63 protein-coding genes (1 of these 63 cut by a window edge) are annotated in these 56,414 nt (G+C 45.0%); 39 read left to right on the forward strand and 24 right to left on the reverse strand.

Annotated features, from left to right (window positions below; genetic code table 11):
• Nucleotides 1-150: 150 nt before the first annotated feature.
• On the reverse strand, nt 151-2,286 hold the full coding sequence (gene pnp, locus NXS09_RS05085; protein WP_259291479.1) for a polyribonucleotide nucleotidyltransferase: 2,136 nt from the start codon (nt 2,284-2,286) through the stop codon (nt 151-153).
• 441 nt (nt 2,287-2,727) lie between these two features.
• Here pnp and dld point away from each other — a divergent pair, with 441 nt between their 5' ends.
• On the forward strand, nt 2,728-4,416 hold the full coding sequence (dld, locus tag NXS09_RS05090; protein WP_259291480.1) for a D-lactate dehydrogenase: 1,689 nt from the start codon (nt 2,728-2,730) through the stop codon (nt 4,414-4,416).
• Nucleotides 4,417-4,499: 83 nt separating this feature from the next.
• On the opposite strand, the gene clpA is transcribed toward dld, so the two are convergent.
• Together clpA and clpS are read right to left on the reverse strand one after the other, a co-directional pair.
• On the reverse strand, nt 4,500-6,788 hold the full coding sequence (clpA, locus tag NXS09_RS05095) for an ATP-dependent Clp protease ATP-binding subunit ClpA (RefSeq protein ID WP_259291481.1): 2,289 nt from the start codon (nt 6,786-6,788) through the stop codon (nt 4,500-4,502).
• Nucleotides 6,789-7,103 (reverse strand): ATP-dependent Clp protease adapter ClpS, encoded by a 315-nt coding sequence (gene clpS / locus NXS09_RS05100; protein ID WP_151051636.1) that lies wholly within the window; start codon nt 7,101-7,103, stop codon nt 6,789-6,791.
• A 241-nt stretch (nt 7,104-7,344) separates the two neighbouring features.
• Between clpS and NXS09_RS05105 the strand changes: the two genes are divergently transcribed.
• The 8 genes from NXS09_RS05105 (at nt 7,345) to NXS09_RS05140 (ending at nt 12,925) form a co-directional block, all read left to right on the forward strand.
• Nucleotides 7,345-7,548, forward strand: a complete 204-nt coding sequence (locus NXS09_RS05105; RefSeq protein ID WP_003682902.1) for a cold-shock protein — start codon at nt 7,345-7,347, stop codon at nt 7,546-7,548.
• Nucleotides 7,549-7,692: 144 nt separating this feature from the next.
• Nucleotides 7,693-7,905: a branched-chain amino acid ABC transporter gene (locus NXS09_RS05110; RefSeq protein WP_259291482.1), complete on the forward strand. Its 213-nt coding sequence runs from the start codon at nt 7,693-7,695 to the stop codon at nt 7,903-7,905.
• A 37-nt stretch (nt 7,906-7,942) separates the two neighbouring features.
• Nucleotides 7,943-8,161 carry a DUF1653 domain-containing protein gene (locus NXS09_RS05115; protein WP_259291483.1) on the forward strand — a complete coding sequence of 73 codons (219 nt, stop codon included), beginning with the start codon at nt 7,943-7,945 and terminating at the stop codon, nt 8,159-8,161.
• A gap of 65 nt (nt 8,162-8,226) precedes the next feature.
• Complete coding sequence (gene smpB, locus NXS09_RS05120) at nt 8,227-8,673, forward strand: SsrA-binding protein SmpB (protein ID WP_151051630.1); 447 nt, start codon at nt 8,227-8,229, stop codon at nt 8,671-8,673.
• A 115-nt stretch (nt 8,674-8,788) separates the two neighbouring features.
• Nucleotides 8,789-9,127 carry a hypothetical protein gene (locus NXS09_RS05125; RefSeq protein ID WP_151053021.1) on the forward strand — a complete coding sequence of 113 codons (339 nt, stop codon included), beginning with the start codon at nt 8,789-8,791 and terminating at the stop codon, nt 9,125-9,127.
• A gap of 138 nt (nt 9,128-9,265) precedes the next feature.
• Nucleotides 9,266-10,831: a glutamine-hydrolyzing GMP synthase gene (gene guaA / locus NXS09_RS05130; protein WP_259291484.1), complete on the forward strand. Its 1,566-nt coding sequence runs from the start codon at nt 9,266-9,268 to the stop codon at nt 10,829-10,831.
• A gap of 81 nt (nt 10,832-10,912) precedes the next feature.
• Entirely contained in the window at nt 10,913-12,091 is a 1,179-nt protein-coding gene (locus tag NXS09_RS05135; RefSeq protein WP_259291485.1) for a DUF262 domain-containing protein, read from the forward strand.
• Nucleotides 12,092-12,925: a hypothetical protein gene (locus tag NXS09_RS05140; RefSeq protein WP_259291486.1), complete on the forward strand. Its 834-nt coding sequence runs from the start codon at nt 12,092-12,094 to the stop codon at nt 12,923-12,925.
• Between the two features lie 227 nt (nt 12,926-13,152).
• On the opposite strand, the gene dapC is transcribed toward NXS09_RS05140, so the two are convergent.
• A complete protein-coding gene (dapC, locus tag NXS09_RS05145) occupies nt 13,153-14,346 on the reverse strand; it encodes a succinyldiaminopimelate transaminase (RefSeq protein WP_259291487.1) in 1,194 nt (397 codons plus the stop codon).
• Between the two features lie 202 nt (nt 14,347-14,548).
• On the opposite strand from dapC, the gene hisH reads away from it, so the two are divergent.
• From hisH to tatC, 12 genes are all read left to right on the forward strand, one after another.
• Complete coding sequence (gene hisH / locus NXS09_RS05150; protein WP_259291488.1) at nt 14,549-15,193, forward strand: imidazole glycerol phosphate synthase subunit HisH; 645 nt, start codon at nt 14,549-14,551, stop codon at nt 15,191-15,193.
• Nucleotides 15,194-15,295: 102 nt separating this feature from the next.
• Nucleotides 15,296-16,045 carry a 1-(5-phosphoribosyl)-5-[(5-phosphoribosylamino)methylideneamino]imidazole-4-carboxamide isomerase gene (gene hisA, locus NXS09_RS05155; protein ID WP_259291489.1) on the forward strand — a complete coding sequence of 250 codons (750 nt, stop codon included), beginning with the start codon at nt 15,296-15,298 and terminating at the stop codon, nt 16,043-16,045.
• Between the two features lie 146 nt (nt 16,046-16,191).
• Nucleotides 16,192-16,509 carry a multidrug transporter MatE gene (locus NXS09_RS05160; RefSeq protein ID WP_259291490.1) on the forward strand — a complete coding sequence of 106 codons (318 nt, stop codon included), beginning with the start codon at nt 16,192-16,194 and terminating at the stop codon, nt 16,507-16,509.
• Nucleotides 16,510-16,616: 107 nt separating this feature from the next.
• Nucleotides 16,617-17,384 carry an imidazole glycerol phosphate synthase subunit HisF gene (hisF, locus tag NXS09_RS05165; protein ID WP_259291491.1) on the forward strand — a complete coding sequence of 256 codons (768 nt, stop codon included), beginning with the start codon at nt 16,617-16,619 and terminating at the stop codon, nt 17,382-17,384.
• Nucleotides 17,385-17,433: 49 nt separating this feature from the next.
• Nucleotides 17,434-17,979 (forward strand): CreA family protein, encoded by a 546-nt coding sequence (locus tag NXS09_RS05170; protein WP_259291492.1) that lies wholly within the window; start codon nt 17,434-17,436, stop codon nt 17,977-17,979.
• Nucleotides 17,980-18,012: 33 nt separating this feature from the next.
• Complete coding sequence (locus tag NXS09_RS05175) at nt 18,013-18,771, forward strand: sulfite exporter TauE/SafE family protein (protein ID WP_259291493.1); 759 nt, start codon at nt 18,013-18,015, stop codon at nt 18,769-18,771.
• Between the two features lie 151 nt (nt 18,772-18,922).
• On the forward strand, nt 18,923-19,327 hold the full coding sequence (hisI, locus tag NXS09_RS05180; protein WP_259291494.1) for a phosphoribosyl-AMP cyclohydrolase: 405 nt from the start codon (nt 18,923-18,925) through the stop codon (nt 19,325-19,327).
• Nucleotides 19,328-19,424: 97 nt separating this feature from the next.
• Nucleotides 19,425-19,748, forward strand: a complete 324-nt coding sequence (locus NXS09_RS05185; protein WP_259291495.1) for a phosphoribosyl-ATP diphosphatase — start codon at nt 19,425-19,427, stop codon at nt 19,746-19,748.
• 130 nt (nt 19,749-19,878) lie between these two features.
• A complete protein-coding gene (locus NXS09_RS05190; RefSeq protein WP_259291496.1) occupies nt 19,879-20,202 on the forward strand; it encodes a histidine triad nucleotide-binding protein in 324 nt (107 codons plus the stop codon).
• 56 nt (nt 20,203-20,258) lie between these two features.
• Nucleotides 20,259-20,456, forward strand: coding sequence for a Sec-independent protein translocase subunit TatA (gene tatA, locus NXS09_RS05195; protein WP_151051606.1), 198 nt, complete (start codon nt 20,259-20,261; stop codon nt 20,454-20,456).
• 3 nt (nt 20,457-20,459) lie between these two features.
• A complete protein-coding gene (gene tatB / locus NXS09_RS05200; RefSeq protein ID WP_259291497.1) occupies nt 20,460-21,014 on the forward strand; it encodes a Sec-independent protein translocase protein TatB in 555 nt (184 codons plus the stop codon).
• A 6-nt stretch (nt 21,015-21,020) separates the two neighbouring features.
• Nucleotides 21,021-21,767, forward strand: a complete 747-nt coding sequence (tatC, locus tag NXS09_RS05205) for a twin-arginine translocase subunit TatC (RefSeq protein WP_259291498.1) — start codon at nt 21,021-21,023, stop codon at nt 21,765-21,767.
• Nucleotides 21,768-21,851: 84 nt separating this feature from the next.
• Here the strand turns inward: tatC and truB are convergent, their stop codons facing one another.
• Nucleotides 21,852-22,784: a tRNA pseudouridine(55) synthase TruB gene (gene truB, locus NXS09_RS05210; RefSeq protein ID WP_259291499.1), complete on the reverse strand. Its 933-nt coding sequence runs from the start codon at nt 22,782-22,784 to the stop codon at nt 21,852-21,854.
• 98 nt (nt 22,785-22,882) lie between these two features.
• Nucleotides 22,883-23,254 carry a 30S ribosome-binding factor RbfA gene (gene rbfA / locus NXS09_RS05215; RefSeq protein WP_259291500.1) on the reverse strand — a complete coding sequence of 124 codons (372 nt, stop codon included), beginning with the start codon at nt 23,252-23,254 and terminating at the stop codon, nt 22,883-22,885.
• A gap of 277 nt (nt 23,255-23,531) precedes the next feature.
• Between rbfA and NXS09_RS05220 the strand changes: the two genes are divergently transcribed.
• Entirely contained in the window at nt 23,532-23,948 is a 417-nt protein-coding gene (locus NXS09_RS05220) for a VOC family protein (protein ID WP_434803008.1), read from the forward strand.
• An 87-nt stretch (nt 23,949-24,035) separates the two neighbouring features.
• On the opposite strand, the gene NXS09_RS05225 is transcribed toward NXS09_RS05220, so the two are convergent.
• Nucleotides 24,036-24,515 (reverse strand): NemA protein, encoded by a 480-nt coding sequence (locus tag NXS09_RS05225; RefSeq protein ID WP_259291502.1) that lies wholly within the window; start codon nt 24,513-24,515, stop codon nt 24,036-24,038.
• A 228-nt stretch (nt 24,516-24,743) separates the two neighbouring features.
• The gene (locus NXS09_RS05230; protein ID WP_259291503.1) at nt 24,744-25,088 is read right to left on the reverse strand and encodes a TonB family protein; all 345 of its coding nucleotides are present in this window, start codon (nt 25,086-25,088) and stop codon (nt 24,744-24,746) included.
• Nucleotides 25,089-25,720: 632 nt separating this feature from the next.
• Here NXS09_RS05230 and dapF point away from each other — a divergent pair.
• From dapF to NXS09_RS05260, 6 genes are all read left to right on the forward strand, one after another.
• The gene (gene dapF, locus NXS09_RS05235) at nt 25,721-26,569 is read left to right on the forward strand and encodes a diaminopimelate epimerase (protein WP_259291504.1); all 849 of its coding nucleotides are present in this window, start codon (nt 25,721-25,723) and stop codon (nt 26,567-26,569) included.
• Nucleotides 26,569-27,228: a DUF484 family protein gene (locus tag NXS09_RS05240; RefSeq protein ID WP_259291505.1), complete on the forward strand. Its 660-nt coding sequence runs from the start codon at nt 26,569-26,571 to the stop codon at nt 27,226-27,228. Before dapF ends, NXS09_RS05240 begins: the two co-directional genes overlap by 1 nt.
• A gap of 1 nt (nt 27,229) precedes the next feature.
• A complete protein-coding gene (locus NXS09_RS05245; RefSeq protein ID WP_259291506.1) occupies nt 27,230-27,835 on the forward strand; it encodes a hypothetical protein in 606 nt (201 codons plus the stop codon).
• A gap of 172 nt (nt 27,836-28,007) precedes the next feature.
• On the forward strand, nt 28,008-28,940 hold the full coding sequence (gene cysK, locus NXS09_RS05250; RefSeq protein WP_259291507.1) for a cysteine synthase A: 933 nt from the start codon (nt 28,008-28,010) through the stop codon (nt 28,938-28,940).
• A 167-nt stretch (nt 28,941-29,107) separates the two neighbouring features.
• Nucleotides 29,108-30,199, forward strand: a complete 1,092-nt coding sequence (ychF, locus tag NXS09_RS05255) for a redox-regulated ATPase YchF (protein ID WP_259291508.1) — start codon at nt 29,108-29,110, stop codon at nt 30,197-30,199.
• Nucleotides 30,200-30,581: 382 nt separating this feature from the next.
• A complete protein-coding gene (locus NXS09_RS05260; protein ID WP_259291509.1) occupies nt 30,582-31,091 on the forward strand; it encodes an RICIN domain-containing protein in 510 nt (169 codons plus the stop codon).
• Between the two features lie 73 nt (nt 31,092-31,164).
• Here the strand turns inward: NXS09_RS05260 and NXS09_RS05265 are convergent, their stop codons facing one another.
• Nucleotides 31,165-32,205, reverse strand: coding sequence for a sensor histidine kinase (locus NXS09_RS05265; RefSeq protein ID WP_259291510.1), 1,041 nt, complete (start codon nt 32,203-32,205; stop codon nt 31,165-31,167).
• 46 nt (nt 32,206-32,251) lie between these two features.
• Here NXS09_RS05265 and argH point away from each other — a divergent pair, with 46 nt between their 5' ends.
• A complete protein-coding gene (gene argH, locus NXS09_RS05270; protein WP_259291511.1) occupies nt 32,252-33,634 on the forward strand; it encodes an argininosuccinate lyase in 1,383 nt (460 codons plus the stop codon).
• Between the two features lie 87 nt (nt 33,635-33,721).
• Here the strand turns inward: argH and NXS09_RS05275 are convergent, their stop codons facing one another.
• Nucleotides 33,722-34,453, reverse strand: a complete 732-nt coding sequence (locus tag NXS09_RS05275) for a class I SAM-dependent methyltransferase (RefSeq protein ID WP_434803009.1) — start codon at nt 34,451-34,453, stop codon at nt 33,722-33,724.
• 213 nt (nt 34,454-34,666) lie between these two features.
• On the opposite strand from NXS09_RS05275, the gene NXS09_RS05280 reads away from it, so the two are divergent.
• From NXS09_RS05280 to narI, 4 genes are all read left to right on the forward strand, one after another.
• A complete protein-coding gene (locus tag NXS09_RS05280; protein ID WP_259291513.1) occupies nt 34,667-36,781 on the forward strand; it encodes a LysM peptidoglycan-binding domain-containing protein in 2,115 nt (704 codons plus the stop codon).
• 341 nt (nt 36,782-37,122) lie between these two features.
• A complete protein-coding gene (gene narH / locus NXS09_RS05285) occupies nt 37,123-38,688 on the forward strand; it encodes a nitrate reductase subunit beta (protein WP_259291514.1) in 1,566 nt (521 codons plus the stop codon).
• Nucleotides 38,688-39,356: a nitrate reductase molybdenum cofactor assembly chaperone gene (gene narJ / locus NXS09_RS05290; RefSeq protein WP_259291515.1), complete on the forward strand. Its 669-nt coding sequence runs from the start codon at nt 38,688-38,690 to the stop codon at nt 39,354-39,356. Before narH ends, narJ begins: the two co-directional genes overlap by 1 nt.
• 3 nt (nt 39,357-39,359) lie before the next feature.
• Nucleotides 39,360-40,043 carry a respiratory nitrate reductase subunit gamma gene (gene narI, locus NXS09_RS05295; protein ID WP_259291516.1) on the forward strand — a complete coding sequence of 228 codons (684 nt, stop codon included), beginning with the start codon at nt 39,360-39,362 and terminating at the stop codon, nt 40,041-40,043.
• A 64-nt stretch (nt 40,044-40,107) separates the two neighbouring features.
• Here narI and NXS09_RS05300 read toward each other — a convergent pair whose 3' ends face one another.
• The 7 genes from NXS09_RS05300 to folB form a co-directional block, all read right to left on the reverse strand.
• On the reverse strand, nt 40,108-40,746 hold the full coding sequence (locus tag NXS09_RS05300) for an alpha/beta hydrolase (protein WP_259291517.1): 639 nt from the start codon (nt 40,744-40,746) through the stop codon (nt 40,108-40,110).
• A gap of 60 nt (nt 40,747-40,806) precedes the next feature.
• Nucleotides 40,807-41,145: a (2Fe-2S) ferredoxin domain-containing protein gene (locus NXS09_RS05305; RefSeq protein WP_259291518.1), complete on the reverse strand. Its 339-nt coding sequence runs from the start codon at nt 41,143-41,145 to the stop codon at nt 40,807-40,809.
• 52 nt (nt 41,146-41,197) lie between these two features.
• Nucleotides 41,198-41,986: a polyamine aminopropyltransferase gene (locus NXS09_RS05310; RefSeq protein WP_259291519.1), complete on the reverse strand. Its 789-nt coding sequence runs from the start codon at nt 41,984-41,986 to the stop codon at nt 41,198-41,200.
• 155 nt (nt 41,987-42,141) lie between these two features.
• Complete coding sequence (locus NXS09_RS05315; RefSeq protein WP_259291520.1) at nt 42,142-42,639, reverse strand: acyl-CoA thioesterase; 498 nt, start codon at nt 42,637-42,639, stop codon at nt 42,142-42,144.
• 359 nt (nt 42,640-42,998) lie between these two features.
• Nucleotides 42,999-43,505, reverse strand: a complete 507-nt coding sequence (locus NXS09_RS05320) for a hypothetical protein (RefSeq protein WP_259291521.1) — start codon at nt 43,503-43,505, stop codon at nt 42,999-43,001.
• Between the two features lie 281 nt (nt 43,506-43,786).
• Nucleotides 43,787-44,407: a flavin prenyltransferase UbiX gene (locus tag NXS09_RS05325; RefSeq protein WP_151051312.1), complete on the reverse strand. Its 621-nt coding sequence runs from the start codon at nt 44,405-44,407 to the stop codon at nt 43,787-43,789.
• A 144-nt stretch (nt 44,408-44,551) separates the two neighbouring features.
• Complete coding sequence (gene folB, locus NXS09_RS05330) at nt 44,552-44,908, reverse strand: dihydroneopterin aldolase (RefSeq protein ID WP_259291522.1); 357 nt, start codon at nt 44,906-44,908, stop codon at nt 44,552-44,554.
• A gap of 64 nt (nt 44,909-44,972) precedes the next feature.
• Here folB and plsY point away from each other — a divergent pair, with 64 nt between their 5' ends.
• Both plsY and NXS09_RS05340 read left to right on the forward strand, forming a co-directional pair.
• The gene (gene plsY / locus NXS09_RS05335) at nt 44,973-45,602 is read left to right on the forward strand and encodes a glycerol-3-phosphate 1-O-acyltransferase PlsY (protein WP_259291523.1); all 630 of its coding nucleotides are present in this window, start codon (nt 44,973-44,975) and stop codon (nt 45,600-45,602) included.
• 56 nt (nt 45,603-45,658) lie between these two features.
• Complete coding sequence (locus NXS09_RS05340; RefSeq protein ID WP_259291524.1) at nt 45,659-46,183, forward strand: energy transducer TonB; 525 nt, start codon at nt 45,659-45,661, stop codon at nt 46,181-46,183.
• A 107-nt stretch (nt 46,184-46,290) separates the two neighbouring features.
• On the opposite strand, the gene NXS09_RS05345 is transcribed toward NXS09_RS05340, so the two are convergent.
• From NXS09_RS05345 to NXS09_RS05355, 3 genes are all read right to left on the reverse strand, one after another.
• Nucleotides 46,291-47,520 (reverse strand): metallophosphoesterase, encoded by a 1,230-nt coding sequence (locus tag NXS09_RS05345; protein WP_259291525.1) that lies wholly within the window; start codon nt 47,518-47,520, stop codon nt 46,291-46,293.
• 227 nt (nt 47,521-47,747) lie between these two features.
• Nucleotides 47,748-48,485 (reverse strand): bifunctional demethylmenaquinone methyltransferase/2-methoxy-6-polyprenyl-1,4-benzoquinol methylase UbiE, encoded by a 738-nt coding sequence (gene ubiE, locus NXS09_RS05350; RefSeq protein WP_259291526.1) that lies wholly within the window; start codon nt 48,483-48,485, stop codon nt 47,748-47,750.
• A 29-nt stretch (nt 48,486-48,514) separates the two neighbouring features.
• Nucleotides 48,515-48,883 (reverse strand): gamma-butyrobetaine hydroxylase family protein, encoded by a 369-nt coding sequence (locus NXS09_RS05355; protein WP_259291527.1) that lies wholly within the window; start codon nt 48,881-48,883, stop codon nt 48,515-48,517.
• Nucleotides 48,884-49,019: 136 nt separating this feature from the next.
• Here NXS09_RS05355 and NXS09_RS05360 point away from each other — a divergent pair, with 136 nt between their 5' ends.
• Both NXS09_RS05360 and trxB read left to right on the forward strand, forming a co-directional pair.
• Nucleotides 49,020-49,589 (forward strand): hypothetical protein, encoded by a 570-nt coding sequence (locus tag NXS09_RS05360; RefSeq protein ID WP_259291528.1) that lies wholly within the window; start codon nt 49,020-49,022, stop codon nt 49,587-49,589.
• A gap of 207 nt (nt 49,590-49,796) precedes the next feature.
• Complete coding sequence (gene trxB / locus NXS09_RS05365; RefSeq protein WP_259291529.1) at nt 49,797-50,747, forward strand: thioredoxin-disulfide reductase; 951 nt, start codon at nt 49,797-49,799, stop codon at nt 50,745-50,747.
• A gap of 77 nt (nt 50,748-50,824) precedes the next feature.
• Here trxB and NXS09_RS05370 read toward each other — a convergent pair whose 3' ends face one another.
• From NXS09_RS05370 to ybaK, 3 genes are all read right to left on the reverse strand, one after another.
• A complete protein-coding gene (locus tag NXS09_RS05370; protein WP_259291530.1) occupies nt 50,825-51,190 on the reverse strand; it encodes a DUF4870 family protein in 366 nt (121 codons plus the stop codon).
• 197 nt (nt 51,191-51,387) lie between these two features.
• A complete protein-coding gene (locus NXS09_RS05375; protein WP_259291531.1) occupies nt 51,388-51,660 on the reverse strand; it encodes a DUF3079 domain-containing protein in 273 nt (90 codons plus the stop codon).
• A gap of 341 nt (nt 51,661-52,001) precedes the next feature.
• Complete coding sequence (gene ybaK, locus NXS09_RS05380; protein ID WP_259291532.1) at nt 52,002-52,487, reverse strand: Cys-tRNA(Pro) deacylase; 486 nt, start codon at nt 52,485-52,487, stop codon at nt 52,002-52,004.
• A gap of 121 nt (nt 52,488-52,608) precedes the next feature.
• Here ybaK and NXS09_RS05385 point away from each other — a divergent pair, with 121 nt between their 5' ends.
• Together NXS09_RS05385 and recN are read left to right on the forward strand one after the other, a co-directional pair.
• Nucleotides 52,609-52,968, forward strand: coding sequence for a RidA family protein (locus NXS09_RS05385; RefSeq protein WP_259291533.1), 360 nt, complete (start codon nt 52,609-52,611; stop codon nt 52,966-52,968).
• A gap of 216 nt (nt 52,969-53,184) precedes the next feature.
• Nucleotides 53,185-54,852, forward strand: a complete 1,668-nt coding sequence (recN, locus tag NXS09_RS05390) for a DNA repair protein RecN (protein WP_259291534.1) — start codon at nt 53,185-53,187, stop codon at nt 54,850-54,852.
• A gap of 30 nt (nt 54,853-54,882) precedes the next feature.
• Here the strand turns inward: recN and recD are convergent, their stop codons facing one another.
• Nucleotides 54,883-56,414, reverse strand: partial view of an exodeoxyribonuclease V subunit alpha gene (gene recD / locus NXS09_RS05395; RefSeq protein WP_259291535.1) — the 3' portion only. The gene runs 223 nt beyond the window's last position; the window shows 1,532 of its 1,755 coding nt (coding positions 224-1,755); its start codon lies beyond the right edge, outside the window — the gene reads right to left on this strand; it ends in the stop codon at nt 54,883-54,885.

Here is a 56,414-nt window from a genome sequence, read left to right on the forward strand (position 1 = left end):
TTATTTCCTTTAAAAAGAACGTTTTCAGACGGCCTTTGAGATAAACCATATCGTATTTATTTATCTAATAAAGATTAGTCTGAATGCTTATTTTATAAAAGGCCGTCTGAAACCTATTTTCAGACGGCCTTTGTCAATAAAGCCTATCGCTTATTCGCTATCGTTTTTTTGCTCTTGGCGCGGTTCGCGCTCAGGTGCTTCAAGCAATGCTTTGATAGATAAACGCACACGGCCGCGGTCGTCTACTTCCAGCGCTTTCACCTGTACGTTTTGACCGACTTTCAAATAATCGCTAACGTTTTTCACGCGTTCGTGGGCAATTTGGCTGATGTGTACCAAACCGTCTTTACCCGGAATCACGGAAACGATGGCGCCGACATTGTTGTCGAGAATTTTCAAAACCGTACCGTCATACACTTTGCCCACTTCCACTTCGGCAGTGATTTCTTCAATGCGTTTTTTCGCAGCTTCACCGGCTTCTTGAGTCGTGGCGGCAATGGTTACCGTACCGTCTTCGGCAATATTGATTTCGGTGCCGGTTTCGGCTGTTAGGCCGCGGATGGTTTCGCCGCCTTTACCGATAACGTCGCGAATTTTATCTTGTGGGATTTTCACGGTAAACAGGCGCGGTGCGTGGGCGGATAACTCTTGCGGGCCTTCAACGGCTTCTTTCATTTGCGCCAAGATGTGCATACGCGCTTCTTTGGCTTGTGCCAACGCGATTTGCATGATTTCTTTGGTGATGCCTTGGATTTTAATATCCATTTGCAAAGCGGTGACACCGTCGGCGGTACCGGCCACTTTAAAGTCCATATCGCCTAAGTGGTCTTCGTCACCCAGAATATCGGTTAATACCGCGAATTTGTTGTTTTCCAAAATCAAACCCATGGCGATACCGGCAACGTGTGCTTTTAACGGCACACCGGCAGAAAGCAGGCTCAAACAGCCGCCACATACGGAAGCCATAGAAGAAGAGCCGTTGGATTCGGTAATTTCGGAAACCACGCGCATGGTGTAGCTGAATTCTTCGGGCGACGGCAAAACGGCAACCAAAGCGCGTTTGGCCAAACGGCCATGACCGATTTCGCGACGTTTCGGCGGGCCCATGCGGCCGACTTCGCCGGTAGAATACGGCGGGAAGTTATAGTGCAGCATAAAGCGGTCGGTATATTCGCCGCTTAGCGCATCGATAATTTGTTCGTCGCGGGCGGTACCCAAAGTGGCAACGGCCAGAGCTTGGGTTTCACCGCGGGTAAACAGGGCGGAGCCGTGAGTGCGCGGTAAAACGCCGGTTTGGATATTAATCGGGCGTACGGTGCGGGTGTCGCGGCCGTCGATACGGGGTTGGCCGTCTAAAATCTGACCGCGAACCACATCGGCTTCCAATTGTTTGAAGATGCCTTTGATTTGGTTGGCGGCCAACGTATCGGTTTCTTCGGTAATCAAAGCGTCTTTAACCGCATTCCATGCTTCGTCGAGCTTGGTAGAACGGGCTTGTTTTTCACGGATTTTAAAGGCTTCGCTGATAAGGTTGCCGGCGATTTCGCGGATTTTTTCCACTAAGGCGGCATCTTTTTCAGCAGGCTGCCATTCCCATACCGCAGGGTTTACTTCATCGGCAAATTCGTTGATGGCGTTAATCACGGTTTGCATTTGCTCATGGCCGTAAACCACCGCGCCCAACATCACGTCTTCAGGCAGTTCGCTGGCTTCGGATTCCACCATCAATACGGCTTTTTGCGTACCAGCAACCACTAAATCCATTTTTGATTTGGCCAATTGTGCTTTGGTCGGGTTCAATACATAAGCATCGTTAACAAAACCGACGCGGGCGGCACCGATAGGGCCGTTGAACGGTACGCCGGTCAATACCAATGCGGCGGAAGCGCCAATCATCGCAGGGATATCGGAATCAATTTCAGGGTCGATAGAAACCACCATCGCCACGATTTGAATGTCGTGGTAGAAACCTTCGGGGAATAACGGACGGATAGGGCGGTCGATTAAGCGGCTGGTGAGAATTTCTTTTTCGCTTTGTTTGCCTTCGCGTTTGAAAAAGCCGCCGGGGATTTTACCGGCAGCATAAGTGCGCTCGAGATAATCAACGGTGAGCGGGAAGAAGTCTTGGCCTTCTTTCACATCTTTATTGGCGGTGATGGCAACCAGAACCACGGTGTCGCCCATAGAAACTTTAACGGCGGCATCGGCCTGACGGGCAATTTCACCGGTTTCCAAGGTAACGGTGTGTTGGCCGTATTGGAAAGATTTAACATGCTTGTTGAACATTTTGTTCCTTTCAGTTGGTGCCGTTGCCGCTAAAACACTAATGATGCACACAAATTAATCAAACTATGTGCATGGTTAGGGTTTCAGGCGGGCATCGGCGGGATTTGGGTTTTCAGACGGCCTGTTATCATTGCAGACCGCAACTATGGATTATAGCGTTAAAACAGGTTGGAATCCAAATAAGAAAATGCTTTAAAAATGTTTTTGGCATGAGCGTTCGCCATAATAGCAGACAGCATGATATAGGTATTGGCGAATGGTTTGTAAATATCCTTTTTAAGCATAGGGTTAATTGTAAAGATTATAGTTAGACAGGCCGTCTGAAAGGTTTTTCAGACGGCCTAAAATATATTGTGCCTAACCAAGCAGTATTTGACCGTGTCGGGCGAAAAAACGTACACTTAAATTCATCCGGATACTCATTAATTTCAGGAAAAAGAAATGACTACCACGCAGCTGATTCAAAAATTTACCGATATTGTCGGTGCGCCTTATGTGATAACCGATCCGAGTAAAACCGAACCCTATCGGCAGGGCTACCGCTTCGGCGAAGGCAAAGCGTTGGCCGTTGTGCGGCCGGGAACCATACTTGAACAATGGAAAATTTTACAGGCCTGCGTAGAGGCCGATGTGATTGTGATTACACAAGCGGCCAATACCGGGCTGACCGGCGGCTCGACGCCCGACGGCAACGATTACGACCGCGATATTGTGATTGTGAACACCATGCGCATGAATATCGTGCAGCCGATTAACAATAACGAACAAGTCGTCTGCCTACCCGGTTCGACCTTGAACCAGCTCGAAGTTTTATTAAAACCGTTGGGCAGGGAGCCGCATTCCGTGTTGGGCTCTTCGTGTATCGGCGCATCGGTATTGGGTGGTGTGTGCAACAATTCCGGCGGCGCATTGGTACAGCGCGGGCCGGCCTATACGGAAATGGCCTTATTTGCCCAAATCAACGAGCAAGGCGAGTTGGAACTGGTGAACCATTTGGGGATTGATTTGGGTGATACGCCTGAAGAAATATTAACCAATCTGCAAGGCCATCATTATCAGAGAAAAGATATTACGGTTGATGCGGGCAAAGGGCACGACCATACCTATTGCCAACACGTCCGCCAAGTTGACGAACCCAGTGCCGCCCGTTTTAATGCCGACCCTTCCCGCCATTATGAAGCATCAGGTTCCGCCGGCAAGCTGATGGTTTTTGCCGTACGCATGGATACTTTCCCGCTCGAAGAAAATACCGCCGTTTTCTATATCGGCACCAACGACACGGCGGAATTAAACGGCATCCGCCGCCATATTTTAACCAAATTTGAAAACCTGCCGATTTTGGGCGAATACCTACATCGCGGCGCGTTTGATGTGGCGGCCAAGTATGGCAAAGATACGTTTTGGATTATTAAAAAATTCGGTACGCATCGTCTGCCCGCTTTATTTGACTTTAAAGCTAAGGTGGAACGCTTCAGTAAAAAAGTAACTTTCCTGCCCAAGCATTTTACCGATAAAGCTTTGCAATTTATTGCCGGCTGTCTGCCTGAGCATTTACCCGCTTCTTTATACGATTTCCGCGACCGCTACGAACACCATTTGATTCTGAAGATGGGCGGTGCGGGCGTGGAAGAGGCGCGTGCCTTCTTAAAAGATTATTTTAGCGACAAAACGGGCAGTTATTTTGAATGTAATCCCGAAGAGGCTCAGGCAGCTTTATTGCATCGTTTTGCCGTCGGCGGCGCATCGGTTCGCTATCGTGCCGTGCATACTCAGGATGTGGAAGATATTGTTGCCCTTGATGTGGCGTTGCGCCGTAACGATCATGATTGGTTTGAAAAACTGCCGTCTGAAATCGACGACCAAATCAGCAAGAAAGTGTATTGCGGCCATTTCTTATGCTATGTTTTCCATCACGATTATCTGGTGAAAAAAGGCCGCGATTGTGTGGCACTGGAACATGAAATGCTGGAATTGTTGGAAAAACGCGGTGCGCAATATCCTGCCGAGCATAATGTCGGCCATTTGTATGAAGCCAAGCCTGCGCTGAAATCGTTTTATCGAAAATTGGATCCGACCAACAGCTTTAATCCGGGTATCGGCAAAACCTCTAAGAAAAAATATTGGGCTTAAATCAATCCGCCAACCCATATTATATTAAAGGCCGTCTGAATAAATATTTCAGACGGCCTTTTTAGCTGGTTGATATTGCTTAATTATACAACCGTATCTAATGCTTTATCGGAAGTGTTTTTCTTAAACTTCAAAACAGCTTTATCGTTGGCTTCATCCCAATCTATCCGCACAAAACCGCCGTCGGCCAGTTTGCCGAAGAGTAGTTCGTCTGCCAATGCCTTGCGGATTTTGTCTTGAATCAGGCGCGACATCGGGCGGGCGCCCATTTGCGGATCGAAGCCTTTTTTCGCCAGATATTTCCGTAAAGCCGGTGAGAATTCGGCTTCCACTTTTTTATCAAGCAGTTGTTGTTCCAGTTGCAACAGGAATTTATCAACCACTTTGGCAATCACGGCTTCGTTGAGCGGTGAGAAGGCAATCACGGCATCCAAACGGTTGCGGAATTCGGGTGAGAATTGTTTGTTGATGGCTTCCATTTCATCACCGCGCTCGCGTTTGCCGGCAAAGCCGATGGTCGGCTTGCTTAAGCTTTCCGCGCCGGCATTGGTGGTCATAATAATAATGACATTGCGGAAATCGGCACTCTTGCCGTTATTGTCGGTTAGTTTGCCGTAGTCCATCACTTGTAGCAACACATTGAAAATATCGGGATGGGCTTTTTCGATTTCGTCGAGCAATAAAACGCAGAAAGGCTGTTTGTTTACCGCTTCGGTTAGCAATCCGCCTTGTTCAAAGCCGACATAGCCCGGCGGCGCACCAATCAGCCGCGATACGGCATGGCGTTCCATATATTCGGACATATCAAAACGTTGCAGCGGAATGCCTAACGAAAACGCCAGTTGCTTGGCCACCTCGGTTTTCCCTACGCCGGTCGGGCCGGAAAACAAGAAGCTGCCGATGGGTTTATTGGGCTGTCCCAAACCGGAACGCGCCATTTTAACGGCGGCCACTAAAGCATCAATGGCATCATCCTGACCGAATACCATGTTTTTCAAATCACGCCCTAAATACTGCAGCACTTGTTTGTCGTCGTGGGAAACGGTTTTTTCGGGAATGCGAGCCACTTTGGCAATCACGGCTTCAATTTGGGCTTTACCGATAACCTTTTTCTGTTTTGATTTCGGCAAAATACGTTGTGCCGCACCGGCTTCATCCATCACGTCGATGGCTTTATCGGGTAGGAAACGTTCGTTAATATAGCGTGCGGAAAGTTCGACCGCAGCCTCTAAAGCACCGGCGGTATAGCGCACGTTATGGAAGCTTTCAAACATCGGTTTTAGGCCGCGTAAAATCTGTACGGTTTCGCTGATACTGGGTTCGACGATGTCGATTTTTTGAAAACGGCGGCTTAATGCGTGGTCTTTATCGAAAATCGTACGGTATTCGTCGTAAGTGGTCGCACCGATGCAGCGCAGTTGGCCTTTGGCCAATGCGGGTTTGAGCAGGTTGGAAGCGTCCATTGTGCCGCCGGAAGTGCTGCCCGCACCGATAATGGTATGGATTTCATCCACAAACAAAATAGCGTGCGGGATTTTGGCCAATTGTTTTAAAACGGCTTTCACGCGTGCTTCAAAGTCGCCGCGGTATTTGGTTCCGGCCAATAGTGCGCCCATATCCAATGAGAAAACAACGGCATTTTTTAAGTTTTCGGGCACCGTACCTTTTACGATTGCATGAGCCAATCCTTCCGCCAGCGCCGTTTTTCCGACACCGGCCTCACCAACCAATATCGGGTTGTTTTTACGGCGGCGGCATAAAACTTGAACCAAACGCTCCATCTCATGCTTGCGGCCGATAAGGGGGTCGATACGACCCGCAGCAGCTTCAGCATTCAGATTCACGGTATAAGAAGACAATGCATCTTTTTTATTAGGGCCTTTTTCTTCTTTTTCCTCTTCCTGTCCGTCGGAATCCTCGGATGAGTCTTCGGAAGCGCCTTTACCGTGCGCCAGCGTGCGGAGAATGTCGTAGCGCGTTACCGATTGCAGTTGCAGAAAATAAACGGCGGGGCTGTCGGTTTCGCTCATTAGTGCCACTAAAACATCAGTCGGCTTCACTTCGCGCTTGTCGGCAGATTGGGCGTGCACCATGGCACGCTGCAATACGCGTTGGAAGCCTAGAGTAGGTTGTGTTTCGGTTTTATCAAGTAAATGTGTGGGTAGAATCGGGGTGTTGTCGACAATACTGCTGATAAGTTGTTCCGAGAGCACTTTGCAGTCTACATGGCATTCCTGCAGGGTTTCCCGTACTTCGTCGCTTTGTTCGATTAACACCAGCAATAAGTGCTCCAAGCTGATTAACTCATGCCGTTGCTTGCGTGCGTCGGCATAGAGAATTTGTAAAATTTGCTCAAGCTCTTCTGAAATCATTTATACCTCCTCAACAACACATTGTAGCGGTTGTTCCTCCTGTCTGGCGAGCCGCATAACTTGTTGTTGTTTTGTTTCGGCTATATCGCGGCTGTAAACGCCGCAAAGCCCTTTACCTTCGTGATGCACCAACAGCATCACGGCGATTGCCCGCTCTTCGGGCAGCATGAAGATTTCCGTTAATACCTTAACAACAAAATCCATGGTTGTGTAATCGTCGTTCAAAAGAAAGACGCCATATTTCTTAGGTGGGGCTGTTTTGTTCCGGTTTAAAGTGTCGGTATCGGTATCATATTGGGTATTATTTTTGGTCATATTAAGTCTTCGCTGGAATTTCGGATATGGCTTATGTTGTTTTTTGCATTATTTTAATAAATTTTGTTTTTTTTCCCAAACACTACTTGACTATACACCTTAACATAGGTAAAAAGTAAGTCAGCATAACTTGGCATCCACAATATAAATCTAATGGTTTAGGAGAAATCGGAACTTTTGGTTTTTTGAGTTGCCTAATATTTGCTGTTTTTTGTTAATTTTTTTTAGTATAGGAAGTTCAATGGCAACCGGTATTGTTAAATGGTTTAACGACGCTAAAGGTTTTGGTTTCATTACCCCCGATGAAGGCGGCGAAGACTTGTTCGCACATTTCTCTGCAATCAATATGGATGGTTTCAAAACATTAAAAGAAGGCCAACGCGTTTCTTTTGATGTAACCACCGGCCCGAAAGGCAAACAAGCTGCCAATATTCAGGCTGCTTGATTAAATTGTGCCGGTTGTGCCGGTTGCAATGATTCATGTATGGCAGGTTTTTTTAAACCTGCCATTTATTTTTATGCAGATTCTTTATTTTCAAGATGGCAATCTGTAAATAAAATCTAACCCATCTTTTCAAATACGAATGTCATGATGATTGTTGATGCCGATTATCAGAATGCACGCAGACAAATAGAAGAATTAATCGATTATTTGCGCAAAAACCAATCTACATCGTGTGCGATGGCGGAAGAAGATCTGATTCTAACAAGGCTTGCCGATTGGCAAACCGATTTAAAACCGAACCATAAACAGGCCATTGCCGCTATTAACGAATACTACCGTCGTTTTATAGAAAAATAAATATAAAAACAACTATTTAATAAAATAAAATTTTAATATGGATATTGTGAAGCCTGGAATTTACCGCCATTATAAAGGCGGGCTATACGAAGTTATCGGCACGGCGCGCCATTCGGAAACCGAAGAAGAAATGGTGGTGTATCGTGCCTTATATGGCGAATATGGTTTGTGGGTGCGCCCCTTATCCATATTTGTGGAAAGTGTGGTTTATCATGATGAAACAATACTGCGCTTTTTGTGCCTAAAAGCATTTTAAATAGGGTTTCAGACGGCCTTCTGATAAAATAGGCCGTCTGAAAAGATTGATACGATTGAACGATTATGAGTATAGCCAATAACCGCAAAGCATTTCACGACTATTTTATTGAAGACCAAATCGAAGCCGGTTTGGTTTTAAGCGGCTGGGAAGTAAAAGCCATCCGTGCCGGTAGGGTGCAGCTTAAAGAAAGCTATATCCACTGGAAAAAAGATGCGTTTTATCTGGTGGGCTGCCATATTACCGCATTAGCTGATGCTTCCACCCATGTGAAAACCGATCCCGTACGCCCGCGCAAATTATTATTGAAGCAGTCTGAGATTAATAAACTAATCGGCAAAACAGAGCGCTCGGGCTACACCATCGTGCCTTTGAACCTGCATTATCACCGTGGCTATGTGAAAATGGATATCGGGCTGGCGAAGGGTAAGAAACAACACGATAAACGCCAAAGCCTGAAAGAAGCCGATTGGAAACGTGAGAAACAACGTTTGATGAAAAACGCAGGTTAATTCTGTTCGGCCATACTCATTTATTGAGATACTATATTTTCAGACGGCCTCTAATCAAACAGCTTTATAGGTCGTCTGAATATCATTACTACTTTAGCAGTCGGAGTTTTATACCATGCCACAATCCTCACTTGCATTACCGCTGTTTTTAATTGCCGCCGGAGCGGTTTGGTTTTTAAAAAGTACGGGTGTGCTTCCGGCAACGGCTACGCTGATTGCCATCGGCTTGGCTGTCGTCGGCATTGTGGTGTTGTTAGTAGACGGCATCAATAAACAATCCATCGTATCCGGCCCGTTTTTGGTTTATATCGGCGCGGCGGTTTATTTAAGAAACGAATACATCTTCGGCTATTCGCCGCTGATTGCATTGGGTATGATTATTCTCGGCGCATTGCTGTTGTTGTCGCGCAGTAGCATCGTGCCCTACAAACATCAAAAACAGCTTAAAGAATAAATCTGCCGTTAATGGCAAACTGATTCAGGCCGTCTGAAAAATGGTACAATGCTGCCTTTTCAGACGGCCTTATTGATTACCCTGTCTGCACGATATAAATCTTTCGATACAACCTGTTCTCATCCCAAAGAAACCGCTATGACCCAAGACAAAATACTCATTCTCGATTTTGGTTCGCAAGTAACCCAACTGATTGCCCGCCGCGTACGCGAAGCGCATGTTTATTGCGAGCTGCATTCATTCGATATGCCTTTGGAAGACATTAAAGCCTTTAACCCCAAAGGGATTATTCTTTCAGGCGGCCCCAATTCCGTTTATAACTCCGATTATCAGGCCGATACCGGTATTTTCGACTTGGGCGTTCCCATTCTCGGCATTTGCTACGGCATGCAGTTTATGGCCTACCATCTCGGCGGCGAAGTTTCCCCGGGCGACCAGCGCGAATTCGGCTATGCGCAAGTGAAAACCATCGATTGCGAATTAACGCGCGATATTTTCGACCATCAGCCGAATATCTTGGATGTGTGGATGAGCCATGGCGATAAAGTATCCAAACTGCCGGAAGGTTTTGTGGTGGTAGGCGACACCCCGAGCTGCCCGATTGCCATGATGGAACATGCCGAAAAACAATTCTACGGCATTCAATTTCACCCCGAAGTTACCCATACCAAACAAGGCCGCGCGCTATTAAACCGTTTTGTTTTGGGCATCTGTAAAGCGCAACCGAGCTGGACCATGCCCAACTATATCGACGAAGCCGTTGCCAAAATCCGCGAACAGGTCGGCAGCGACGAAGTGATTCTCGGCCTTTCCGGCGGCGTGGATTCTTCGGTGGCCGCAGCCTTAATTCACCGTGCCATCGGCGACCAGCTAACCTGCGTATTTGTCGATCACGGTTTATTGCGCTTGAATGAAGGCGAAATGGTGATGGATATGTTTGCCCGCAATCTTGGCGTGAATGTGATTCATGTAGATGCGACCGATGACTTTATGGGCAAATTGGCCGGCGAAACCGACCCCGAGAAAAAACGCAAAATTATCGGCGCCGAATTTGTCGAAGTTTTCCAAAAAGAAGCCGGCAAACGCCAAAACGCCAAATGGCTGGCACAAGGCACGATTTATCCCGATGTGATTGAAAGCGCCGGCGCCAAAACCAAAAAAGCCCACGCCATTAAAAGCCATCACAATGTCGGCGGCCTGCCCGAAACATTAAACCTGCAATTACTCGAACCCTTGCGCGATTTGTTTAAAGACGAAGTGCGCGAATTAGGTGTCGCGCTCGGCCTGCCGCGCGAAATGGTATACCGCCATCCGTTCCCCGGCCCCGGCTTGGGCGTGCGTATTTTGGGCGAAGTGAAGAAAAACTATGCCGACTTACTGCGCCGTGCCGATGATATTTTTATTCAGGAATTGCGTAACCATACCGATGAAAACGGCACTTCTTGGTATGACCTCACCAGCCAAGCCTTTGCCGTGTTCCTGCCGGTGAAATCCGTCGGCGTAATGGGGGACGGCCGCACTTATGAATATGTTGTCGCCTTACGCGCCGTTGTAACCAGCGATTTTATGACCGCACACTGGGCGGAGCTGCCATATTCGCTGCTGGGCAAAGTGTCTAACCGCATTATTAACGAAGTACGCGGCATTAACCGTGTTGTGTATGACGTGAGCGGCAAACCGCCTGCTACGATTGAGTGGGAGTAGGAATTTATAGTAATATAAAATACTATAATAAATAGTATTATTTGTTTTTTAATAGACTTTTGAAATTTTGAGGATAAAAGTATGAATGACCAAGATGAAAAACTACAAATGAATAATCAATATTTGGATGATAATGAATACGAGGATGAATATGAAGATGAAGATGAAAATAATGAGCTTATGGCATATGATATTGCTGTTTTTTACAATACCTATAACTTATCAACATTAATGAAATGGTGGGGTAAAAAATTAATTGTGCCTAAATTTCAAAGATCTTATGTTTGGAATCAAAAAAAAGCATCGGAATTTGTTGACTCTATGCTTAGAGGATTACCTGTACCTTCAATGTTCTTTTATGATGATATTGAAAAAAATAGGCTTATAGTAGTAGATGGATTACAGCGATTAACGTCTTTATACAGATATATTGTTGAAGGATCTTTTAGTGGAGAAAAAAAATTTAAGTTAATTGGTAATATTCACCCAAAATGGAAAGGTAAAACGTATGAAGACCTTGAAGCAGAAGATAAAGACAGATTAGATGATGCTCTCATGAATATAACAGTAATGAGGCAACTAACTCCACACAATAGTCAATCATCAATGTATTTATCATTTCAAAGAATAAACACAGGTGGAATAACATTAAAGCCTCAAGAAATTAGAATGGCTGTATCATTTGGGGATTTCGCAATATATTTAGATGAATTAGCAACCGATACAAGGTTTGATAAATGGAAATTTTTAAGGACGGATGCCCAACGCAAAAATGATAATTATTCACCAATACAAGAACTCATCTTAAAATTTTGGGCATACTATTTTAGCTACCCTGATTTTTCTGGCTCATCCTCAAGAGGGTTGTTAGATGATTTTTTTGATGCTCAAAAAGACTTTGAAAATCCAGTTAAAAAGGAATCTAATAAGACATATTATTCTAAAGCAGATTTTGACGAAGCATTTAATGCTGCTTTCGATCTTGTAAATGAATTATCTGAACAAGATTTGTCACCATATACAAAACCAACTCAAACATATTTGGAGTCTATTTGGGTTGGATTAACTTATAGACGCTTAAAGCTTAAAAAGAATGATGATATTAGCATTGATAAACTGAAGGAGCATATTAAGAATTGGAAAGATGTTATTGGTGAAGATAAATTTTCTGAGTTATTTCAAGCACGTAGAGCATCATCAATGAAGTCTGTTAGAGGTAGAATTGAAGCAGGGATAGATTATTTTGGAGGCGATTTTTAAATGCACATATTGGATAATACTATCGAAGATATAGAATTTAGATTATCTGCAATATTTAAGGAATACGCAAAAATAGGAGATGCTACTATTCAATCATCATTTGCTTCTTACGGTTGGATTTTGTTAGATTCTTGGGTAGCTTGGAGAAGCTTACGTTATCTCTTAAGAGAAATTGATATTACTGCAGATGTTAGTAAAAAATGGTTTCAAACACCGTCTTCTTATAGTGCATCTCAATTAAAAGCAGTGTGGCAATTTAATGAAGAAACAGATACATTTTTAGAAGATAAAATAGGTAAAAAATTAAAAACATTAATAGATGACACTGTACAAAAAAAAAGAAATTCAAGCGCACATTTTAATCAAAAAGCTGAAATACAAGGGCAAGATATTCGTAATGAAATAATTCCTTATTTTAATATTTTAAAAAAAATATTTTTAATGTATGAAACAAATAAGTTTTTGATTTCTATGTGTAATAAGCTTAATCTAAAGGGGTTTAGTGAATTTAAAATTATTTATGATGATAATAATCAATATGAGCTCACATCATTTTTAAATTCTATAGAACAATATAGTAATATTTATGATGGAGTTAAAAGATATACACTATCTTTTAAGGGTAAGCCTGATAAAGAATATACTCTAATATTTTCAGATGGTGATTGTAAATGTAATATAGATGGAGGAGATGAAAAAATACTATCGAATGAGGAAGCAGAACACTATAATTTTTTCAAAAATAAAGGATTCTATAGGAATATAGATTTATTTATTGAAACATTTGAAAAAAATTTTAATATAAAAAATGTAGTTGTTCTAGATAATAGCTAAAATACTATTTAAGTAATGAATAAAGTGCATATTTTCTAATAGAAAATGATATATTATAAATGTTGGTGTTTTATTTTAATAGTTTTTTATTGAGAATAATAGGTTTTTTATAGTGAAAAATCCTAATAGATATAAAACAAGGGCGGATAAAATTATCCGCCCTTGTTTTATATTAGCTTTCAGACGGCCTTTATTACTCTATATGCCGTAAGCTTTAAAACGGTTTATTAACTTCCCCGATAAAGCGAAACAATCGTTTCAGCCGCTTTCACACACGTTTCAATATCGGCGACCAATGCAATGCGTACATAGCCTTTGCCGGGGTTGCCTTGCGGGGTGTCGCGGGCGAAGAAGCGGCCGGGTAAAACTTGGATGGCGGCTTTTTGCCAGAGATTACGGGCGAATGCCAAGTCGTCGCCGTCGGGCACGGGCAGCCAGATATAGAAAGAGGCTTCGGGTAGGCGCACGTCGAAGGCTTGTTGTAATATCGGCAGCACTTTATCGAATTTTTCCTGATAAAGGCGGCGGTTTTCGATAACGTGTTCTTCGTCGTTCCATGCGGCGATGCTGGCATATTGGATGGGCAGGCTCATGGCGCTGCCGTGATAGGTGCGGTATAGCGAAAAGGCATGGAGCAAGGCGGCATCGCCGGCGACAAAGCCGGAACGCAGGCCGGGCACGTTGGAGCGTTTGGAAAGGCTGGTAAACATCACGATGCCTTTATTGCTGCGGCCGAGTTGGGCGGCGGCTTGCAGGCAGCCGATGGGTTTGCGGCCTTGAAAATAGATTTCGGAATAGCATTCGTCGGAGGCGATAACGAAGCCGTAGCGGTCTTGCATGGCGAAGAGTTCGGCCCATTCGTCGAGCTGCATCACGCTGCCGCTGGGATTGTCGGGCGAGCAGATAAAAACCATTTTGGTACGCTGCCAGATGTCTTCGGGTATGTTTTTCCAGTCGGGGGTAAAGCGGGGCGGGCGGTTGTTGGTGAAATAGATTTCGCCGCCGCCGAGCAGGGTGGCGCCTTCGTAAACCTGATAAAAAGGGTTGGGGCTGATAACGATGGGCTTGGGGCCGTCTGAAGTGGGATCCAGCACCACTTGGGTAAATGAAAACAATGCTTCGCGCGAGCCGAGTACGGGCAGGATTTCGGTTTCGGGGTCGAGCTGCAAACCGTCATAGCGGCGTTTGGCCCAATTGGCGCAGGCTTGGCGCAGTTCGGGCAGGCCATTGGTCATGGAATATTTTTCCAAACCGGATAATGCGGCGGTTAGCGCGTCGGTGATGATTTTGGGCGCGGGGTGTTTGGGTTCGCCGATATGCAGGGGAACGGGGGCGATGCCGGCGGGGGCGGGAATATCTTTCAGGGCGGCGCGCAAACGGGCGAAGGGATAGGGTTTGAGTGTGTCGAGTAATGGATTCATAATGTTATGGATTGATGATTAATCAAAGGGCTATATCTTAGCATTAAAAAACGCAATAGGCAGGCCGTCTGAAACGATTTTTCAGACGGCCTGTTTCATGAGGGGAAAAGGTGTATAACTCAAAACGGGTTATCGGGCGGGTTTGTTTTTCTGCTATTATTCGGCGGTTAGAAAAAAGGCCGTCTGAAAGGATAAAGAGAAGATGAAAGTGGCTATTGTAGATTACGGTATGGGCAATCTGCATTCGGTTTTAAAATCGGCGCAGGCGGCGCAGAAGTTGGCGGATATTCCGGCGGAAATCATATTGACCGACCGTCCCGAAGAAGTGTTTGCCGCCGATAAAGTTATTTTTCCGGGGCAGGGCGCAATGCCGGATTGTATGGCGGCTTTGCAAAAAAGCGGCTTGGGCGAAGCGGTTTCAGACGGCCTGAAGAATAAACCTTTTTTCGGCATTTGCGTGGGCGCGCAATTGTTGTTCGACCATAGCGAAGAGGGCGACACGGCGGGCTTGGGTTGGTTTGGCGGCGAAGTGAAGCGTTTTCGCAACGATTTGCACGATGCGCATGGCGACCGCTTGAAAGTGCCGCATATGGGCTGGAACACGGTTCACCAAACGCAGGCGCACCCGCTGTTTGCCGATATTGCCCAAGATACGCGCTTTTATTTTGTGCATAGTTATTATTTTGCACCCGAGCAGTCGGATATTGTGTTGGGCACCAGCGAATATCCGGAACCGTTTGCCTGTATTGTCGGCAAAGACAATGTTTTTGCCACGCAGTTTCATACTGAAAAAAGCCATGACGGCGGTTTATTGCTGTTGCGTAATTTTTTACGCTGGAATGGCTGAGTTGTGTAGTAAAATAAGCAGGTTTTTCCAACCGTTTCAGACGGCCTTATATATATTGAGATAAAAGGCCGTCTGAATAATGATGCAGATAACGGACAGATTATGTTATTGATTCCCGCGATAGATTTAAAAGAAGGGCGTTGTGTGCGCCTGAAACAGGGCTTGATGGATCAGGCAACGGTATTTTCCGACAATCCGGCAGAAACCGCGCTGCACTGGCTGAAACAGGGTGCGCGCCGTCTTCATTTGGTCGACTTAGACGGTGCTTTTGCCGGCAAGCCGAAAAACCTTGAAGCGGTCAGCAATATTTTGCAAGAAGTGGCGAAAGATATTCCGGTGCAATTGGGCGGCGGAATCCGCGATTTGGCAACCATTGAAAAATATTTGGATTTGGGGCTGAACGATGTGATTATCGGCACGGCGGCGGTGAAAAATCCCGAATTTGTGCGCGAAGCGTGCAAAGCGTTTGAGGGGCGGATTATTGTGGGCTTGGATGCGAAAGACGGCATGGTGGCGATTGATGGCTGGGCAACGGTGACCGATTATCATGTTACCGAGTTGGGCAAACGCTTTGAAGACGACGGCGTGAACAGCATTATTTATACCGATATCGGCCGCGACGGTATGATGAGCGGTGTGAATATCGAGGCTACCGTGAAACTGGCCGAAGCCGTGCGTATCCCCGTTATCGCTTCGGGCGGCTTAACCAATCTGGACGATATCCGCGCTTTATGTGCCGTAGAAAAAAGCGGTGTGACCGGCGCGATTACGGGCAGGGCGATTTATGAGGGCAGTATTGATTTTGCCGAAGCCCAACAATTGGCCGATTCGTTAACCGCTCAAAACGCTTAATCAATAGGCCGTCTGAAAGTTATCCATACCGATTATTCAGACGGCCTACTAATAAAATAATGAAACAGCATATATAATAAAACCTTTTGTATTATTTTAATCGTTTGCAATTTATAATTATTTATCATTTTTTTTAAGGGGTAATCATGTTTCAAGCATTTATATTGGGCTTTTGGGCGGCGTGGTCGTCTGATCGCGATATTCACGCCGTTAGCGAGGGGTTGGCTTTTACCATTTTGGCTGTTTTAATCAGCATGGGTATGGCCTTTGAAATACCGTTTATCGACGGGCAATGGGTAGCGGTGAACTGCCTGCTTTGGGCTTATGCGGCGTTGGTATTAGGCATTGTAAACCGTTTTGCGCAAAACTTTATGGGTTCGTTGGTGATGGCGGCAATCGGTGCGCTGGGTTATTATTATTTCTATCTACACTTGCCGGCATGGGTGGCGGATTGGATGGCTTAAACACGGGCTGCTTCGGCAGCCTTGATTTTTCCCACGGCTGCCGAATCATGCGGTTGTTATTGCCTTATGGGTGAAATGGTTGTTTGAAAAATAAAGGAAACAAGAATATGGCATTGGCTAAGCGAATTATCCCTTGTTTGGATGTGGATAACGGCCGTGTGGTGAAAGGCGTGAATTTTGTCGGCCTGCGTGATGCGGGCAATCCTGTCGACGTGGCCAAACGTTATAACGATGAAGGCGCGGACGAATTAACCTTTCTCGATATCACCGCTTCTTCCGATAACCGCGATACCATTTTGCATGTGATTGAAGAAGTGGCTTCGCAAGTGTTTATTCCGCTCACTGTTGGCGGCGGGGTGCGTGCAGTGGCGGATATACGCCGCTTGTTGAATGCCGGTGCCGATAAGGCCAGTATTAATACGGCGGCGGTAACCCGTCCGGATTTGGTGAATGAAGCGAGTGATTTTTTCGGTTCGCAAGCGATTGTTGTGGCGATTGATGCCAAAGCGGTGAATGCGGAAAATACCCGTTGGGAAGTGTTTACACACGGCGGCCGTACGCCTACCGGTATTGATGCGGTGGAATGGGCGGTGAATATGCAGAAGCGCGGTGCCGGTGAGATTCTGCTCACCAGTATGGATAGAGACGGCACCAAAGCGGGCTTTAACCTGCCGCTCACCCGCGCGGTTTGCGAAGCGGTGGATATTCCGGTGATTGCATCGGGCGGCGTCGGCAATATTGCACACTTGATAGAGGGCGTGAAAGAGGGCAAAGCCGATGCGGTTTTGGCAGCGAGTATTTTCCACTTCGGCGAAGTGGGTATCCGCGAAGCCAAAGAAGCCATGCGTGCGGCCGGCATCGAAGTGCGCTTATAAACTTGTTTGAATCAGCCCGTCTGAAAAGGCGGAATAGGGAAAGCCATCCATGAAAAAATCGCTGTTGGTTATTTTAATGTCGTCTTTATTGGCTGCTTGCGGTGGTGGTTCGACCGATAAAATCGGTGAGGCAGATACCGTGTTTAATTTGCTCGGTAAAAACGACCGCATTGAAATTCATGCTTTCGATGATCCGCAAGTTCAGGGCGTTACCTGTTATATTTCTTATGCGAAAAAAGGCGGCTTGAAAGAAACGGTGAATCTGGAAGAAGATGCTTCCGATGCTTCGGTATCGTGTGTTCAGACGGCCGCTCAGGTCAGCTATAACGAAGCGGACGTACTCAAGCCGCAGCAAGTCTTTAAAAAAGGTTCGAGTCTGATTTTTAAAACCTTACAGGTGATGCGCTACTACGACCCGAATCGAAAAGTGTTTTCCTATATGATTTATAGTGATAGGGTGATTGAGGGTTCGCCGAAAAATGCGATGGACGCTTTTTCATGCTATACCGGCGCACCGCTTAACGCGGCGCAATCGAATGTGCCGACAGGCAAACAGGTTTTCGGCTCGTGTTTGGTCACTGTTGCGCAAAAATAATCAGGCCGTCTGAAAACAACAGAGGCAACGCTTATGGATTTGACTTATTGGCATTATCTGGCCATTGCGGCTTTAGGCATTTGCGCCAGCATTATCAATATATTGGCCGGTGGCGGTTCTAATTTTATTTTGCCGCTGCTGATGTTGTTCGGCGTGCCGCCCGATGTGGCCAATGCAAGCAACCGTGTCGGGATTTTTTTCCAATCCTTAGCCGGTATTCGCGGTTTCCAAAAAGCAGGCGTTTTGCCTACTTATGATTTGCGCGGCATTTTGTTGCCGGTCTCGGCTGGCGGTTTGGTCGGTTCTTTATTGGCTTCGGTTTTGCCCAATACTATTTTAAAACCGGCATTATTATTATGTATTCTCGGCGTGGCCATACTCACTTTTGTGAAGCCTCAGCTGTTAATGCCGTCTGAAAACATGAGCGAGCGGAAAGTATCCGAAACGCGTGCCGCATCGCTGCTTTTGTTTGGCGTGGGGATATACGGCGGCTTTGTGCAGGCGAGTGTGGCCTTTTTATTGCTGCCGGTATTGGCAGGGGTTTTGAATTACAGCCTATTGCGTGCCAATTCTTTGAAATTGGTGTGTACTTTAGCCTTTACCATCGTTTCTTTGGTGGTATTTATCATACAGGGCAAGATTTGGTGGGATGTCGGCCTGATTCTGGCGGCAGGCAATACCATTGGTTCGCTGATTGGGGTGAAAATTGCCTTGAAACTGCCGCCTGAAAAATTAAGATTGATTTTAATGGTGATGACGGTGGTAGCCGTGATTGCGGCATTTTTGAAATAAACAAAACCATGAGCCTATGAAAAGTGCTTCGGCGCGGCTTTTTTGTTATGATGCCGCACCGTTAGGCATAATGGTTTTTCTACTATAAAAACAATCAAGCCTGCCTAAATCGGCTTAATACATCATCAATCGGTTTTGAGGAGTATTGGAAATGTCCGAAGCGTTATTGGATGCGGTTAAATTTGATGAAAAGGGCTTGGTTTGCGCCATTGCCCAAGATGCGGCAACCTTGCGGGTATTGATGGTAGCATGGATGAATGCCGAAGCCCTGCAAAAAACTGCTGAAACCGGCTATGCCCATTATTACAGCCGCTCACGCGGCAAACAGTGGATGAAGGGTGAAGAATCGGGGCATACCCAAAAAGTTTTCGAGCTGCGTTTGGATTGCGACGGCGACGCGGTTATTATGTTGATCGAACAAGCCGGCGGCATTGCCTGCCATACCGGCCGGGAAAGCTGTTTCTACCGCGTTTGGCGCGACGGCGAATGGCAGATTGTCGATGCGGTATTAAAAGACGAAAAAGAAATTTACGGACATACGCATACACACGGCTAAACATGGTTACAATAACCAGGCCGTCTGAAAAAATGATGACCTGTATTTGCTGTATTGTGAAACAAGCATTTGCATGATTAGCCATTGAGGTAAAAATATGAGCGAACAGGTTTTAACCGAAATTCAGAATGTTATCGAAGAGCGCAAAAACAGTAGTCCCGAAACATCTTATGTTGCTGGGCTGTTGCATAAAGGCGAAGACAAAATTCTGAAAAAAGTGATTGAAGAAGCCGGCGAAGTATTGATGGCATCAAAAGATGGCGGTGGCGAGCATTTGGTTTATGAAGTGGCCGATTTATGGTTTCACACCCAAGTGTTGCTGGCACACCACGGTTTACGGGTTGAAGATGTGGTTAGCGAATTGGCACGCAGACAGGGGTTGTCGGGGCTGGTGGAAAAAGCTTCTCGGCAGGAAAGTTGAAATTGTATTAAAATCGGCCAAACAGCAGATGCAAGAAGCCGTCTGAAAGCTTATTTTCAGACGGCCTCTGTTGAAATATAAACATATTAAGCCGTCTGCAAATAAACAAACCGCTATTTTGGAGCTTCTGATGACCGATTGTATTTTCTGTAAGATTGCAGATAAGCAAATCCCCGCCGATATTGTGTATGAAGACAACGATATGTTGTGCTTTAAAGATATCAATCCGGCAGCGCCTGTTCATTTGCTCTTGATTCCGAAGCAGCATTTGGTTTCTTTGGCAGAAGCCGGGCCGGAGCATGAAGCCTTATTGGGTAAAATGATGGTTAAAGTGCCTGAAATCGCCGAAGCCAATGGTTTGGGATATGGTTTTAAAACGCATATCAATACCGGCAAAGGCGGCGGGCAGGAAGTGTTTCACCTACATATTCATATTATGGGTCGGCCGGTTTAAGGCGGCTTTTAATTTTTTAAATATTTTAAATAATCAAATCAAAAGGATTTTACGTTATGGGTAGTTTTTCTATTTGGCACTGGGTTATCGTTTTAGTGATTGTCGTATTGGTATTCGGTACCAAAAAATTGCGCAATGTCGGTAAAGACTTAGGCGGTGCCGTGCATGATTTCAAAAAAGGTTTGAATGAAGGCGAAGAAGGCAAGAAAGAAGACATCGTAGAGCATCAAAAAGACAACGATAAATCGGCTTAAAAAATGTTTGATTTTGGTTTTAGCGAACTACTGCTTATCGGCGTGATTGCCCTAGTGGTGCTCGGTCCGGAACGGCTGCCCAAAGCCGCGCGGGCGGCGGGCAATCTGCTTGGGCGTGCGCAGCGCATGATCAGTAGCGTTAAAGAAGAGTTGAGCGCACATGCCGATATGGAAGAATGGCGTAAAGCCAAAAGCGAATTTGAATCGACCGCTGAACAGATACGGGGTGAAATCACCAATATCGGTTCGACGGCTCGCCAAGACCTTCACGAGATTTCAGACGGCCTAAGTGTTCCCGCATGGGAGCGGTTGCCCGAGCAACACACGCCGGCCGATTTCGGCTTGGATGAAAACGGTATGCCCTTGCAGGATGCTACAGAAGAAATGCAATGGAATAACGATGATATGCCGTCTGAAACAGCCAATAGCATAGAAGGCGGCTATACTTATGCAAACAGCTTCCATACCGCTTCCATACGCAAACAAGCCATTCGGCGCAAGCGCAGTGCGCGGCCGCGCCAACGTCCCCAACCTCAGCTGCGCGTGCGCAAGAAATGAGCAACCGTGTCTGAATCCGAACAACAATATTCCCAGCCCTTAGTGGAACACTTAATCGAATTACGCCGCCGTTTGATGTGGTTGATTCTCGGTGTTTTAATCTGTTTTTTGGGGCTGATGCCGTTTTCCCAACAGCTTTATACCTTTGTTGCCAATCCGTTGATGGCAACCTTGCCTGCCAATACCAGTATGATTGCCACCGATGTGGTGGCGCCGTTTTTCGTGCCGGTAAAAGTAACCTTGATGGTGGCTTTCTTATTATCACTGCCGCACACGCTGTATCAAGTATGGGCATTTGTGGCGCCGGCACTGTATCAAAATGAAAAACGCCTAATTACGCCTTTGGTGCTTTCCAGCGTGATTTTGTTTTTTACCGGTATGGCTTTTGCTTATTTTTTAGTCTTCCCGATTATCTTTAAATTCCTAGCCGGTGTAACGCCTGTCGGCGTGAATATGGCAACCGATATTGATAAATATCTGTCGTTTGTGTTGGGGATGTTTGTCGCATTCGGCACCACTTTCGAAGTGCCGGTTGTGGTGGTATTGCTAAACCGTATGGGCGTGGTTTCCCCGGAGCAATTAAAAGTAGCGCGGCCTTATGTGATTGTCGGTGCTTTTGTGATCGCAGCGGTGATTACGCCGCCGGATATTATTTCGCAAATCATGCTGGCGGTGCCGCTGATTTTGCTCTATGAAGCCGGTTTATCGCTCTGCCGGTTTATGAAACCTGCCGATAGGGATGATGAAGATTAAGTGTATTTGAGTTATATCATAAGAGGCCGTCTGAATTTTCAGACGGCCTTTGTTTATTCATATATAAAAATTTAGTGGTTTATTTTAGGCAATATGCGCGGTACTCATTAGGCGCACGGCTTTCAGACGGCCTGTTTGTTGCTGATATTCTGCCAAGCCGATAAAGGTGTTGTCTTCGCCGTATATTCTTATCGGGCCGGATGGCAGCGGGTTAATTTGGCACGTCGGCTGTTGGCCTTTTTGTAACATATCCACCGCTTCGGGGTTTACCGTTAACTCGGGCAAATGGCGGACTAAAACATCGCAAGGCAGCAATAGGGCATCACGTTCGGTTTCCGTTAGCGTTTCCAAGTCGGTTAAAGTATGGCTTTGGGTGATATTAAATCCGGCGGTTTCCGTACGGCGTAGGGCGGTTAAATGGGCAAAGGTGCCGATGTGTTTGGCAATGTCTTCGCTTAGGGTGCGGATATAAGTGCCTTTGCTGCACCGCACATCAATCACGGCTTCGGGTGGGGCATAGTGTTGGATATCAATGTGATAAATGGTGATATTTCGCGGTTTGCGTTCAATCACAATGCCTTTGCGGGCATATTCATAAAGCGGTTTGCCTTCGTGCTTTAAAGCGGAAAACATCGGCGGCACTTGGCGGATAGTGCCTGTAAGCGCAGAGCAGGCCGTCTGAAAGTTTTCGAGGGGGATATCGGCGTTGGCGGTGTCGATAATATTGCCTTCGGCATCGCCCGTTTCGGTGGCTTCACCCAGTTTCATGGTGGCGGTGTAGGCTTTGTCGGCATCAAGTAGATATTGGGCGAATTTGGTGGCTTCGCCAAAGCAAACCGGTAATAGCCCGGTTGCCAACGGATCCAATACGCCGGTATGGCCGGCTTTTTCGGCACGGTAGAGGCGGCGTGCTTTTTGTAGGGCGGTATTGCTGGAAAGGCCTTGAGGTTTATCCAGCAGTAAAACGCCGTTAACAGGCCGTTTTTGCGGTTTTTTTATATTGGCGGAGGCGGGCATATTGTTGAAAAAACTCTTAAAAGGTCGGGAAGGTTTGGGATATCACTGATTAGTGTTTGAATAGGCCGTCTGAAATTTCAGACGGCCTGTTTATTTCATTAATCTTCTATGGGTTTTTCAGAGGCAACCTGATCAATCAAATGCGAAATGCTCATGCCGCGTTCGAGTGATTCGTCGTATTTAAAGTGTAATTCGGGGGTTTTAAACAGTTTGATGCGTTTAGATAATTCGGTGCGCAGATAGCCTTTGGCATTTTCAAGCGCTTCTTCGGTAATATCGCGGGTGTTGTCGTCTAAAACGGTATAGTGAACGGTGGCATGGCTGTAATCACGGGTAACATCCACTTCGTTGATGGTGATAAAGCCGGCACGCGGATCTTTTAAGCCGGTGCGCACAAGCTCGGCCAATTCGCGCATAATTTGTTCTTTGACGCGGTCTTGGCGGGCATAGCCGCGTTGTGGTTTTCTCATGGGATTCCTTGTTGCTGAATGAGTGAGGCCGTCTGAAATATTCAGGCGAGCTATTAGAATGAAAGCCGTTATTATACTGCTTTTCTTGATTTAAGGCTTTAATTAAGAAATGGGCAGCTTTAGACAGCCTAGAAAATTAGTCTATGAACTGAGTCGTTTATATATAATGAAAACGGTGTAGGTTGTGAGCCAAACAAGCAGATGGTTTTAATTAGTCAACGTGTGGGTATCAATGGCATATACCCTATGCAGTTTTTTATTCATAATAGGCGTTTTGATGGAAAATCCCAGTATCCTTTCCCATGTTTCTTTAGGTACAAACCGCTTTGCTGAAGCCGTTGCTTTTTATGATAAGGTTTTGGCTACGTTCGGTATTGGCCGTATTTTAGATGTAACCGAGCATTTTCCAGCTATTGCTTATGCTCGCGCTTATCCCGAATTCTGGATACAACAACCGTTTAACGGTAAACCGGCGGAGGCTGCCAACGGTATACACATTGCTTTTATGGCTAAAAATCGCGAAGAAGTGCATGCATTTTATGAAGCGGCGTTGGCGGCAGGAGGGAAAGGTGACGGAGAACCCGGCACGCGCCCGCATTATGGCGATGCTTATTACGGCTGCTTCGTACGCGATCTTGACGGCCATAAAATCGAAGCGATGGCGTGGTTGGCGGGTGAAGTAGTCGGTGAATAAGCTATATTGTTTATATCATTTAGATAAACAAGCCGCTATGTTTTGTTGCATGGCGGCTTTTTGATAACTCAATCAATATATTTGTTTTTAATACCGTGCATTAACCAACCGGCCTTTTTGGTAGGTTTGTTGCTGCATAATATTACCGTTATAGGCATAAACTGTTAATGTGCCGTTTTCAGGATGGGCACGGAATTCGAGTAAATGTTTGCGGTCGACCGTATAGGGGTCAGTGCGTTTTCTATTATTGTCGCTATAAAAATCTTGTACAACATATTCATCACCGCGTCTATGAAGTAGTTGACGGTGGAATCCGCCTTTAACGGCATTATTACTTACTCTGCCATTGGCATCGAAATAAGTAACGGTTGGTTCTTCAACGTTTTTCAAGCTGCTATTATCGGCTCTACCGATATTGGTACCAACCGGAATATTAATGGATGTTCCCAAACCTATATGTCTGCCGATACCCGTACCCAACCCGACGCCGACCGACATGCCGGGTTGTCCGACCGAACAAGCACTTAAAGCAGTTAACAAAAAGCCCGCAAATAGGATGTTTTTCATGATGTATCCTTTTATTTATATTCGTACTATAAGAGTATAAAGGTATTTGGGGAGTGATTTTGTTAGTATTGGTAAAGAGTAGGGTGCCGATATTGAAATTAAACTCATAAAGTTTAATTTTTTTAAAGGCTTAGCAATATATTCATATTGCCGATTGAGATGTGTTGAAAATGATAAAAAGGTCTGTTGCAATATGGCGCAATAGACCTTTTGGTTTGGGGAATATATTTAAAATGCTAAACCTGCCTGTTGAACAGGAGCTGTTTTGCTGAATTTAAATTCTTTAATAACGCTGAATTGAATGTTATCACCATTCATGGTTACGGGGCGCATATACTGGGATTGAATCCAGCTGATGGCTTCGGCATCAATGGTTGCCGAACCGCTGCTGCGGACAATGCGGGCATCGCTCACTTTGCCTGACGGGCTGATGTCGATACTCATAGCAACATTACCATCTGTTTGGCTGTTTACATGATTGTCGTGAAATGTAACCGTTTGGGCTAAGGCGGTTTGGGCGCCGGCAAAAAGGGCAAAAGCGGTCAGAGTGGATAAAACGTGTTTGATTTTCATAAATTATCCTTTTGGCAAATATGCCTGAGTAATGTGTTTGGCCATTTTGTTATCAGAGGTTTTGAAACAGAAACCATTGATGGGGGATAATCTTTGGTTTTGATTGTTTCGTTATTTATTCTGCATGAAAGTTAGCTATAAAACAAGAAAAATTTTAATTATTCGGCATTAAAATATGATAATCGGTTTTTATTAGGGTTGGGAAAATAGTATCTGTATAGACTATTTTTATTGTTTTGTTAATATAGATGATTGTTTATCATGATATTTTAAAAATATCTGTTTAGCATGTGAGGTTGCTGTTTGTTTTTTTACTAATAGGTTTGTCTCTTCTTTACAACTTTAGTCTGTTTCATATTGCCGTTGCTTGATAATAATGTTGAAACTTTTTGAAGCAAACACATTTATCAGCTAATCGGTTTTTGCTTTGGCAAAAGATGTGGAAAGTTTATTTTTAATAACATTAATAATAATTTTTATATTTATTTTTATAGGTATAATAAGAGAAAATACCCGGCGGCTATCCGTAAATTTAAGTCGCCGATAACATATAATCAAGCGCATTATCGTGTAGAATCCGATTAGTTTTTCAGACGGCCTCAACCGTTGCCGTTATCATAGTGAGGAATATGATGAAAACATTAAAATTTACGAAGATGCATGGGTTAGGTAATGATTTTATGGTTGTCGACGGCATCAGCCAGTCGTTTGATCCTGCGGATGCTCCGCTGATTAAATGGGCAGACCGGCATAAGGGTATCGGGTTCGACCAGCTTTTATTGGTGGAAAAACCGCAATCGGATGCGGTAGATTTCCGCTACCGTATTTTTAATGCCGACGGCAGCGAAGTGGAGCAATGCGGTAACGGTGCGCGCTGTTTTGTGCGTTTTGCAGTGGATAAGGGGTTAACCGATAAACATGAAATCGTAGTGGAAACGGCAAAGGGCATTATTGTGCCGCAGCTGACGGAGCAGGGCTTGGTCACCGTAAACATGGGCAAACCGCGCTTTAAGCCGTCTGAAATTCCGTTTGTTCCGGCATCGGATGAAGTTGAAGATGATTTGATTCACATCGTTTTGGTCGGTTTGGAATCCGTACCGGTCAGTTGTGTGAATATGGGTAATCCCCATGCGGTGATTGTGGTTGATGATGTGGATACCGCACCGGTTGAGCATTGGGGAGAAGCCATTGAGTCGCACGAGCAATTTCCGGAGCATGTGAATGTCGGCTTTATGCAGGTTGTCGATAAACAGCATATCCGCCTGCGTGTTTATGAGCGCGGTGTCGGCGAAACACTGGCTTGCGGTACGGGTGCTTGTGCCGCCGTGGTTGCAGGTGTCCGCCTCGGTTTGTTGGAGGAAGGCGCATCTATATGTGTCGGTTTGCCGGGCGGTGATTTGCAGATTAGTTGGCAGGAAGGGGCGGATGTTCTGATGACGGGCCCTGTTGAAACTGTATTTGAAGGTGAGTTGCAATACTAATGAATAATTTAAACCCACAAAATGTTTTGGATTTTTTAAAAAAACACCCTGATTTTTTGGTGGAACATGCCGCCGAATTAGGCGTGCGCCTGCGTGATGACAAGGTTCGTTCTTTTGCACAAGCCAAGCTGGCCGAATCACAGTTGAAAATTGAAAAAATGGCCGACCAATTAACGGTGATGATGTCTGATGCCGAAGCCAATCAAAATACTATGTTGCGCCAGTTTGCTTTGGATATCGGATTGTTAAAGGTGAATACGGTTGCTCAGTTGGCAGATGTTTTATATGAATCGTTGCGACAAGATTTCGGCTTACAGCTGTTTAAATTGGTGATTGTTGCCGAGCCTAAAAAAGCCAAAGTCCGTATTCCCGAAGATATGCTGGGCGGTAAAAAAGTGCGTGAAGACATTCTGGCAATAACAAAACCTATCTTGGGCACTAAGATAAGCAAAGAAATGAAAAAGTTATTACCGTCAACCGATATGGTGGCGGAAAGTTATTTACAATTGCCTATTGTTATCGGCAAACAAACCGGTGCGCTATTATTGGCGGCCGATAGTGATGTCAACCGTTTTGCCGCCGATTTGGAAACCGATTCGGTTCGATATATGGCCGATGCGATAGGTGCTGCTTTATCGCGTATTATGGGTTACCGCTAAAATGATACCGAGTTTGGATTTATGGTTTTTAGCGGTTTATATTACGGTGTTTCTCGTTGCCAGCTATCGTTCCGGTGAGTTTCAGTGGCTTTGGGGCAGTGTGTTATTGTGGGTCGGCTTTAGCGCTGCCGGCCTGCGGCTATTGCCCGGTTTATGGGGACTAACCCATATTGCACCACTGTATATTCCCCATTTTTATATCGCGTTGGCCGCTTTGTTTTTCTTTGTCAATCATTGGCGGAGATCGCCGGATAAAAAAATTTGGTATGCGGTAGAGGCGGATAGTTTTATCAGTTTGTTTGCCGTCAGCAGTATATTGATGAGTGTGGTATCCTTTTTCCTGCTGCTGATTATTTATAGCCGCTTCCCAAGCGGTATCACACCTTATGTATTACCGGCTTTTGTACAAATGTATGCTTTGGAACCCGGCGGTTGGTTTGTGATGCAGGGTGTGGTGATGGCGATTTTTTATCTTCACCGGACAATGATTTTAAAGGAGCCGGCAAATTATTTTAGTAGCCGCCAGTTACAACTTGGCTTTTTGTTGGCCTTGATATTTCAGACGGCCTATATTGTTTGGATACTGCTGGGCTTCCGTTATAGTTAATGAGAACGGATTATCTAAACGAATAGAAACATCAGATATAGGGTGCAACAAACGGCTTCAAATATGCTTCGCTTTTTATAACTAACGGTTATAAATTAAGAATGATAAATTATTGGCTTTTCAAACAGTCACGTTTTAGGATTTATTCTTCAATTTATTTTAGGAAAATATCATGAATATTGCACACAGTATTACTGATTTAATCGGCCATACGCCGTTGGTCGAGTTAAACCGTCTGACCGAAGGCCTACCCGGCCGTGTCGTTGCCAAATTGGAATTTTTTAATCCCGGTAGCAGTGTTAAAGATCGTATTGCCATTGCTATGATTGATGAGGCTGAAAAAGCCGGAAAAATTAATAAAGATACCACTATTGTCGAAGCCACCAGCGGCAATACCGGTATCGGTTTGGCTATGGTGTGCGCAGCGCGTGGCTACAAACTGGCAATTACCATGCCTGAAAGCATGAGTAAAGAGCGCCGTATGTTATTGCGTGCATTCGGTGCCGAATTGATTCTTACCCCTGCCGCAGAAGGTATGGGCGGTGCGATTGCCAAAGCACAAGCTTTGGTAGACGAGCATCCGGATACTTATTTTATGCCGCGTCAATTCGATAATCCCGCCAATCCTCAGATTCATAGGGAAACCACAGCCGAAGAAATTTGGAAAGATACCGATGGCCAAGTAGATATTTTTGTGGCCGGTGTCGGTACCGGCGGTACGGTAACAGGTGTGGGCGAAGTATTAAAAGAGCGCAAACCTGAAGTGCAAATTGTTGCGGTAGAACCCGAAGCTTCCCCCGTATTAAGCGGTGGTGAAAAAGGCCCGCATCCGATTCAAGGTATCGGTGCAGGATTTATACCCAGCATTTTAAATACCAAAGCTTACGATACCGTGATGAAAGCCTCTAATGATGCATCTTTTGAGACAGCCCGTTTGATGGCTGAGAAAGAAGGTATTTTGGTGGGTATTTCTTCAGGTGCCGCTGTATCGGCAGCGTTAGAGTTGGCTAAAAAACCGGAAAACAAAGATAAACTAATCGTTGTGTTAATACCGTCTTACGGCGAACGCTACCTTTCTACCCCTTTGTTTGCCGATTTGGCTTAAAGCTTTATAAAATATCCCATATATCAGAAAGAGGCTTTTTAAGGCCTCTTTTTTCTATTGGATACTTTGAGGCCGTCTGAAAATACCGGGCGGGTCGGTATTATTCAGTTTCCCCACAATATGCTACAATCGCCCGTTAAATTTTACATCTGTTTCGAGAATTAAATATGAGCTTAAAATGCGGCATCGTCGGCCTGCCCAACGTCGGCAAATCTACTCTGTTCAACGCGCTAACCCAATCCGGTATCGAAGCGGCCAATTATCCGTTTTGTACTATCGAACCCAATGTCGGCATTGTTGAAGTGCCTGATCCGCGTATAGATGCGTTGTCCGCCATTGTTAAACCGCAAAGAATCCAGCCTGCTATTGTCGAATTTGTCGATATTGCCGGTTTGGTAGCAGGTGCCAGTAAAGGCGAGGGGCTTGGCAACCAATTTTTGGCCAATATCCGGGAAACCGATGCCATTGTAAACGTTGTCCGTTGTTTTGATGATGACAATATCGTGCACGTTTCCGGCAAAGTCGATCCGATTGCCGATATAGAAACCATTGGTACCGAATTGGCTTTGGCTGACTTGGCCAGTGTGGAAAAAGCGATTGTGCGCGAAGGTAAACGTGCCAAATCAGGCGATAAAGATGCACAAAAACTGGTGGCATTGCTTGAAAAATTATTACCGCATCTGAATGAGGGCAAGCCTGTGCGTTCGTTTGGATTAGATGAAGATGAAACCGCTTTATTGCGTCCGCTATTTTTACTCACTTCTAAACCTGCTATGTATGTGGCTAATGTGGCTGAAGACGGCTTTGAAAACAATCCGCATTATGACCGTTTAAAAGAATTGGCTGCTCGAGAAAATGCACCGGTTGTAGCCGTTTGTGCAGCACTGGAAAGCGAAATTGCCGAGTTGGAAGAGGATGAGAAAGCCGAGTTTCTGGCGGAAATGGGTTTGGAAGAGCCGGGCCTGAACCGCCTGATTCGTGCCGGCTATGATTTGCTCGGCCTGCAAACTTATTTTACCGCCGGCGTGAAAGAAGTACGCGCATGGACCATTCATAAAGGCGATACCGCACCGCAAGCGGCAGGTGTGATTCATACCGATTTTGAACGCGGCTTTATTCGTGCTCAAGTGATTGCCTATGATGATTTTATTACGTTAGGCGGTGAGGCCAAAGCCAAAGAAGCCGGTAAAATGCGTGCGGAAGGTAAAGAATATGTGGTGCAAGATGGTGATGTGATTCATTTCTTATTTAATGTTTAAAACTATTGAAGTAACAGTAAATTTTAAGCTTCATAAACATTAAGAATCAATTCATATTGGGTAAGGGCTGTATTAGATAGATAAAGTTTCTAATACAGCCCTTATTATTGTAGGTCTGATAATAATAAACGGCATAAGATTCAGCTTGCTTCTATTAAAAGTTATATTTATTTTTATTGCATAATATATTTAACAAAAAGTATACGTTGTCATACAATATTTACGATTAATATACAGCATCATTTAGAAATCAATGAAATTCTTGTTAAAAATAGATTTAGTTAAAGGAGGGTGATTTCTAAAGTAATTAAAAATTAAATCACAAATTTATTTTATTGATATGAAATCTTTTAAATTCACAAATCACAAATAAGGATAATAAATGAGCTTGAATAAAGTTTTACTTTTGCTCCCCGTTTTATTGGCCGGTTGTATTTATATCGGTGATACGGATAGTATTCCCGAAACCCATGATCACCCGCGTGGGCAACCTGCTCCCAAACGTCATCCGAGAATTCATTATCCTTCTGAAAATACACGGGCTTACCGTATTCAAAATGCAGATGGAAAATGTTTGGATCTTAGTGGTGCTAATAATAAAGATATGCTTACTTACCGCTGTCATGGTCAGAAGAACCAACAGTTTACGTTTAAAAATAACAGCATCCGTGTAAACGGCCTGTGTTTGGATGTTGCCGAAGCGCAAACCAGAGACGGTGCCCCTGTTATTGCTTATGCCTGCCATGGTCGGGATAATCAGAAATGGTATCGTGAAGGTCAGACTATCCGTAGCGCATTAAACGGAAAATGTATGGATACGGGTAAAGGCGGAAACCGAGTGCGAATGTATCGTTGTGATGGCAGTAGAGGCCAAAGATTCCGCGTTTCATAACGATAGTCCATATAAAACAAAAGGCCGTCTGAAAATTAATTTCAGACGGCCTTTTGTTTTGAATAATAGAATGCTAGCCGCCAAATAGATTTTTTAAATCCGAAGATTTTTTACGGTAGGGTAAGCGGATATCAACGCGGAAAATACCGTCAAGCTGGCGGCTTTTAATCACGGCATCGTTGTCGTACATTAGAGCAAGGCGTTCTTTTAGATTGTGTAATGCCATCGAATTACCTTTGTGCGGTTTGGCATTTTCTTGGCTTTCCGTCGGCACATACGGGTTTTCAATCCGGATATAAATCCAATGTTTTTGACGGGTGGTTAATACGGATACGCAGCCGGGGCGGTGGGTGGATTCGATTCCGTGAAAAACGGCATTTTCCAATAACGGTTGCAACAGAAGATGGGGGGTTTCCGCATCATCGGGGGCATGGTGTTGCCACATCACTTGAACGCGTGTGTGCCCCATCCTAATCTGTTCAATGGCGATATATTCTTGAGCCCATTCGATTTCTTGCCCTAAAGTACTGTTTTGGCTGCCGTCCCGTAGTTGTGCTCGGAAGAGGTTGGCCAAGTTTTCAAGTAGGGTTTCGGCATCATAAGGCCTTAACCTGATCAGGCTGATGGCGGCATTCAAACTATTAAAGAGAAAGTGCGGGCGGATGCGTGCCGTTAATGCACTCAGTCGCGCTTCGGAAAGAGAGGGTGCAAGGCTATAACGGCGTGAAGCTTCGGAATACATAAAGCCTAAAGCAAAAATATTAAATAAGAAGAAATGCTGCCAAAAATGCATCCGCTCACCTAAAACCACGCAATTAATCAGGGTAAAAATCGCTAAATCACTAAGATGGAAAACCAATACGGCCCATTTGGATTCGATGAGACGGGGAAATGAGCTAACCAGTATATAACCTTTAATTAAAATCAATAATAATGTCGGCGCGGCCCATGCGGATTGGGTATAAAGTTGTTGTAAATAGCTTTCATTCGAACCGCTGATTAAGGGATATAAAATCAAAGCCAATATCCCGGTCATAATTAAACGGGAAATGGTGCCGAAATTTCTAAAATCAGGCAGTACAAACCAAGATTGTATTTGACGTATAATAGGCATCTTTACAACAAACTCTCTTAGACACTATAAGCGAATGGATTAATTTATGAGTGATAATAAAACTTGGTCGGGGCGTTTCAATGAACCCGTATCCGAGCTGGTGAAGAAATATACCGGCTCAATCGACTTCGACAAACGTCTGGCAAAGTGGGATATACAAGGATCTTTGGCTCATGCGCAGATGTTGCAGCAGGCAGGTGTATTGAGTGCGGAAGACTTATCCGCTATCCGCCAAGGAATGGCCGATATTATATCAGAAATAGATGCCGGACGAATGATTTGGTCGTTGGATTTGGAAGATGTTCATATGAATATCGAACGGCGGTTAACCGATAAAATCGGTGATGCCGGCAAGCGTTTGCATACGGGGCGAAGCCGTAACGACCAAGTTGCGACCGATATCCGTTTATGGTTGCGCGACCAAATCAGCGATATTCAAGTATTGATTCGTGATTTGCAAACGGCATTGGTTGACTTGGCTGAAAAAAATGCAGCCGTGGTGATGCCGGGGTTTACCCATCTTCAAGTAGCCCAACCGGTAAGCTTCGGGCATCATATGTTGGCTTATGTTGAGATGTTGGGGCGTGACGACGAGCGTATGGCCGATTGCCGCAAGCGTGTTAACCGTATGCCTTTGGGTGCGGCAGCATTGGCAGGTACCACTTATCCGATTAAGCGGGAAACCACTGCCGAGTTGTTGGGGTTTGAACAAATTTGTCAGAATTCATTAGATGCCGTTTCCGATCGGGATTTTGCCATTGAGTTCACCGCCGCTGCCAGCCTGTTGATGATTCACTTGAGCCGATTGAGTGAAGAGTTGATTTTATGGATGAGCCCGCGCTTTGGCTTTATTGATATTGCCGACCGCTTTTGTACCGGCTCGTCGATTATGCCGCAAAAGAAAAATCCCGATGTACCGGAATTAGTGCGCGGTAAATCAGGCCGGGTTATCGGTCATCTGACGACATTATTAATGCTGATGAAGTCGCAACCGCTTGCTTACAATAAAGACAATCAGGAAGACAAAGAACCTTTGTTTGATACGGTAGATACATTGATTGATACCTTGCGCATTTATGCTGATATGATGCGCGGCGTGACCGTTAAGCCTGAAAATATGCGTGCGGCCGTATTGCAGGGTTTTGCCACGGCAACGGATTTGGCAGATTATTTGGTGAAAAAAGGCATGCCTTTCCGCGATAGCCATGAAACAGTAGCTTTGGCGGTACGTCATGCCGATACCGAAGGCGTAGATTTGAGCGATTTGCCTTTGGAAACTTTGCAAAGCTTTAGCAATTTGATTGATAAAGATGTGTATGATGTTTTAACACCAGAAGGTAGTTTGAACGCTCGCAACCATATCGGCGGAACAGCACCTGAGCAAGTGCTTTTGCAAGTACGGCGCTGGAAGGCTTTATTGACTGGTTAATATTTAATTCCATTTAAATTGATAAAATCAGTATCAAGGCCGTCTGAAATATTTCAGACGGCTCATTTATGGTTGTTCTTGATAGAGTTAATCAAGTTTGGATATCTTACTTAAACCGCCTCGTTTGGCCTCTCCTGTTGTAGTCGATAGCGCCATACCCAATACCATCTCATCTGAATTTTTCATTGTACGTTCCCATTCGGGCAAGGGTCTCACGCCCGCTATGCGTTTGCGCAAAACCAAACCGTAAACCGCTGCTGCAGACGGCCACCACCTGTTTCCCGCTGCTTCCATAAAGTGCCAGCGCTTTAGTGAACGTTCGGTGTTCACTGGTGGCACATATACCATAAATTGGCCTTGTTCAATCTCAAATCCTATTGATTTAATTTGTTTTTTTAAATTTGTTAATGGTTGGCAATATTGTTTTTCAGGCAGTCTCTCGCCGTTAAACCAATGGCTGTAATACCATAAAGAATAAGGGTTGAAACCGCTAATAACCAGTTTGCCTTCGGGTTCGAGTACACGAAAAGCCTCGATCAAAGTCTGATAGGGCATATCGCTGATTTCCAACGTATGGGGCATGAGTAATAAACTGAGCGAACTGTCGGCAAAAGCTAAAAAATCAGGTTTCATCAACACATCATGATATACATAAATATGACTTTCAGACGGCCTTAACCAATTGTCCATGCCAAATTGTACAACCTTACCTATGTCTTGATTCGGTATATGGCGTTTGAAAAAACGTTTTTCCCTATCGGCTGTATATAAACCGGCAGGGTTATCTGAAAACCATCTTTTTAAACGCTCATATCTCATTGGAAGCAAACCCTTTTTAATACTATGCCTATAATGATAACCTCATATTTAATTTAATATGAAAAAATTTTTTATTTCTATAGTTTTGCTGGTAAATATCTAAAATATTTCATTTTATTTTATTTATTTTACAATAAAATCTTGACGATTTTATGTGAAAAATATTACTATCCGATACATTCAAATTAACTATTCACGATATTATTTAAAACTATGGCCAAATTAAAATCAATAGCCCTGGCCGTAACCGGTGTTTCGGCGGTTTCAGGTGCGGCATACAGCCACGCAGCAACTTCTAACCAAACAGGTATGGCAATGATGCGTTTAAATTCATCATTACTCGACCAAGTACATAAAAAGACAGCGGGAGGAAGCCTTTGGAATGTCATGCGCAAGAATTTCCAGATGGCCGAAGTCAATTCCGAATTAGTACGGCGTCACGAGAGTAAATTTTCTGCCGGTCGTGCTTATTTCGACCGTACTATCAACCGTAGTAAACCTTATATGTACCATATTGCGAATGAAGTAAAAAAACGCAATATGCCTGCCGAAATCGCATTATTACCCTTTATCGAAAGTGCTTTTGTTACCAAAGCAAAATCTCATGTAGGCGCATCCGGCTTATGGCAGTTTATGCCGGCAACCGGCCGCCACTTCGGTTTGGAACGCACATCCATATATGACGGCCGTCATGATATTTATGCTGCAACCGATGCAGCATTGAATTATTTGGAATATCTTCATGGTATGTTTGGTGACTGGTCTTTGGCGTTGGCCGCCTACAACTGGGGCGAAGGTAATGTTAGCCGTGCAATGAAACGTGCTCGTGCCCGTGGGTTGGCGCCGGTATATGAAAACCTGAAAATGCCTGCCGAAACCCGTAACTATGTTCCTAAATTACTGGCTGTCCGCAATATAGTTAATAATCCCAATGCATTCGGAATGCACTTGAGTGAGATTGAAAACAAGCCGTATTTCCAAGCTGTCAGTGTCGACAGACCAATGGATACAGAGGCTATTGCACGCTTGGCAAATATTAGTGAAAATGAATTTTTAGCATTAAATCCTGCTTTTAATGCACCGGTATTCGTTCCGAAAAGTAACCGTAAATTGTTGCTTCCCGTTTATGCTGTTTCTACATTTGAAAAAAATTACCGTAACGCCAAGCCTGAGAATTTATTTTCTTGGCAAACTTATGCAGCCGGCGGCAAAGTCAGCTTGAGTCGGATTGCCGCAGATGCCGGCATGAGTGTGGCAGAGCTTAAAGGCCAATATGTTCCGAATGTAGACACTTTCCATGCTTCACAAAATATTTTAGTTGCGAAAAATGACAAGGTTACTCCGGATAATTCAGGCTTCATTCATGTTGCGGCAAGCAGTAAAAAATTGCCGGATGGCTATAAAACCAATTTAACTTCCCTGCAAGAAATCAATGGCGGATCAGAGCGTCCTAATTCATCGCCTATTACCATTTTGGCACAACAATCAAAACCGGCGGTTAAAGCGGAACAGGCAACGGACTCAAAATCTCTCTCTATTGCTGCCGCGCTGATTGCTGAAAATGATGCATCGGTAGATACAGGCAATATTCAAAAGGCAAATCTTGACAGTGATATCAGAATTGCTTCAAATGCAATTGAAATCCCTGAAGTTTCAACTGATAGTATTGAGTTAGCCGTAACAGAGCCTTTGTCTTTACCGACTCAAACTTCGGCAACGCCGGCTCCTAACCAACCGACACCTTCTGATAATCCGAATAATGTTGCGATTACAGAAATTAACTTGAATAATAGAAATGCCACTTCAGAGTCGCAAGATCCATTATTGGCCTTGGTTAATGATGCGGAGCAGCAGCGTTTAGATGCAACGGAGCGCATTAAAAACTCACTTGCCCAATCCGAAGTGGAAGAGGCAGCGGCCAAAGCGCGTGCAGAACGTATTGCTGCCAACCGTATTAAGCAACAACAGCGCACCGAGGCACGTTTAGCCCGTGCCAATGAAGCTGCAATGCAAGCCAATAATACGCATAAAGTGGTGGCTGGGGATACGTTATTTAATATTTCCCAACGGTATAATGTTAGTGTTGCAGATTTGATTACCGTTAATAATATTAAAGGCAACAGTATCCGCAAAGGGCAGGTATTGAAAGTGACGGCCGCTTCCGTTCAGCGTAATGCGGTTCGTAATGTTTCCTATACCGTTCGCAAAGGCGATACTTTAAATACGATTGCCAGCCGCTTTAATGTTGATGTTAACGATATCCGCCGTTGGAACCGTAATACGCGTACGGTAAAACCCGGACAACGCTTAAGATTAATCGGCAGTTAAAGCGAATACCAATCCATATAAAACACCTGAATATTTCAGGTGTTTTTTTTTAGCATTTAGAGAATACATACACAATCAATACAAGGCCGTCTGAAAATTTTCGGGCATTTTTTATTCATTAATCTACTTCTAAAGAACTACCCATCACCTTATTCCAGCCATTGAATACACATTATTTTGCTGTTCCCGATTGCGCTTTCGGGGCATATTTTTCTTGCGTGCTATCCACTAAGCTTTTATCAATGAAAAAGCCATAAAAATAAAACCGCTATTTTTTAAAAGCTACTTTCAGACGGCCTGAAATATGCTGTTTGAGCAGTTAACCCAAAAGGAACACGACGATGAAAATAAGAGCACAAGTCGGCATGGTTTTGAACTTAGACAAATGTATCGGCTGCCATACCTGCTCCGTTACCTGTAAAAACGTGTGGACTTCGCGCGACGGTGTCGAATATGCATGGTTCAATAACGTAGAAACCAAACCCGGTATCGGCTTTCCCAAAAATTGGGAAGATCAGGGAAAATGGAACGGCGGTTGGGTTCGTAAACCCGACGGTAAACTGGTTCCCAAGCAGGGCGGTAAACTAAAGATTCTGGCCAATATTTTTGCCAACCCCAATATGCCGCAGATTGATGATTATTACGAACCGTTTACCTATGACTACCAGCATCTGCAAAATGCACCGAAAATGTCCACGCCGCCGACGGCACGTCCGATATCGATATTAACCGGTAAAAAAATGGACAAAGTAGAGTGGGGGCCGAACTGGGAAGACGATTTGGGTGGTGAGTTTGAAAAACGGGCGAAAGATGTTTTGTTTGAAGGCATTCAAAAAGACATGCATGCCGCATTCGAGCAAACTTTCATGATGTATTTGCCGCGCTTATGCGAGCATTGTCTGAATCCGACTTGTGTCGCTTCTTGCCCTTCCGGCAGCATTTATAAGCGTGAAGACGACGGCATTGTATTGATTGACCAAGATAAATGCCGTGGTTGGCGGATGTGTGTTTCCGGCTGCCCGTATAAAAAAATCTATTACAACTGGACCAGTGGCAAAGCGGAAAAATGTACGTTTTGCTATCCGCGTATCGAAGGCGGCCAGCCGACGGTTTGTTCGGAAACGTGTGTCGGCCGTATCCGTTATTTAGGCGTATTGCTTTATGATGCCGACAAAATCGAGCAGGCCGCTTCTATCGAAAATCCGCAAGACTTATATGAACAACAATTGGGTCTGTTTCTCAATCCGCATGATCCCGAAGTGCAACGCGAAGCTTTAAAACAAGGCATCAGCCAAAGCTGGATTGATGCGGCCAAAAAATCGCCGGTCTATAAAATGGCGATGGAATGGAAAGTGGCTTTCCCATTGCATCCCGAATACCGCACCTTGCCAATGGTTTGGTATATTCCGCCGTTGTCGCCGATTCAGTCTGCCATTGAAAACGGTTTGGTGGGTGAAAACGGCATTATTCCGAGTGTGGATGAAATGCGTATCCCGTTGCGTTATCTAGCCAATCTGTTGACCGCCGGTAAAGTGGAACCGATTAAATTCGCATTGGAACGCATGATTGCCATGCGCCGTTTCAAACGCGGACAAGTGGTACATGGTGAAACATTGGCACAAACACTGGAAGGTACGGGGCTAACGCCCGAGATGGTTGAAGATATGTATCAAACGATGGCCATTGCCAATTATGAGGATCGTTTTGTTATTCCGACTTCTCATAAAGAAATGGTGGAAAACAGTTTTAATGATCAATCAGGTTGTGGTTTTACATTCGGCAATGGTTGTTCGGATGGGGAAAGTAGCGAAAGCCTATTTGGTAAACGGAAAGGTGCACCGATTGTTTTTTACGGTTTACGAAAAGATGTTGAAGAAAACCGTAAGGAAAAAGAAGAGGTGCGCTGATGGATACTTATCCTGTTTATCAATGGTTTTCTGCACTTTTGTGTTATCCGGAAGCCGAGTTAATTGAGGTTTTACCCGAGTTTCAGACGGCATTAAACGAATGGCTGCAGCTTAGCCGTCAGGCAGACCGTTTGCAAATATTTTTAGATTATTTAAACAGCCATAGTCTGCGCGAATTGCAAGAAAATTATGTCGCGACTTTCGATCGCAACCGTAATCATGCACTGTATATTTTCGAGCATGTATACGGGGAAGACCGTGACCGTGGTAGTGCTATGGTGGATCTATTAGAGGAATACCGTAGCGGCGGTTTTGAGTTGGGTGATGAAGAACTGCCTGATTATCTGCCTGTATTATTGGAATATTTGAGTCAGGTGCCGGCCGAGTATGCGCAAAAGCTGCTGGGCGATGCGGTTCATGTGATTGCCCATATCGGTCATAAACTGGCACGAAATGATTCGCCTTATGCCGTTTTATTAGAAGGCTTGACCGAACTCAGCCCGATTCGACCGATGCCGCTTACCGAGCCGCCGGTGCGTGATATGGATGAAGCCATGGAAACGTTCGGGCCTGATATGGCCGGTATCGAGCCTCTCTTGAAGCCTTCAGTCGAAACCATACAGTTTTATCCTAAAGCCGCATTTCAGACGGCCTTAAAAGGAGCATAAACCATGAACACGTTTAACCAATTTTTCTTCGGTATCTATCCTTATATTTGCTTGGCTGTTTTCTTCTTAGGCAGTTTGGTTCGTTTTGATCGCGAGCAGTATTCGTGGAAGAGCGATTCCAGCCAGATTTTATACGACGGGCGGCTTCGCTTAGGTAATATTTTGTTTCACGTCGGGATTTTGGCTATTTTCTTTGGCCATCTATTCGGCTTGCTTACCCCGTTGTGGTTTTGGGATGCTATCGGCGTGTCTCATGGTGCCAAACAGATTTTTGCGATGGTGATGGGCGGTGTTTTCGGCATTATTGCCATGATCGGTTTGATTATTTTATTACAACGCCGTCTGAAAAGTGAACGCCTTGCCGCCAACAGTACTTGGCGCGATAAATTGGTATTAATCTGGTTGATTATAACGCTAAGCTTGGGTTTGCTGACTATTTTAGTCAGCATGGGGCATACCGATGGTGAAGAAATGGTGAAATTAATGAGATGGGCGCAACATATCGTGACTTTTCGTGGCTCGGCGCCTGCTTATATGGAAGATGTGAATATCTTGTTTAAACTGCATATTTTTATGGGTATGACTTTTTTCCTGATTTTCCCGTTCACCCGTATGGTGCATGTATGGAGCGGGTTTGCCAGTGTTGCCTATTTAGGCAGGGCATGGCAGTTGGTACGGCGGCGTTAATATATATACATATTAAAACAGAGGCCGTCTGAATATTCAGATGGCCTCTGTTTTGTATTGATTTTTAAGTATTGAGTACGGATGGTACAAAACGTAAAACCGTATCACGCAGTGCAATCAGTTTACCGTGGAAAAAATGCGAAGCTTCGGGAATCACGATAACCGGTAGCTCTTGAGGCTCTGCCCATTTGAAAGCATTTTCCAGCGGTACGACTTCGTCAATCTGGCCGTGAATCAGCAGGGTTTTGTTTGCATCGGGGGCATTGGGTTCGGTGATACGGTCATAATATTTAACAGCAGGCGCCATTAACAGCAGCAAATCGGGGTTGCGCTGTTGGGCGGCGAAGAGAGAAACGTAACCGCCGAATGAAAAGCCGCTGATAATCAGTTGGGGGGCATTGGGATGTTGTGCCCGGGCATAATCGATAACGGCAATGCAGTCTTCGGTTTCGCCCCGCCCGTGTTCGTGCTCGCCGTCACTATTGCCGACACCGCGAAGATTGGGCAGATAGCAATGGAAACCAAGTGTATTCAAAGCCTTGGCAACAGTTTGTACTACCTTGTTGGTATTGGTGCCGCCATGTAGCGGATTGGGGTGATTGATAACGGCAACGCCGCGTTCTTCGCCTTGTGCCGGCAGATAAATGGTTTCTAATCCACCGACAGGGCCGGGAATGGTTATTTTATCAACGGGTTTCAACATAACATATTCTCTTGGTGTGAATGGTTGGAAAAGTATATCTAAAAGCGCTTTCAGACGGCCTTATTCGTTTTCTGTTTCCGGCGGATCGATAAGCAGCCGCTCGACGGCCTGACCTTGCACCAGATCTTGATCAAGAATGTCTTGTAAGTCTTCTTCATCAACATAAGTGTACCAACGACCCTCCGGATAAATCACCATCAGCGGGCCTGATTCGCAACGGCCGAGACAGCCGGTTTGGGTGATGCGTAGTTTGCCGGGGCCGATTAAACCCATTTTTTTGGCATTGCCCCGAATAAAATCAATGGCCGTTGTTGCTTCATCGTTGTCGTTACAACTTTGTTTGCAGGCATCGTGGCGGGCATTGGCACAAATAAATAAATGGCGGTCGAAGTAGCTCATATTTTTTGCCTTCTGTTTCGGTGTGCGGCGTTTCAGACGGCCTTAAGCCGGATTACAGATAAAAATGTTTGCCGTTATTTTGGTTATTGGCTTTTAAGGCCGATAGCATTTCTTTGAAATTAAGATCATATTGTATCGTTAATTTTTCGGCCCGTTTTTTAAGTTTGTCGATATTTTGTTCTTTGGGACTGCTTTGAAATGCGATAACGGCAACATTGCCATGACTTTCGGCGGGCAGTTCTAAAACACGGCCTTCAAAAACGTTTAGCAGACGTTCGACAAAGCGCTGGTAACGGCGGTCGCCGCTCCACCAGTTGGTCACGAAAATGCCGTTTTCGGAAAGTGCTTGTCGGCAGTCTTCAAAAAATGGTTCTGCCACCAGAGCATCAATAATCTGCTCGCCGTCGAATCCGTCGGTTAGAATCACATCGGTACTGCCGCGCATGGTTTTAATATATTCGGCACCATCGGCTTCGATAATTTCAAAATGCTCATCTTCAAAAGGCAGCTCGAAGAGATTGCGGGCAACATTAATCACTTGCGGATTGATATCAATCGCGGTTTGCCGTGTATTCGGCAGATAGGCATCAATCCATCTGGCGAAAGAACCGCCGCCAAGTCCGATTTGCGTAATGTGGCGGGGCTGATCGTTAAATAGCAACCAACCCATCATAGCCCGGCTGTATGACAATACCAGCTCGGCAGGGTGGTCAAGGTTCATCGAACTTTGTACGGTGGCGCTGCCTAAATGTAATGAGCGTATATTGCCTGTTTCGGAAATACCGACTTCGGGCAATTCGTTTCTTTGCGCCCGTAGGCGGCGGTAAGGATGATGGGCCATAAGTGATTGTGTGTAGGAAAAGGGTATTTTAATACAGTTTGTATTGATTTGAATGGATTTCAGACGGCCTTTGCAAGCGTAAGTCAAACCATAACTGAATATGTGTGAAACAGCGTTTAAAAAAGGGAAGCTGTTTCACACATATAAACGGCTGCTTATTTTGGGAAGGCATCACACTCAGTGGTTGTTTGCTCGGCCTGTAAACGCAGTATTTTACGTTTTTCGGCAGCTTCAAAACGACAGTGCTGTAATTCTGTTGTCAGTTCAAGCGGTGGTACGGGTACAGGTTTACCATCATGCATGGCAACCATGGTGAAATAGCAGCTGTTGGTGTGGCGGGTTGTGCGGTCGTGTATGTTTTGTGATTCGACACGGATACCGATTTCCATAGAAGTACGGCCTACATGGTTCACACTGGCTAAGAAAGTCACCAACTCGCCAACATGGATAGGTTCTTTAAAGGTGACTTTATCTACGGAAAGGGTAACGCAGTAATGACCGCTGTAACGGCTGGCACAAGCATAGGCTACTTGGTCGAGCAATTTGAGCAAATCGCCACCGTGCACATTGCCGGTAAAGTTGGCCATGTCGGGTGTCATTAAAACAGACATTTGTAATTCATGTTGTAGGGCGGTAGGGGTATGTATATCCATAATTAATCATTCTTTCGTTTTTTGGTAGAGTGGTTTGAGACGGTTTCGTATTATTTGAAAGACTCTTTGAATATATAGAAGCCGTCGATTTTCATAATATAGTGCCAAATGTATATTTTTCCATCTCAAGCAATGTTTTTAGGATTGTGTTGTATAAATTTTATTTTAAATATTTTTTATTGGGTCGAATTTTAAAGGGTAGGGTGGTAGCTTTAAATAAAATTTAATTAAATACAATTGCTTAAATGTTTCAGACGGCCTTTAGGCCGTCTGAAAGTTTATCCGCAACAAAGAGCAGGGCTAAATTTATACCTAGCATATGGCTCCCGCAATAGCAAAAATTAATGAATCACATATTTTTATTTTTGTGATGCGATTAGGGTTTGTAGCGCACGGCTATTGTTGATAATACTGCCGCTGTCTTGAATAGGCAGAACAGTTTCGGCAATTAGTAAATTAACAGGCCGTCCGGCATGCAGGCTCATGCGCATTTCTGCCGGTGTAAATGCCAATTGGCGTGAAGCGGCAAATGCACGGGCGCGGCGGTTGGCTGTTTGCAGCATGGGCAATAGGGTGATATCAAGATGGAAGCGGCGTACACCCAATACGATAATCCGTGCTGCAAACCAATCGGCTTCTTCGGTAAAAACTTCCGGGCTGCGGTCGCTGAAATCATGCCGCATCGCTGCGATTAGGGTGGCTACGGTGCGGATTTGCGGCAGCAGGGATTCACTGATTTGAATACCTTGTGTTTGTGGTACACCGGGGGCGCATAAATCGGGGCGGTGTATATTGCTGTCGGCAATAATATGGATGGTTTGCAAAGGCTCGGTTTTCGGTGGTGTAGGCAATGTTGCGGGTTTCATTTTAATTTGCTCCTGCGGTATGTGGGGGACAGGCGGCAAAGCAATAAAAAGGCCGCCTGATTTTCGGGCGGCTTCTTTTCGCGTTTGCTTGGGTTATCTGTATGGTTTCAGACAAGCGCAAAAGAGTACCGCACGTTTGTGTGGTACCAATAAAAATAAGCAAAGGGGCGAATGTTTAATGTTTTCATAAGTGGGCATTAGAAAGGAATATGGCTATATTGTCAACATTTTTTTCATTTTCGGGGAATAGGGTGGATTTCCCGTTTCGCCGGATAGATGGTTTATTCACCCCATTTGGGCATTAATGTATGAGGGATATGTAGTTGGTCAAGAATTCGGGCAACCACAAAATCAATCAAATCATCAATGGTTTGCGGATGATGGTAAAAACCGGCCGCCGGCGGCAGAATCACCGCGCCTAGACGAGAGAGTTTGAGCAGGTTTTCCAGATGAAGAGTGGAAAGCGGGGCTTCTCTCGGTACAATCACCAATGGGCGGCGTTCTTTTAAGCATACATCGGCGGCACGCTCGATAAGATGATCGGAAGTTCCGTGTGCCACGGCGGCAACAACACCCATACTGGCCGGACAGATAATCATGGCATCGGCAGGATTGGTGCCGGAAGCGGGCGGGGCAAACCATTCGTCTTTACCAAACACGCGCAGTTGGGTAGGGCGGACATTAAATTTTTCGCATAATAAAGTTTGGCAGGCCGCTGCGGAAGCGGGCAGGGTAAGGCTCATTTCTTGTTGTGCAACAACTTGCGCGGCTTGCGAATATAAAAGCCATACTGTTTTTCCACTTTGCAACAGGCACTCTAATAACCTTATACCGTAAGGCATACCGGATGCGCCGGTTAGCGCTAGCGTAACGGTTTGAATCGGATGGGGATATTTGCTCATATGGTTTGGCCTATGATTTCAATAAGAATAGGGAACTCGATACGATACGGTATTGTATAAGGCCGTCTGAAAATATGATTAGGGTTTCAGACGGCCTTTAATCAAATAATCAAATCGGTTTGCTTGAGTCATAAAGAATTTTATTTAACCATTATCAACACTGCGTTCGATTTCAATACCGACTTCACGAACATCGGGCAAAATGCCGGGTTTGACAATGCGGACTTTCACCCATTGCGCACTAAAATCTTGTAAAACAAGTTCGGCAATGTGTTCCGCCAGTGCTTCCAATAGCAGAAATTCCTGTACTTTCAAACTATTGCGTACCGTTTCGCATACGTCGGCATAATGAATGGTATGGTTGATATTATCGTCTGCCGCAGATTTTTCCGGTATGCCTATGGTTAAATCCAATATCAGGGTTTGTTTGCGTGTGCGCTCCCAGTCATATAAACCGATAAGCGTATCGGCTTTAATGCCGTGTAAAAAGATTTTATCCATTTTGTGTTACGCCGTTTTCACGTTAAAATCACGGTTTATTTTAAAACAAACCAAAGATTCTGTAATGTTTAATTTGTTGGTTATTATCGGCGGCTATTTAATCGGCTCGCTTTCTTTTGCTGTCATTGTTTCCAAGTTTTACGGAATGGCAGATCCGCGTACTTATGGTTCCGGCAACCCGGGGGCGACTAACGTATTAAGAAGCGGTAGGAAAAAAGCGGCTGCATTTACTTTATTGGGGGATGCGCTCAAAGGGCTGTTCGCCGTTTTATTGGCGCTTCACCTGCAAGATTTTTTTTCCTTAGATCATGTCACCATCGGCCTTGTGGGGGTTGCTGCATTGGTGGGCCATATGTGGCCGATTTTTTTCCGCTTTAAAGGCGGCAAAGGCGTTGCAACGGCTTTAGGCGTTTTATTGGCTTTATCATGGCCGACGGCACTGGTTTGCGCCGTTGTTTGGTTGGTGATGGCTTTTGGTTTCAGAGTGTCGTCTTTGGCGGCATTGGTGGCTACGGTTATCAGCCCGGTAGCCGCATATTTCTTCATGCCTTATTTGTCTTGGGTATGGAGTACGGTGGCGATTGCCTTATTGGTACTGTATCGGCATAAAGAAAATATTCATAAATTGATTAAAGGTGAAGAAGGCAAAATCGGGGAGAAAGCCGGAACGGTAGATAAAACTGAGTCGGAATAGAATAAAAGTAGTTTATATAAAAAATATTGATACAAAATAAAAAGGGGATATACAAAATGGCATGGGGAGATGGAATTAAACCTGAAGATAAAATATATCAAAATCAAGGTAATGAAATAAACTTAGGCACATTAATGATGCTAGTGACCCTTTTCGTTATTGCAGTTTCGATAGCTTATCTTGCATTTAGTAAATATCGTGAACGAGTGGAAATGGAGGAAGCTGCTAAGTATGCACAAAAGGCACTTATTGAATGGAATAAACAAATGAGTGAATCAATGGCACGAGAAAATCGAAGAGTAGAAAAATTTAAAAATAGATTTATACCGCCAAAGCCATTATCAGAAATCAAGGTTCCTTATCCTGAGCTATCTAAAATCAACGATGAACATGGAACCGTATTAGTAGAAGTAACTATAAGCAGATATGGTAGGCCTGAACGCGTAAAACTAGCAAAAACCAGCGGCTACGAACGACTGGATACGGCGGCACTAAAAACCATAGAAAATACAATGTTTGAACCTGCCAAAAAAGGATATGATCAAGTACCGTTTACGTATGTGATAGATATTCATTTTTAATAGAAATTATTGCTTGAAAGGGATAAATAATAATTCGCATTCGGAATAGTAAAAAATATGCCGGATACTAGATATTTGGTACAGAATTTTTATTAAGTTGATATATTTTAAGCGGTAGGCGTTTTCCGTAATTCAATAACGGTAATTTCCGGCCATACGCCTAATCTACCCGGAAAGGCAAGGTAACCGAAGCCTCGGTTTACATTTAATCTTTTGCCTTGTTCTTCGTACATTCCTGCCCAATATTTATATTGCCATGTTCCGGGACTCCATTTGATAAAGCCTTCGATTTCAATACCTAGCTGCATACCATGAGTATGGCCGCTAAGCGTTAAATGAATGTTTTTGTTTTGTGGTAAAACAACATATTCCCAGTGGGTCGGATCGTGACTCATTAATATTTTGAAGTCATTATCATCAACACCTTCAAGAGCTTTTTCTAAATCACCATGTTTGGAATAGTGGCCATAGCCCCAGTTTTCTACCCCCACTAAAGCAATTCTTTGCCCATCTTTTTCGAGATAGCGGTGCTCGTTTAGCAATAAATCCCAACCCATTTCTTTTTGCAATCGCTTAAAATCCTCAAAATTTTGGGCTTTTTCTTGAGGGCTGGTCCAGTTTGAATAATCGCCATAATCGTGATTGCCTAATGTTGAAAATACGCCGTCTCTAGCTCTGAGTTGGCCAAAAATATCTTTCCAAGGCAAAATTTCTGATGCGATATTATTAACAAGGTCTCCTGTAAACAAAATCACATCACTTTTTTGTTGGTTAATTAAATCAATACCATATTGAATTTTTTCTCTATTATCAAAGCTGCCGCAATGAACATCTGATATTTGTGTGAGCGTATAGCCTTCAAAAGCTTCAGGCAGATCATCATAATAAAGGGTGTATTTCCAGACTTTGTAGTTATATCTGCCTTTTGTAATGGCATAAATCATTGAAGCAAAAGGCACCATGGCTAAACCTAATGCCATCCAGCCAATGAATTTTCGTCTTGAGGGTAAAGAAGTTTTTGCATTGGGATTTGGTTTTTTACGGAATAAACGAATACAAATCCGTTGAATATCTTCTAAAAACAGCACTAAAGTAGCCGTGATAAGCATGAATAGCCAAATCACTAAAGCGGCAACGGAATATACTAGAATAGGATTCCAAATAGATTTAGCTCGGAATGTCCATTGCAAAATAAGATTAAGCGGAATAATAATCGCAACTACCCAAAACAAGTAATACCATATTTTAGAAGCTTGCAGTGTTTTAAATACTTGGCTGACATAAAAAGATAGAATAAAACAAGCTGGAATAAATACTGTAAAAAAGTAGATCATCATTTTAGCGGCCACATATCACAACTAGTGAAGTGAATGATTATACTATGTAGATATGGCACATCTGAACATGTAAAGATGGTAAAACAATATAAATAATAATTCGCATAATGTATATTATGTTAAATTTTATATTAGTAAAAAGAATCGGGCTGCTTTCAATCTTACTTATTAATTAAGCAACCCGATTCTTTGTACTCTTCCGTTTTCATTTATCCAATCAAAACGGTTTAATATTTTACGCCTTTATGCAAAGCCACGACACCGGCAGTCATATTATAGTAGTCCACACTGTCAAAGCCGGCATCCAACATCATTTGCTTGAGCGTTTCCTGATCAGGATGCATACGGATAGATTCGGCCAAATATTGGTAGCTGTCGGCATCTTTGGCAATCATTTTGCCCATCAATGGCAGTAGTTTGAACGAATATAAATCGTATGCCGGAGCCAACGGTTTGAATACTTTGGAAAACTCAAGCACCAATAAAGTGCCGCCCGGTTTCAATACGCGGTACATTTCTTTCAATGCCGCTTCTTTGTGCGTCATATTGCGCAGGCCGAATGCAACGGATACCAAGTTAAAATAATTGCTTGGAAACGGCAGTTTTTCGGCGTCGGCCAGTGATACCGGCAAAATTACGCCTTCGTTAAGCAAACGGTCACGACCGACCGACAACATAGACGAGTTGATATCGGTAAGCCATACCTCGCCTTTATCCCCTACCCGTTTCGCCCAACCGCGCGACAAATCACCGGTACCGCCGGCAATATCCAATACCTTATCGCCTTTTTTTAGGTGTGCGGTATTAATCGTAAAATGCTTCCATGCCCGATGCAGGCCGCCGGACATGACATCGTTCATAATGTCGTAATTTTTGGCTACGGAATGGAACACTTCGGCAACTTTTTTTGCTTTTTCACTTTCATCAATGGTTTTATAGCCAAAATGGGTTTTATTGTTGCTCATGGTCAGGCTTTCTTAATAAAAAACTCAAATTAAATCTTTGCAGAAGGATAGCGGGATGCGCCCGCCGCTTCGATTTTCTGTATATAGTCAGCCCACATTGTATCGTATTCATGTGCTAATTTATACAGATAATCCCAATCGTATAAGCCGCTGTCGTGGCCGTCTGAAAAAGTGATTTTTAAAGCATACTGCCCTACCGGTTCGATATTGTTTATCACCACATCGGCTTTACCTGTTTGCAGCATTTCCTGTCCGGGTGCGTGGCCGCGCACTTCGGCGCTGGGCGAATAAACCCGTAAATATTCGGCAGGCAGTTTTTTGACTTGGCCGTCGTATATTAAGGCAAGGGTTGAGCGGTTGTCTTGCAGGCGGATTTCCTGAGGGGGATTATGCTTCATTTTAACGGTATTCGGGTTGGCATTGATAATGGGCTTATTCTACCAGTAATTTTTCAGACGGCCTTGAATAAATCATGCACCGCCTTATATTAAGTGGCTGTTTACTTGATTTTTTATTCATTCAAATGGAACACTAATGAAAAAAACCATTGCTTTAACACTGATTTCCGTCCCTTTTATATTGGCGGCCTGTAAAGACAATACACAAGCCCAACTCGAACAGCAGCAAAAGCAGATTGAAGCACTGCAACAAGAGCTTGCCCGCCAAAATGCGCAGCAAGACAATACGGTTTACGAGTTAACCGCCAGCGGTGTTGAGGAAACCATTCCGGAGCAATATTGGGCAGACGGCAACCAAGGCGAGCCGGTCACCGGAAGTGACGGCCAGCAATATATTTATGATTCATCAAGCGGTAGCTGGTTATTGCAGAGCCTTATCGGGTCGGCGGCCGGTGCTTTTATCGGCAATGCCCTTGCCAATAAATTCCAAAGAGCCCGTGCCGATACGCCGGCCGTACGCCGTGCTCAGGCCAATTATTATCAGTCTGCCAAACCGCCACGCCGTACCAGCAATAATTTAAACACCCAAACCGTGCCTAAGAAAAACAGAGCCGCTCCTGCTTATCGGCCAACCCAACGGGCGCAACCGAATCACCGCCGCCCTGCCCGCCGCCCTGCCCGCCGCGGTTTCCGCCGTCGCCGCTAAACAATGAATATGCCGTCTGAAACCTTAATCGACGGCATATTATTGGTTTTCAGACGGCCCTACATTTCATCTATATAAATTTTATCAATCGTAATATTACAACACAGCACGATGTAGAGCAGGTATAGTTTCGATATCTTAAATTAACAGGCCGTCTGAAACCTGTTCCAATATTTACCCTATTAAAAATAAATAAAGGAAATCATTATGAGCGAACATAGAAAACTGATTATTCTCGGCTCAGGCCCTGCCGGTTATACGGCTGCCGTTTACGCCGCCCGCGCCAACCTTAAACCGACCATTATCACCGGTATCGCCCAAGGCGGCCAATTGATGACGACAACGGAAGTCGATAACTGGCCTGCCGATGCAGACGGTGTACAAGGCCCCGAATTAATGGCACGTTTTCAAGCCCATGCAGAACGTTTCGGCACGGAAATGATTTTTGATCAGATTCACACGGCCGATCTACAAAAACGCCCGTTTACCTTAAAAGGCGATATGGGCGAATACACTTGCGATGCCCTGATTATTGCCACCGGCGCTTCCGCCAAATATTTAGGTTTGCCGAGCGAAGAAAAGTTTGCCGGAAAAGGCGTTTCTGCTTGCGCCACTTGCGATGGTTTCTTTTATAAAAAACAAAATGTTGCTGTAGTAGGCGGCGGTAATACCGCTGTCGAAGAAGCCTTATATCTGGCGCATATTGCCGATACGGTAACCTTGATTCACCGCCGTGATACCTTCCGCGCCGAAAAAATTATGATTGATAAATTAATGCAACGTGTAGAAGAAGGCAAAATCATCTTGAAGCTGAATGCGAATTTAGATGAAATTTTAGGCAACGACATGGGTGTGGTGGGTGCACGTTTGAAAAACAACGATGGCACAACGGAAGAAATTACCGTTAACGGTGTCTTTATTTCCATCGGCCACAAACCGAATACCGATATTTTCAAAGGCCAGTTGGATATGGATGAAACCGGTTATCTGATTACCAAAGGCGGTATTACCGATAATGTCGGTGCCACCAATATAGAGGGCGTATGGGCTGCCGGCGATGTAAAAGACCATACCTACCGCCAAGCGATTACCAGTGCCGCTTCAGGTTGCCAAGCCGCGCTAGATGCCGAGCGTTGGCTGGATGCACAAAATTTATAAAATAAATTAGCTAATCAGGTTATTAAAACATCAAAGGCCGTCTGAAAAGTTTCAGACAGCCTTTTTTAATAACAGATTTATAACCAACCGTCAGGTGATACCGGTTTGTTGTCATACAGTTTAATAAAGCCGGCCACTACACGATAAATAAACCAGATGCCGACTATAAATAAAATAATGCTGCCAATAAAAATAACCAATGTGATGTAACCGATAATAAAACCAAGCAAGCTCCACCAAAAGGTTTTAATCAAATATTGCATATGATCATAATAGAGCGTGCCCTGCATCTCATCACGCTTGATATAAGCCATAATAACACCGGCTATCACAGCAGCACCGATCGATAACAAGGAAGCGGCATATAAAGCATAGACAATAATTGCCTGCGTACGCAGTTTGCCTGTAGCCGGTCGGTTATTATCAATAATTTCATTGCTCATAAATATTCCTTTGCTCGACTATAGCCAATACTTCGGTAAAGTGCTGCTTACTCACGCTGATGGCAAGTACCCGAGCCACATGGTTTTCAGCCGGCCGGACAGGCCTTCGAAGTTAAGATGGCAATGTGGATTAATTGCATGATATATATAAAGAACCTAAATGTGGCGGAAAAGATTTTACCATAAGGATGTCTTTTTCAGACAGGCTTTTTAAGAGGCAGCTTGATATGCGGTTTGGTATGTTGGGTTTCTTTAAATGCCGGTTTTAGGCCGAGCTCGATTTGCTGCTGTTCGCTTAATAAATCACTCCAGTCCCCCTTTTTATACCAGTCAGGGCCGTCTAACTCAATCGGGTGTTGGATTCTTTCGCTACCGTTACCGCATTGTAAATCGGTAGCTTTGCAATATTTGTCGCAACCCCAGCAGATGCGCTCGGGATTTTTGGGGTGGATAGGAAATTTTTTGGCCATAATGTTTGTCCTATATATTCATATTCGGTCATGGCCTATGCCTGTTTGAAAAATACACAAAGCGGGAACGTTTGCCCGCTTTGTGTATTTTTGTTTTATTTATAAGGTATAGGTCGGGCGTTCACTATGCATGATACTGCCTAATTTTTTTCTATGCGTACTGTGATGTTGATTTCATCGAAATCACAAGCCAAGCCGATGCTTTGGGGCGGTTGGCCGATGTGCGGGCCAGATTCTTATGAACAATTTGGGTACATAAGAATCTTTTTTCAATGCTTTTGTCTTTTATTAAGGTTTATGATTAACGAGATTAAAATATTAACTTTTATCCGGTTAAATATTTAAATATCCGTTGCCACTTCAACATCTTGCGGCTTCAATACTTTCAAATCTTGCGGATGGATAGACACCAGAAAACCGCGCTTACCGCCGTTAATATAAATTATATCCAAATCCCAAATTGTTTTCTCAACATATACCGGCAAGGCCGTTTTGGTGCCGAAAGGGCTGGTGCCGCCAACTAAAAAACCTGTCCATTTATCGGCCTGTTTCGGTTCTGCCGGTTCGATATGTTTCATACTCAACGCTCTTGCCAAGTTGCGGGTCGAAATATGTTTATCGCCGTGCATCAACACAATCATGCCCTGCTTTTTCTCATTTTGCAGCACAATGGTTTTAATCACCTGATGTTCCGGCACGCCCAAGCAAGAAGCGGAATGTGCCGTGCCGCCGTGTTCGACATAGGGATAAAGATGGGGTTGGAATGGGATTTTGTGTTGGCGTAAAAAACGGATAGCCGCCGTGATAGGATAATCGGATTTACTCATAAGGCCGTCTGAACATTTCTATCAAAATAAAATTATCAAAACCGATTGGCATCATGATTCGGTTTTTTCGCCGATATGCTAACATAAACACCCTATCCCAAAAACAATAAAGGAAATCACAATGAGCATCAAATATTTAGGACAAATGCCGCGTTTATCGGAAGCGGTTATAGCCAATGGTTTCGTATTCCTTTCCGGTATGGTGCCCGAGCGCACCGATGTCGGTATCGCCGAGCAAACCCGCGATGTATTGGCACAAATCGATCGTTGGCTGGCCGAGTGTGGTTCCGATAAAAAACACATTTTGGAAGCCACGATTTTTCTAAGCAATATGGCATACTACGCAGCTATGAACGAAGTGTGGGATAAATGGGTCGCCCCCGGACATTCGCCCGCCCGCGCCTGCGTCGAAGCCAAACTGGCAGATCCGGATATTGCGGTAGAAATTAAAATTTCCGCCCTACAAATTCAAGCATCGTAATATTAAGTATCAGGCCGTCTGAAAATGTTTCAGACGGCCTGATATCCAAAAACTGGCTCTAATAGTTAAGATTTTTTATTTATATAAATCAAATTACTAAATTAAAAATATTAAAATAGTTTAATTAATCTGATTTAAACTACGAAAAATCTTAGTTATAATTAACTTTATCGGAAAGCCGTTTCAGACGGCCGCTTATTTTTTAAGGATAACCGCATGTTGTTGGCGCTTTCATTACGCGATTTTGTGATTGTAGAAAAGCTGAATCTGAATTTTCAAAACGGCTTTACCGTGCTAACCGGCGAAACCGGCGCGGGCAAGTCGATTACGCTGGACGCCATCGGCCTGCTACTTGGCGATAAAGCCGATTACAGCCAAATCAGAAGCGGTGCATCCGAAGCCGGCCTTTCCGCTTTATTCGACATCAGCGCCCTACCCGAATTGCAGCAGGAATTATACGAGCAAGGCTTATCTGAAGAAGATGCTTCCGAGCTTAGTATCCGCCGTATTATCGATATCAAAGGCAAAAGCCGCAGTTTTATCAACAACCATGCCGCCACCCTTGCCCAATTAAAAAGCATCGGCAGCCGCCTGATTGATATTCACGGGCAGAATGCCCACCAATCCCTCAACCAAGAAGCCGAACAGCGCCGTCTGCTCGATGCCTTTGCCGGCAGCCTGCCGCAAGCCGAGCAAGTCAAGCAATACTATCAGGCTTGGCATCATGCCCGCCAAGCGTTGGCCGACGCACAAAATCAGGCGGAAAACACCGCCATCGAACGCGAACGGCTGGAATGGCAGTTCAACGAATTAAGCCGCATCAATCCGCAGCAAGGCGAATGGGAAACCCTAAACCAAAGCCACAGCACGCTTTCCCATGCCGCCGACCTGCTTCAGGCGGCCGAGCAAACAGGCGAATATATCGACGGCGACAACGGCATGCAACGGCAGCTTTACCAATGCCAGAAACTATTGGAAAGCCTACAAAATATCGAACCGCGCTTTGCCGAAAGCCTGAATATGTTGGCCAGCATAGAAGCCGAGCTCAGTGAAATCAGCGCCAATATGCGCGATGTGGCCGGTCGGGTTGAAATCAATCCCAACGAGTTGGCCGAGCAGGAACGGCGGATGGGCGAACTCATGGCCACCGCGCGGAAATACCGCATCGAACCGCAAGATTTGCCTATCAAACTGATTGAGTTGGATACCGCTTTACAAGCCTTGGAAGCCGCCACCGATTTGGAAGCTTTGGCGGAAGAAGTGGCGCGCACCGAACAAGAATACAGACAAGCCGCCGAAGTGTTGTCGGACATGCGCCGCGAAGCGGCCGGCCGGCTGGAACGGGAAACCACCGAACACATGCAGCATTTATCGATGAAAGGCGCGGCATTTCATGTGGCATTGATGCCGTCCGAACCGGCGGCCAGCGGCTTGGAACATATCCAATATCAAATTGCCGTCAATGCCGGCAGTCCGCTGCGGCCTTTAAACAAAGTGGCTTCAGGCGGCGAATTGGCGCGTATCAGCCTTTCCTTGCAAGTGGTTACCAGCCAATACACCCAAGTTCCCACCTTAATTTTTGACGAAGTCGATACCGGTATCGGCGGCGGCGTGGCCGAAACCGTTGGCCGTGCCTTACGCGCTTTGGGCAAAGAACATCAGGTATTGGCCATCACCCATCTGCCCCAAGTTGCCGCTTGCGGTGAAAACCACTGGCAGGTATATAAATACAGCCAAAACGATCAAACTTTTAGCGAAATCAATGTATTGGATGAAGCAGGCAGAGTGGGTGAAATTGCCCGCATGCTCGGCGGCGAAACCATTACCGAAACCACCCGCGAGCACGCCGCCGAGCTATTGGCAATGGCCGAACGTTCGGCCTAGATTAGCGGATTAAACAACGGAAATAGCGTGCTATGGCCTGGTTTGCCGCATCACCTGCCCTATCATTTCCCGCAATGCGCTGCGGCGCTTTTCATCTAAAGTACAGGCCGTCTGAAAAGCCGTTTTGCTGCCCCAAAAAACAAATTGTTCACGCGCGCGGGTTATCGCGGTATAGAGCAAGGCTTTGTTTAAGCCGTGGGTTGGTTCGTTTTCTTCTTCGGTCGGCGGCAACAGCCATACTTCTCGGTATTCCGAACCTTGGCTTTTGTGTACGGTAATCGCAAAAGCGGTTTCATGTTCGGGCAGGCGGCTGAGTGCGATTTTCCGATAGCCTTCCGGCGATGGGAAATAGGCCGCCAGTGCCGCTTCGTCCGCTTTATCCGTATCCGGCATAATCAGACCGATATCGCCGTTAAACACATCCAAGGTATAGTCATTGCGCGACACCATAATCACCTGTCCGGCAAACCACGGCACATCGGCGCGGGCGCGTCCGTGTTTTTGTAGGCAATAGCGGTAGGCTTCGTTAAAGGCTTCCGCATCATATCGGCGCGCAGCCAACACCATAATATCGGTTTGGTGCCCGAATGCCGCCGCAATATCGCCCGTATCTACCGCCTGCCAATAGTCTGCCTGCTTGCTATAAAACCTTTCCGCCTGCTGCTTTAAGCTGCCTGCCTTCAAATGCAGCTCGTTCGGGAAAGAATCAAATTGTGCCCAAGCTTCGCCCGAGTCACCCTTAATAACCGCACGCGCCAAAGCGCCGATACCGCTGTCGTCGCCAAAACGATGGCTGACTTGCAAACGGGCGATATTTTGAGCCAACGGCGGCGGTTGGTCGGCGGTAGCCAATCCGTGTTGCGGTAATAAAGCAGCCAGTTTTGCCGCCGTATCGTTATCTAAAACCGTTGTTTGCGCCAATTCAGCCAAAACCGCCCCGGCGCCGACCGAAGGCAGTTGATTTTCATCGCCTAATAAAACCAAACGGCAGCCTGTGGGAATGGCGCGCAATAATTGTAATAACAACGAAATATCCAACATAGAGGCTTCGTCGACAACCAAAATATCCAACGGCAACGGGTATTCGGCATGAAACGAGGGCATCATTTCCGGCGGACGCAATTTGAGCAAACGGTGAACGGTCTGCCCGTCGAGCTGCAATAAATGGTTGCGGATGGGTTCGGGTAAGGCAAAGGTAGCGACGGCACGGTGAAGCGCACGCGCCATATGGGCGGCGGCTTTTCCTGTAGGCGCGGCCAAAGCAATACGCGGCAAGGCTTTGCGGCCGCTGCATAATAAGCCGAGCAATTTGGCTACGGTTGTGGTTTTGCCCGTGCCCGGCCCGCCGCTGATCAGCATAAACGGCTCTAATAATGCCAATGCCGCCGCATCGCGCTGCCCTTCGCTGCCCTTGCCGGCAAACCAAGTGTTCAAATATTCGGCTGCGGTTTGTTCGTTTATTCCGCTCACGGGTGCATTGGCCAAGCGTACGATTTCGGTAGCGACATCATGCTCCAACTGCCAAATGCGGCCGAGAAAAAGTTTTCTACCCATTAGGATAA

It is taken from the genome of Neisseria montereyensis, from assembly GCF_024834045.1.
Classification (GTDB): domain Bacteria; phylum Pseudomonadota; class Gammaproteobacteria; order Burkholderiales; family Neisseriaceae; genus Neisseria; species Neisseria montereyensis.

Coding starts and splice junctions, on each gene's coding strand:
- pnp (WP_259291479.1), bottom strand. CDS start 2,286: ATGTTCAACAAGCATGTTAAATCTTTCCAATACGGCCAACACACCGTT.
- dld (WP_259291480.1), top strand. CDS start 2,728: ATGACTACCACGCAGCTGATTCAAAAATTTACCGATATTGTCGGTGCG.
- clpA (WP_259291481.1), bottom strand. CDS start 6,788: ATGATTTCAGAAGAGCTTGAGCAAATTTTACAAATTCTCTATGCCGAC.
- clpS (WP_151051636.1), bottom strand. CDS start 7,103: ATGACCAAAAATAATACCCAATATGATACCGATACCGACACTTTAAAC.
- NXS09_RS05105 (WP_003682902.1), top strand. CDS start 7,345: ATGGCAACCGGTATTGTTAAATGGTTTAACGACGCTAAAGGTTTTGGT.
- NXS09_RS05110 (WP_259291482.1), top strand. CDS start 7,693: ATGATGATTGTTGATGCCGATTATCAGAATGCACGCAGACAAATAGAA.
- NXS09_RS05115 (WP_259291483.1), top strand. CDS start 7,943: ATGGATATTGTGAAGCCTGGAATTTACCGCCATTATAAAGGCGGGCTA.
- smpB (WP_151051630.1), top strand. CDS start 8,227: ATGAGTATAGCCAATAACCGCAAAGCATTTCACGACTATTTTATTGAA.
- NXS09_RS05125 (WP_151053021.1), top strand. CDS start 8,789: ATGCCACAATCCTCACTTGCATTACCGCTGTTTTTAATTGCCGCCGGA.
- guaA (WP_259291484.1), top strand. CDS start 9,266: ATGACCCAAGACAAAATACTCATTCTCGATTTTGGTTCGCAAGTAACC.
- NXS09_RS05135 (WP_259291485.1), top strand. CDS start 10,913: ATGAATGACCAAGATGAAAAACTACAAATGAATAATCAATATTTGGAT.
- NXS09_RS05140 (WP_259291486.1), top strand. CDS start 12,092: ATGCACATATTGGATAATACTATCGAAGATATAGAATTTAGATTATCT.
- dapC (WP_259291487.1), bottom strand. CDS start 14,346: ATGAATCCATTACTCGACACACTCAAACCCTATCCCTTCGCCCGTTTG.
- hisH (WP_259291488.1), top strand. CDS start 14,549: ATGAAAGTGGCTATTGTAGATTACGGTATGGGCAATCTGCATTCGGTT.
- hisA (WP_259291489.1), top strand. CDS start 15,296: ATGTTATTGATTCCCGCGATAGATTTAAAAGAAGGGCGTTGTGTGCGC.
- NXS09_RS05160 (WP_259291490.1), top strand. CDS start 16,192: ATGTTTCAAGCATTTATATTGGGCTTTTGGGCGGCGTGGTCGTCTGAT.
- hisF (WP_259291491.1), top strand. CDS start 16,617: ATGGCATTGGCTAAGCGAATTATCCCTTGTTTGGATGTGGATAACGGC.
- NXS09_RS05170 (WP_259291492.1), top strand. CDS start 17,434: ATGAAAAAATCGCTGTTGGTTATTTTAATGTCGTCTTTATTGGCTGCT.
- NXS09_RS05175 (WP_259291493.1), top strand. CDS start 18,013: ATGGATTTGACTTATTGGCATTATCTGGCCATTGCGGCTTTAGGCATT.
- hisI (WP_259291494.1), top strand. CDS start 18,923: ATGTCCGAAGCGTTATTGGATGCGGTTAAATTTGATGAAAAGGGCTTG.
- NXS09_RS05185 (WP_259291495.1), top strand. CDS start 19,425: ATGAGCGAACAGGTTTTAACCGAAATTCAGAATGTTATCGAAGAGCGC.
- NXS09_RS05190 (WP_259291496.1), top strand. CDS start 19,879: ATGACCGATTGTATTTTCTGTAAGATTGCAGATAAGCAAATCCCCGCC.
- tatA (WP_151051606.1), top strand. CDS start 20,259: ATGGGTAGTTTTTCTATTTGGCACTGGGTTATCGTTTTAGTGATTGTC.
- tatB (WP_259291497.1), top strand. CDS start 20,460: ATGTTTGATTTTGGTTTTAGCGAACTACTGCTTATCGGCGTGATTGCC.
- truB (WP_259291499.1), bottom strand. CDS start 22,784: ATGCCCGCCTCCGCCAATATAAAAAAACCGCAAAAACGGCCTGTTAAC.
- rbfA (WP_259291500.1), bottom strand. CDS start 23,254: ATGAGAAAACCACAACGCGGCTATGCCCGCCAAGACCGCGTCAAAGAA.
- NXS09_RS05220 (WP_434803008.1), top strand. CDS start 23,532: ATGGAAAATCCCAGTATCCTTTCCCATGTTTCTTTAGGTACAAACCGC.
- NXS09_RS05225 (WP_259291502.1), bottom strand. CDS start 24,515: ATGAAAAACATCCTATTTGCGGGCTTTTTGTTAACTGCTTTAAGTGCT.
- NXS09_RS05230 (WP_259291503.1), bottom strand. CDS start 25,088: ATGAAAATCAAACACGTTTTATCCACTCTGACCGCTTTTGCCCTTTTT.
- dapF (WP_259291504.1), top strand. CDS start 25,721: ATGAAAACATTAAAATTTACGAAGATGCATGGGTTAGGTAATGATTTT.
- NXS09_RS05240 (WP_259291505.1), top strand. CDS start 26,569: ATGAATAATTTAAACCCACAAAATGTTTTGGATTTTTTAAAAAAACAC.
- NXS09_RS05245 (WP_259291506.1), top strand. CDS start 27,230: ATGATACCGAGTTTGGATTTATGGTTTTTAGCGGTTTATATTACGGTG.
- cysK (WP_259291507.1), top strand. CDS start 28,008: ATGAATATTGCACACAGTATTACTGATTTAATCGGCCATACGCCGTTG.
- ychF (WP_259291508.1), top strand. CDS start 29,108: ATGAGCTTAAAATGCGGCATCGTCGGCCTGCCCAACGTCGGCAAATCT.
- NXS09_RS05260 (WP_259291509.1), top strand. CDS start 30,582: ATGAGCTTGAATAAAGTTTTACTTTTGCTCCCCGTTTTATTGGCCGGT.
- NXS09_RS05265 (WP_259291510.1), bottom strand. CDS start 32,205: ATGCCTATTATACGTCAAATACAATCTTGGTTTGTACTGCCTGATTTT.
- argH (WP_259291511.1), top strand. CDS start 32,252: ATGAGTGATAATAAAACTTGGTCGGGGCGTTTCAATGAACCCGTATCC.
- NXS09_RS05275 (WP_434803009.1), bottom strand. CDS start 34,453: ATGAGATATGAGCGTTTAAAAAGATGGTTTTCAGATAACCCTGCCGGT.
- NXS09_RS05280 (WP_259291513.1), top strand. CDS start 34,667: ATGGCCAAATTAAAATCAATAGCCCTGGCCGTAACCGGTGTTTCGGCG.
- narH (WP_259291514.1), top strand. CDS start 37,123: ATGAAAATAAGAGCACAAGTCGGCATGGTTTTGAACTTAGACAAATGT.
- narJ (WP_259291515.1), top strand. CDS start 38,688: ATGGATACTTATCCTGTTTATCAATGGTTTTCTGCACTTTTGTGTTAT.
- narI (WP_259291516.1), top strand. CDS start 39,360: ATGAACACGTTTAACCAATTTTTCTTCGGTATCTATCCTTATATTTGC.
- NXS09_RS05300 (WP_259291517.1), bottom strand. CDS start 40,746: ATGTTGAAACCCGTTGATAAAATAACCATTCCCGGCCCTGTCGGTGGA.
- NXS09_RS05305 (WP_259291518.1), bottom strand. CDS start 41,145: ATGAGCTACTTCGACCGCCATTTATTTATTTGTGCCAATGCCCGCCAC.
- NXS09_RS05310 (WP_259291519.1), bottom strand. CDS start 41,986: ATGGCCCATCATCCTTACCGCCGCCTACGGGCGCAAAGAAACGAATTG.
- NXS09_RS05315 (WP_259291520.1), bottom strand. CDS start 42,639: ATGGATATACATACCCCTACCGCCCTACAACATGAATTACAAATGTCT.
- NXS09_RS05320 (WP_259291521.1), bottom strand. CDS start 43,505: ATGAAACCCGCAACATTGCCTACACCACCGAAAACCGAGCCTTTGCAA.
- NXS09_RS05325 (WP_151051312.1), bottom strand. CDS start 44,407: ATGAGCAAATATCCCCATCCGATTCAAACCGTTACGCTAGCGCTAACC.
- folB (WP_259291522.1), bottom strand. CDS start 44,908: ATGGATAAAATCTTTTTACACGGCATTAAAGCCGATACGCTTATCGGT.
- plsY (WP_259291523.1), top strand. CDS start 44,973: ATGTTTAATTTGTTGGTTATTATCGGCGGCTATTTAATCGGCTCGCTT.
- NXS09_RS05340 (WP_259291524.1), top strand. CDS start 45,659: ATGGCATGGGGAGATGGAATTAAACCTGAAGATAAAATATATCAAAAT.
- NXS09_RS05345 (WP_259291525.1), bottom strand. CDS start 47,520: ATGATGATCTACTTTTTTACAGTATTTATTCCAGCTTGTTTTATTCTA.
- ubiE (WP_259291526.1), bottom strand. CDS start 48,485: ATGAGCAACAATAAAACCCATTTTGGCTATAAAACCATTGATGAAAGT.
- NXS09_RS05355 (WP_259291527.1), bottom strand. CDS start 48,883: ATGAAGCATAATCCCCCTCAGGAAATCCGCCTGCAAGACAACCGCTCA.
- NXS09_RS05360 (WP_259291528.1), top strand. CDS start 49,020: ATGAAAAAAACCATTGCTTTAACACTGATTTCCGTCCCTTTTATATTG.
- trxB (WP_259291529.1), top strand. CDS start 49,797: ATGAGCGAACATAGAAAACTGATTATTCTCGGCTCAGGCCCTGCCGGT.
- NXS09_RS05370 (WP_259291530.1), bottom strand. CDS start 51,190: ATGAGCAATGAAATTATTGATAATAACCGACCGGCTACAGGCAAACTG.
- NXS09_RS05375 (WP_259291531.1), bottom strand. CDS start 51,660: ATGGCCAAAAAATTTCCTATCCACCCCAAAAATCCCGAGCGCATCTGC.
- ybaK (WP_259291532.1), bottom strand. CDS start 52,487: ATGAGTAAATCCGATTATCCTATCACGGCGGCTATCCGTTTTTTACGC.
- NXS09_RS05385 (WP_259291533.1), top strand. CDS start 52,609: ATGAGCATCAAATATTTAGGACAAATGCCGCGTTTATCGGAAGCGGTT.
- recN (WP_259291534.1), top strand. CDS start 53,185: ATGTTGTTGGCGCTTTCATTACGCGATTTTGTGATTGTAGAAAAGCTG.